Raw genomic sequence first — 57671 nt, 5'->3', positions numbered from 1 at the left:
AAAGTTACCTTAATCATTCGATAAATTAAAACGAAATAGATACCGATTAAAACTAATCCACCAATGAAACCAAAGTTTTCACCAATAACTGAGAAAATCATATCTGATTCTCGAACCGGCACGTAAACGTGAGATACGTTAAAACCAGTTCCACCGAATCCCCCAGAACCAACAGCTTTGATACTTTGCCATAATTGGTAACCAGAACCAGCTAGGTTTTCAGGATTTGATGGGTCCAACCAATCGTTAACACGATCAAATTGGTAAGATTGGAACCCTAATGCTTCCAAAATCTTTCTACCACCGCTAGTGATAACTAAAATTAAAGCAGTCCCTCCAATTGTTGCGAATGCAGCAACTCCAGGAACAATGATTCTCCAAGTGATTCCGGATACAATCACTAATCCTCCAAGCATGGCGAAGAAAACAAGCATTGTACCAAAATCATTTTCAATTTTTAATAACACACAGATTGGTAATGTCCAAAGGATCATCTTACCCAATAACAGTGCATCAGTTTTTAATGTGTGAACAGCGTAGTTTCTGTTATGTTCAACAATCACTCTTGCCAACATAACCACAAACGCTGGTTTCATAATTTCAGCTGGTTGGAAGGTCAACGGACCTAATTGGAACCAGCTCTTGGCCCCTGTTTGAACAAAGTAGTATCTACTGTACAAAACAAGTAACGATGCCAGTAGCGTTAATGCTCCCCAGTAAATAATTGGTGCCACTTTCCATAATTGTTCAGAATCAAATTGCATAATGATTATGATTATTACAGTCCCAATTGTATACCATACCAACTGCGTAATCATTTGCTTCACGATTGTTCCGGAATATGAATCATGATTTACGGCAACGTATATTGCGCCAACACCAATCAATGCTAAAAGAGCCACACAAATTATGATTGTCCAATCTAATCGAGAAGAATTGCTATCATTGTCACTATTAAACACTGCAAATCACCTCTAAATCATTTTAGCCCTTGTGTAAGTTGTATTGGCTAATTAATAATTCAATTCCTTCGTCTAAGGATTTGGCTTTAAATACATTATCTTCATCGAAAACAGCTTCGAATCTTTCTTCATCCATTTGACGGATAAATCCCACTTCTTGCTTACCAACAAAAAGAACTTCGCGTTCTTCACCGTTTACGTTTTGTGTATCTAAAGTTACTTCAATATTTTTCTTTCCCTTTGACATTTTGTCCTCCTAAAAATAAAAGTAGCCGATTCAATTATTTGATCGACTACTTTAAATTCATAGAACGTCGATAATCTTTCGACGCCCTCTTATTTCTAAAAATAGTAAAATGATCAGAAACCGGATCATAACCACCTTTGACAAAAGGATGACAACGTAAAATCCGTGCACACCCCATTACAAATCCTAATAATGCTCCGTGCTTTCTGACAGCATCGATCATATAAGTAGAACATGTCGGATAATAACGACAAGACGCCGGTAAATGTGGTGAAATAACTCGTTTATACCCCATCACTAATTTTATCAGAAACTTTCTCATCAGTTATCACTTTCTTATATTAATCCTTATTTTTTGCTTTCTTGTTTGTTGATATGTTCAAGTAATGCACCGGCACCCTTAGCAACATTATCTAGAGGACTTTCAGAAATTAACACTGGCACAGTTAATTCTTTTGAAATTGCATGATCGATACCTCTTAATAAGGCACCACCACCTGTTAAAATAATTCCTCTGTCTACAATATCAGAAGCTAATTCAGGAGGAACTACTTCTAAGACATCCTTAGCAGCATCAATAATTTGGTTAACAGTATCTTCGACAGCCTTTTGTACTTCTAAACTATTTAGAGTAATAGATCTTGGCATACCACCAAGTACATCTCTACCACGAACTTCCATTTCTTTCACATCAGTTTCGTTTGGATCTGCAGTACCAATGGTAATCTTAATCTTTTCGGCAGTGTGTTCACCGATAACCAATCCATGTTTATCCTTTATGTAAGAAACGATATCAGTATTCATTACATCACCGGCTACACGAATGGATTTACTTGCAACAATATCACCTAATGATAACACGGCGATGTCAGATGTTCCACCACCCATATCAATTACCATGTTTCCTTTTGGTTGGAAAATGTTCATTCCAGCACCAATTGCAGCAACTTTAGGTTCTTCTTCGATATAAACTTTACCACCACCAGATTTTTCAGCAGCTTGAATAATTGCTTTTCTTTCGATGTTAGTAATGTTTGTAGGAGCACAAATCATGGTCTTTGGTTTTGACATAAAACCTTTAACGCTCAACTTGTTGATAAAGTATGTAAGCATCTTTTCAGTTACATCAAAATCAGAGATAACCCCTTCTTTAAGTGGTCTGATTGCTCGAATGTTACTTGGTGTTCTACCAACCATTCTGTATGCTTCAGAACCAACTGCTAATAATTTGTTTGTTTTAATATCCACAGCAACTACTGATGGTTCGTTTAATACGATTCCTTTTCCAGTTACGTAAATTAAAACATTGGCAGTACCTAAGTCAATGCCGATATCTTTTACCATTTCTCTCTTCCTCCTGAGTTAACTCATATGTTAAATATTATATCATATCGTCTATAATTGATTTTATTTTTGTGAAGATTTACTAAATGAGAGTTCCTCATTATCTTTCATATCAACTCTCTTAATGTCAGCACCAAGTTTGGCTAACTTGACATGAAAATTGTAATATCCACGATCTAAATATTTTAAATTTCTAACAATTGTAATACCGTCAGCAACTAAACCAGCAAGAACAAGTGCTGCGGCAGCTCTCAAATCAGTTGCAGCTACTTCCGCTCCGCTAAACTTAGTTGGTCCGTTTAAGACCACACTCTTACCGTTAATTCTAAACTTGGCGTTCATTCTAGCTAATTCATCCAAGTGCATAAAACGATTTTCAAACACTGTTTCAGTCAATAAACTACTACCCTGAGCTTCTAATTGTAATACAGTCATTTGAGGTTGCATATCTGTTGGAAAACCTGGGTATGGAAGTGTCTTTACGTCAACAGGCTTTAATTCGTCTGGACCAATAACACGAATTCCATTAGGTTCTTCCTTAACAGTAACACCCATTTCTTGCATTTTAGCGATTAATGGTTGATTGTATGATGATTCTGCATCTTCGATCAAAATGTTACCACGTGTCAAAGCAGCAGCTACCATAAAAGTACCTGCTTCAATACGGTCTTGTAGTACACTGTGATCTACACCGTGTAACTTACTTACACCCTTAATCTTAATTTTGCTTGTACCTGCTCCCATAACATTAGCACCCATCGCATTTAAGATGTTAGCTAAGTCAACAATTTCAGGTTCTTGTGCAACATTTTCGATAATAGTTTGACCGTCAGCTAAAGTAGCAGCCATCATAATATTTTGAGTAGCACCAACACTTGGGAAGTCCATGTAAATTTCGGCACCCTTTAAACCATCTTCAGCAAAAGCCTCAACGTATCCATCGTGTTGTTCGATTTTGGCACCTAGTGCTTCAAAACCTTTCAAGTGAATATCAATTGGTCGAGAACCAATTGCACATCCACCTGGCAATGCAACCTTAGCATGACCTAATCTGGCCAATAGTGGACCCATTACTACAATTGATGCTCTCATCTTTGAAACATATTCTAATGGAGCTTCGTATGAGATTTGGTTTGTAGCATCAAAACTCATTTGATTCTCATTAGTATTAAAGTCAACTTTTAAGTTCAAGAAGCGTAAAACTTCTTCCATTGTATATACGTCTGATAATAGTGGTACGTTGTTTAAAACTGTTTTTCCTTCACTGGCTAAAATAGTAGCAGCCATTATTGGTAGGACAGCATTTTTTGCACCTTCAATGTGGACGTTACCGGTAAGGCGTTGGCCTCCCTTAATCACGATTTTATCCACTGGTAACCCTCCAGTAATTTCAATTTTAATGATTTATTGTAATGTTTATTATACATATAAAGAAAGATCCCGACACATATCCAATACAGATAGATAATAAAATTATTAAAATTCGGTACTGATTAATGTGCATTTTGACATATCTTTCTAGATGAATATCATTTAAACTCCAAAAAGCTAATCCAATAAAAAATAATTGGACAGCTAAATCTAAGAAAGAATTAATATTTGATGATTCCATAATATCTCCATTCTTTATAGCAACTATAACATAAAAAAAGCTTTTTGTCTTTCTAATCTTTACTAAGTATTTATTAATTTGTTTTTTATTTATGTATAAAAAAAGGTCTGCAAAAAAATGCAGACCTCTTTCTTAATGTTTAGCAACATGAATTCGGTTAATAGCTCTTCTCAAAGCAACTTGGTTTCTTAGGATTTCTTGGTTATCATGCTTTTGTCTAGCAATTTCCAATGCTTTTTGAGCACGGTCTCTCGCAGCAGCGGCACGATCAACGTCGATATCCCCTTGCTTTTCGGCACTATCAGCAATAACAGTTAAGTTATTGTTTGAGAATTCAACGAAACCACCGTTAACAGCAATTTCATCTACATCTGAACCGGATTTTACTTTTACTTCGTCAACTTCCAATGAAGCTATTACGGGAACATGATTAGGCATAATTCCTAATTGACCACTCTTGGTTCTAACAATAACCAAGCGAGCATCTTCACGTTCATATACCTTACCATCAGGAGTAACGATACTAACGGTTAATACTGAGTTGTTATCAGCCAATTAGAACCCTCCTTAGTTGTTTTGCTTCATTTTTTTAGCATTTTCAACTACGTCTTCAATAGGTCCACAGTTTCTAAATGCGTCTTCAGGAAGATCATCATATTTACCATCTAGGATAGCTTTGAAACTTTCAACAGTCTTGGCAACTGGAACATATCTACCTGGTAAACCAGTAAATGTTTCAGCAACACTAAAGCTTTGTGATAGGAAGAATTGAATACGACGTGCACGACCAACAATAGTCTTTTCTTCGTCAGATAATTCATCCATACCTAAGATAGAAATGATATCTTGAAGTTCATGGTATCTTTGCAATACTTGTTGCACTTCAGTTGCAACCTTGTAGTGTTCTTCACCAACAATTGATGGATCTAGTGCAGCTGATGTTGATGCCAATGGATCAACGGCTGGATAGATACCTTGTTGAGTTAATGAACGTTCCAAGTTAGTTGTTGCATCCAAGTGAGCGAAAGTAGTTGCAGGAGCAGGGTCGGTGTAATCATCGGCAGGAACGTAAACGGCTTGAATTGAAGTAATCGCACCATTCTTAGTTGAAGTGATACGTTCTTGCAATTGACCCATTTCAGTAGCCAATGTAGGTTGGTAACCTACGGCTGATGGGATACGACCTAATAATGCGGAAACTTCAGTACCAGCTTGAGTAAATCTAAAGATGTTATCGATGAATAATAGAACATCAGTACCAACTTCATCACGGAAGTATTCCGCAATAGTCAAACCAGTTAAAGCAACACGCATACGTGCTCCAGGTGGCTCGTTCATTTGACCATATACCATGGCTGTCTTGTCCAAGACACCTGAACCTTTCATTTCAAAGTACATATCGTTACCTTCACGAGTACGTTCACCAACACCGGTGAATACTGAAATACCGTTATGTCCTTGAGCAATATTATGAATTAATTCTTGAATTAAAACAGTTTTACCAACTCCGGCACCACCGAACAATCCAACCTTACCACCACGAATGTATGGTGCTAGTAAATCGATAACTTTAATACCGGTTTCTAGAATTTCTGCAGATGGATTTAATTGATCGTAACTTGGAGCTTGTCTGTGAATTGGCCAACGTTCTGTATCGTCGCCAAATTCAGGACCACCATCAATTGGTTCACCAAGAACGTTGAATACACGACCTAGAGTGTTTTCACCAACAGGAACTGAAATAGGAGCTTTAGTATTTTCAACTTCCATTCCACGGCGTAAACCGTCAGTTCCGTCCATGGCGATAGTTCTAACAACACCGTCACCTAATTCAAGAGTAACTTCTGTAACTAAAGTTTCATTATCATCTTTGTGTACACGAAGAGCGGTGTTGATGTCAGGTAATTCAACGTCCGTTGGGAATTCAACGTCAACGACTGGTCCAATAACTTGAATAATCTTACCAGTACTCATTTTCGTTAATTCCTCCCGTCATATTAGTGCTTCAAAGCTTCTTGACCACCAACAATTTCAGTAATTTCGGTAGTAATAGCAGCTTGTCTTGCACGATTATATTGTAGTTCTAATCTAGAAATAAGATCTGATGCATTGTCTGAAGCAGATTGCATAGCAGTTGAACTTGATGAATGTTCTGAAGTCTTAGCATCAAGGATTGCTCCAAATACTAAACTTTGTGCGTATTGGGGTAATACAACCTTCAACACAGCTGATTCATCTGGTTCAATTTCGTATTCAGCACTAAAATCATGTGCCTTAATATCTTTGCTTGATTCTTCTTCAAATGCTTCGCTATCCATTGGTAGCATTTTTTCGGCTCTAAAAGTTGAAGAAATACGGTTAACAAAGTGTGTGTAACAAACGTATAACTTGTCAAACACCCCATCTTCAAACATTGAGTTTGCAGTTTTAACGATTTCTCTAACTTCAGCGAAAGTAGGAATATCAGAAACGCCACGATATTCATAAGCCACGTTTACATTACGGTTCTTATAAAAGTCAGCACCATTTCCACCTACAGCTAAAATCATGTAATCATCAGGATTTGGAGTGTGTTCTTCAATAAAGTTATTAGTTTCTCTAATCACATTACTGTTGTAACTTCCTACCATTCCACGATCAGATGTAATAACTAGGTATGCTGTCTTACCAGACTTGTGGTCAGAAGCATCACTTGAGGAATTAATTTTGTCTAACAAATGAGACTGAGCTAAATGCATTACAACAGCCTTAACACGAGAAACATATTCCTCATAATTACTGGTATGCTTTTGAATACGATTTAACTTTGCAGTTGAAACCATTTGCATAGCAGTAGTAATTTGACGTGTATTTCTGGTTGATGCAATACGATGTTTAACATCATTAATAGATTCAGCCATTAGTTCTCACCATCCTTCAAGCTAGTTATTTTGTGTTTCTTCTTGCTTACTTGGTGTGAATGATTTAGTAAATTCATCAACTGCATTTGCTAAAGCATCACCTTCTGGTAACTTACCAGTGTTTACAATTGTATCTAATAAGTCACGGTGTGAAGCGTCGAAGAAGTTGAATAATTCAGTTTGGTAACGATGGATATCGTCCACAGCAATGCTGTCTAAGTAACCATGTGTCAAACTAAATAGAATAAGTACTTGTTTTTCGACAGGTAGTGGAGCGTGAAGAGGTTGTTTTAGAACTTCTTCTGTACGAGCACCACGGTTCAACTTAGCTTGAGTTGCATCATCCAAGTCTGAACCGAATTGAGCAAAGGCTTGTAGTTCATGATATGAAGCTAGGTCAAGTCTCAAAGTACCTGCTACTTGTTTCATTGCTTTAATTTGAGCGTCCCCACCAACACGAGAAACTGAAGTACCAGCATCAATGGCTGGACGAGTTCCTGAATAGAACATATCTGAATTCAAGAAGATTTGACCATCAGTAATTGAAATAACGTTGGTTGGAATGTAAGCTGAAACGTCCCCTGCTTGTGTTTCAACAATTGGTAAAGCAGTCATTGAACCGCCACCTAATTTGTCTGATAACTTAGCAGCACGTTCTAGTAAACGTGAGTGGGTATAGAAGATATCACCAGGATATGCTTCACGACCAGGAGGTCTACGAAGAATAAGTGATAGTTCACGGTAAGCGTTAGCTTGCTTTGTTAAATCATCATATACGATTAAAACGTGCTTACCTTGGTTCATAAAGTATTCACCAATAGCTGCACCAGCATATGGAGCAATGTATAGTAATGGAGCTGGTTCAGAAGGACCGGCTGACAATACAATTGTGTAATCCATTGCGCCAAACTTTTCTAGAGTAGCAACTTGTGAACGGACAGTCGAGTCCTTTTGTCCAATCGCAACGTAGATACAAATCATGTCTTGATCCTTTTGGTTCAAGATTGTATCAACAGCGATTGAAGTTTTACCTGTTTTTCTATCACCGATGATTAATTCACGTTGACCACGGCCAATTGGAACTAACGCATCGATTGACTTAATACCAGTTTGTAATGGTTCAGAAACACTTTGTCTGTCCATGATACCTGGAGCTTTCTTTTCAATAGGACGAGATGATTCAGTCTTGATATCACCCTTACCATCAATTGGTTGACCTAATGAGTTGATGGTTCTACCCACCATTTCTTCTCCAACAGGAACTTCCATGATTTTACCGGTACGTTTAATAGTTGCACCTTCACGAATATGTGTACAGTCACCTAAAACAACAATACCTACATCGTTACTTTCAAGGTTTTGAGCCATACCATAGATTCCGTTTTCGAATTCAAGTAACTCACCAGACAACGCATTATCTAAACCATGAGCACGAGCAACACCGTCACCAACATAGGTAACAACCCCTGTTTCTTCAACAGCTAGGTCATCCTTGTAACCGGATAATTGTTGCTTGATTAGAGCACTGATTTCTTCAGCATTAATGCTCATAAAAGTTTCACCTCTTTGATAGATATTGTTATTAACTCAATAGAAGTTTTTTAACGTTGTTAATTTTTGTCTTAACACTTCCATCAAAAATAACGTTCGATGATTTTAGAATTACACCACCGATTAGACTTTGATCAACTTTGTTATCTAGGATAACTTCGTTGGCACCTACACGCGCCTTAAAGACGTCTGCAAGTTTTTGCTTTTGTTCGTCGGATAGAGGAACTACAGATAGTGCATCAGCATGAACAATCTTATTCTTTTCATTGTAAGAACGTTCAAATTCTTCCACAATCAAAGTAAATTCATCCATTTTGTTAGCACCTAATAAAACTTTTAAAAGGTTCTTAACAAATTCGACGTCAGAATTGTCAATCAAAGGTTTGATTAAACTTTCTTTTTTGTCTTCTGGAAAGCTTACATCAGTTAAAACTCGACTTAGTGATGAATTATCATCAAAAACTTGTTTGATAGATAATAATTCACTCAAACCGGCTTCAACTTGATTTTGGTCTTCAAGCACTTCATAAAGTGCTTTTGAATAGCGTTTTGCGAATGTGATTTTATCTAGCATCTTGCTTCCCCAACCCTTCAATATAAGAATCAATCAATGCCTTTTGATCGTCAGCTTTTAATTCTTTTTGAATGATCTTAGAAGCAATTTCAATAGATAAATTGGCCACATCATTTTTGGTGTTTGCTAAAGCATCTTTACGTTCTTGTTCAATATCTTTTTGAGCAGAAGTCTTGATACTTTGAGCATCGTTTCTAGCAGTTGTGATAATTTGGTCACTTTGTACTTGAGCAGATTGCTTGGCGTTATTAATAATGCCAGTTGCATCTTCTCTAGATTTTGCCAAGGCGTCTTCACGTTGCTTTGCTAAATCTTCAGCGTCCTTACGTGACTTTTCTGCAGAATTGATGTCATCGGCAATCTTGTTAGCACGCTTTTCCATCATTTCTGATAATGGCTTCCATGCAAACTTCATGATAAGCAACATTAAAACGATGAATACAAACGCAGTAAAAATCATATTACCGTAGTACAATCCACCACCATCGGTCACAGCGACAGTTGGCAATAATGAATGTGAAAGCATCTATTGACACCTCCTTAATTGAGAATAGAAGAATTATTTTTCTTATTACTTGTTCATGTAAACTAATGAAAGAACAAGTGAAATAATTGGCATAGCTTCGACCAAACCAACACCAATAAACATGTTAGTTCTTAATTGACCTGTCATTTCTGGTTGTCTAGCCATTCCTTCTAGAAATTTTGAAACAACGATACCGTTACCGATACCAGCACCGATAGCGGAACCACACATAGCGATACCTGCAGCGATTACACCCATGGTAAATCCTCCTTAAAATAAATAAATAAAATTATTCCTCAGGTTGAAGCTTTTGAGAAATGTATACAAAAGTAAGTGTTACGAAAACAAATGCTTGAACACTCCCAATAAAGATTGAGAATGCATCCCAAATCATCGCAATGAAGATACTTGGGATAAAGCTTAGTGCTCCCATTGAAAAAGCTAATTTTGTAACCATTCCTAGAAGCAATTCACCTGCGAAAATATTACCGTATAAACGTAAACCTAAGGTTAGGAAGTTAGCTAACTCTTCGAAAACGTTTAAAGGAAACAATAACTTAAAAGGCTTGAAATAACTTCCAACGAAGTAGCCTTTAAATCCTAGTTTTGAGACCCCTAAGAAGTGAGCTAATGATAATGACAATGCTGCCAATGTCAAAGCTACAATAGGATCAGCGGTTGGACTTTTAACATATGTAACACCGTTATAATCAATTTGGAATAATAATCCCATTTGATTGGAAATAAAGATGAATAAGAATAATACAAATGCATAAAGTCCAAAAGAGCTGGCCTCAGATCCTGAAATCGATCCTTTAACTATTCCGTTGGTAAAATCTACAATCATTTCTAGGAAATTTTGCTTTCCTGAAGGAATCACTTGTAGTTTTCTTGAACAGATAAAAACTAATAAAAATGTAAATACAGCAGCTACTGTAACAGCAACCATATTTCCAATGTTAAAAGTTAGTCCAAATAGTTTAAAAGTGGATATTGGATCATTCACAGATTATCACCCCTTTTCGCAACCTAAGCATACTAAACATTAATGTTACATTAATTCACATTAACGATAGTTTTAACTCTTAAGATGATGTATTTCTCTTTCAAAATACAATAAGATAGTACCACCATTCAGGCTTCATTTCAAAATAAAATAATTATTTAACAGTTTTTTTACAAAAATTACAATTTGTGCTTTACAAATTGTAAAAAATGTATCTTAGACTTTTAGTATAAAGTTATACATAAATAAAAAATCCATCACAAAAAATGATGGATTTTTTATTTTATTTAGTTCCGAATAGACGATCTCCGGCATCACCTAGTCCGGGTACAATGTAACCGTTTTCTAGATGATCATCTAACGCAGCAGTATAAATATCTACGTCAACATGGGCTTTTTGAAGCGCTTCCACACCTTCGGGAGCAGCTACCAAGCACACAAATTTAATATTACTTTCGTCGACACCACGCTTAATTAAAGCGTCGATTGCCATGATGGCAGAACCACCGGTAGCAAGCATTGGATCAACAACAAAAATTTGACGTTTGTCAATATCACTTGGCAATTTCACAAAGTATTCGTGTGGTTCTAAGGTCTCTTCATCACGATACATACCAATATGACCTACCTTAGCGGCTGGGATTAGATCCAAGATACCGTCTACCATCCCGATACCGGCACGAAGAATTGGCACAACAGCCACCTTCTTACCTGATAGTTGCTTTGCATGTGCAATACCTTGTGGAGTTTTTACATCAACGTCTTCTAGTGGCATATCTCTAGAAACTTCGAAAGCTAACAATGAAGCAATTTCATTTACAACTTCACGAAATTCTCTAGTTCCACAATTTTCGTTTCTAATAATAGTTAACTTGTGTTGAATCAATGGATGATTCATTACTTGAAATTTTCCCATGATTAATCTCCTTTAATCAAAAATTGGATGTGATTGGGTTAATTGGGATACTTCTTCTTTTACTTCGTTTAGGACATTTTCATCGTCATGATTTTCAATTGCACGTGTTATCATCTTTGCAACTTTACGTGAATCTTTTTCATCGAACCCTCTAGAAGTAATCGCAGGAGTTCCTAATCTTAATCCACTTGTAACAAATGGACTTAGTTTCTCATCAGGAATTGCTTCCTTATTAGTTGTAATCTTAAGTGAATCTAATAGGATTTGAGCTTCTTTCCCATTTAATTCAGTGTTGGTTAAGTCTAAGACCATCAAATGGTTATCGGTACCACCAGATACCACCTTGATAGTATCACTGTTGTTAAATTCGTCAGCCATAGCAGCTGCATTTTTAATAACTTGTTTTGAGTATTCTGTAAATGCTGGTTGCAAGTCTTCAAAGAAACAAGCAGCCTTACCAGCAATCACGTGTTCCAATGGTCCACCTTGTGATCCTGGGAACATTGCAGAATTAATCTTCTTAGCATATTTTTCGTTAGACAAAATCATTCCACCACGAGGTCCTCTTAGAGTCTTGTGAGTGGTTGTAGTTACGACATCGGCAATTCCGATGGGACTTGGATGTAATCCGGTAGCAACTAGTCCAGCAATGTGGGCCATATCTACCATTAAATAGGCGCCAACTTTGTCGGTAATTTCTCTGAACTTGTTCCAGTCGATGATACGGCTGTAAGCTGAAGCACCAGCAACAATAATTTGTGGTTGAACTTCCTTAGCAATTGCTAAGATATCATCGTAGTTAAGACGTTCAGTCTTTGGATCTAGGCCGTATGAGAATGATTGGTAAATCTTACCTGAGAAGTTTACCTTAGCACCATGGGTTAAGTGACCCCCAGCGTTTAGGTCCATCCCTAAAATCTTATCTCCAGGCTTCAAAAATGCTGAGTACACAGCTTGGTTAGCTTGTGAACCTGAATGTGGTTGAACATTAACATATTCAGCCCCAAATAACTTCTTTGCACGTTCAATCGCTAATGTTTCTGATTTATCTACAAATTCACAACCACCGTAGTATCTCTTACCAGGATACCCTTCGGCGTATTTGTTAGTTAAAACAGAACCTTGCGCAGCCATTACAGCGTTTGATGCAATGTTTTCTGACGCAATTAGTTCAATTGTGTTTTCTTGACGAGTTTGTTCATTCTTAATTACATCCCATAATTCTTTGTCTTCATTTTGGTAATCGTATTTCATGATAGAAGTGCCCCCTCAAAATTTACGTAACTATTTATTAAAATGTTTTTGTCCAGCAGATTTATTCAATCTGTTCATATATGCTTCACCAATTCCTTGATTTGCAAAACCTTGGGTCAAGATTGATTTTACTTCTTCTTCATTATCAAAATGTCTTAGTCCTGCAAATAAAGCATGACTTGCTGATAAGACGGTATCTCCTAATGAAAATGTTTCAACATTATCAGGCCAATTGATATCATTTAAAACAGTATCAATTGCCATGACTCCAACAGTATGATCTTGTTTAGATGCCCATTTAGCAGCTTCTTTGAAGTCGCTAATAGCGTCTACAATATAGACTTGTGCTGATGGTGCGTAATGTTTGTACTTCATTCCCGGTGCCTTTGGAATTTGGCTATCAGATAAATGTACTCGTTCATCAAGCACGGGCTTGTTGATAATTTCTTCGATTTGTTCAGCTGAAATAGCACCTGGTCTTAAAATGGCAGGTTGATCAGTCGACATATCTAAGACAGTGGATTCAACACCATATTGGCATTCTCCGTCATCTAAAATCCCTGCAATCTTACCTTTTAAATCATGATAAACATGCTTGGCCAAGGTAGGACTGGGTTTCCCAGATGTGTTAGCAGATGGTCCCACAATTGGCACTCCTGCTTCTCTAATCAATGATAGTGTAACCTCATTATTAGGATTTCTAAATGCTGCAGTATCTAATCCACCGGTAACGGTTTTAGATAATACATTGTCTTTCAAATTAAAAATAATAGTTAATGGTCCAGGCCAAAATGTATTAATTAGCTTCTTTGCCTCATCAGACAATGGTTGTGCGTATCTTTCAACCATTTCTGGGCCGTCAACATGGACGATTAAAGGATTATCACTTGGACGTCCTTTAGCCGCGTAAACTTGCTTAACCGCATCTTCATTAGTTGCATCAGCTCCTAAACCATATACCGTTTCAGTTGGAAAAGAAACTAACTTTCCATCCGCGATATCTTTAGCAGCGTCAGATAAATCATCTGCAGTGTATATCTTTGTGTCCATAAATAAATACATCCCCCCTAATAATTAACTCGAATCATTCTCGGATTGCCGAAAAAGTCATCACGATTGGTGACCTCGCATCCTGGAATTGATTCGGTAAAAATCTCGGTTACTGCTTCAGTTTGTTTAAACCCAATTTCAAGATATAAACTACCGTGAACAGTGTCCTTCTTTATTTTAATATAATCTGCGATTTTTTGATACATAAATAAGCCATTATTTTTTGCAAATAATGCTTCTTTTGGTTCGTGTTCTATTACACTTTCGTCCATATACTTGATTTCATCTTCGGAAATATATGGAGGATTACTAATAATTACGTCATAGTCTTCGGTTATTGCGTTAAACAGGTCACTCTCGATGAACCTAACGTTCGTTTTGTTCATTTCATTGTTCAAACCGGCTACCTGTAAGGCTTTTGAGGAGACGTCAGCAGCATCTACCTGCCAGTCTGGATGTTCCTTGCTAATGGAAATGGCAATTGCACCACTTCCCGTTCCCATGTCGAGAACTTTTAGGTATTTTTGATCAGCAAAATCAGTCAATAGCCACTCTACTAATTCCTCTGTTTCGGGGCGTGGAATTAGGACTCTATCATCGACTTTAAAACGATTACCATAAAAATCAGTCTCACCGATGATGTATTGAGCCGGTTGGCCATTTAGATATTGGTCAATCCAATCGAAGTATCTTTTGACGTCTTCTTGTTTCATTTCGTCACGATAATGCAAGAGTAAGTGGGTATTATCGAAGCCAAACATTTCCATTAAGAACAGCTTGGCGGTCTCCTCATCTAAATTTTTTCCGGAGATAAGAAAAGAAGCCCTCTTCTGGGCTTCAAAATAAGTCATATTAGTCATTCTTTAGTTGCTCCAACTTGGCAGTTTGGTCAGATAGAATCAATGCGTCAATGATATCTTCTAAGTCACCATTCATAACCTTATCCAACTTGTTAACTGTCAAACCAATACGGTGATCAGTAACACGGTTTTGAGGATAGTTGTAAGTTCTAATTCTTTCTGAACGATCACCAGTACCCACGGCTGATTTTCTTTCAGCGTCATACTTATCTTCTTCTTGTTGTTGGTAATAATCGTATACACGTGACTTCAACACTTGCATTGCCTTAGCACGGTTTTGTTGTTGTGAACGTTCATCTTGCATAGCAACAACAATCCCTGTTGGCAAGTGGGTCATTCTAACAGCTGATGAAGTTTTGTTAACGTGTTGTCCACCGGCACCAGATGCACGGTAAACATCAGTCTTAATATCTTTTGGATCAATATCTATATCAACATCTTCAGCCTCTGGCATAACACCAACGGTAGCAGTAGAAGTATGAATACGACCAGCTGATTCAGTTGAAGGAACACGTTGCACACGATGAGCACCGTTTTCAAACTTCAATTTAGAATAAACATTTTCACCTTGAATCATGATGGCAATTTCCTTAAAACCACCAACTTCAGTGTCGCTTTCATCAATGATTGATGTCTTCCAGCCTTGGCTTTCTGCATAACGAATGTACATATTGTATAAGTCAGCAGCAAACAAGCTACCTTCATCCCCACCAGCAGCACCATGAATTTCCATGATAATGTTCTTGTCATCATTAGGGTCCTTAGGTAATAGCATAATCTTGATTTGTTCTTCAAGTTCAGCCTTTTGTGGTTCTAATTCACTAATTTCACTCTTAACCATTTCATTCATGTCATCGTCTAGCTTTTCAGCAAGCATGGCCTTGTCATCTTCTAGTTGTGAGACAACGTCCTTGTACTTGTTATAAGCTGCAACAACTTCTCTTAAACTACCTTCTTCTTTAGATAGTTCCATGAAACGTTTTGTATCTGCAATAACTTCTGGGTCACTGATCAATTCGTTTAGTTCATCGTATCGATCAACTACTGATTGCAGCTTTTCAAATATTTCATCCATTAATTATTCCTCACTTTCCCATTTCGTCCAAAGGTGGGTTGAAATAATGCTTACGACATACTGGGTAGTATGATTCGTTCCCACCTACTTGAATTTGTTCACCTTCATATACTGGTTGATTGTCATGGAAACGAAGGTTCATTGTGGCTTTTCTACCACAGAACCAACAAATAGTCTTCATTTCTTCAATCTTGTCAGCATATAACAATAACGCTTCAGACCCTTCGAATAACTTGTTTTGGAAGTCATTCTTTAGACCAAATGCGATTACTGGAATCGATAGTTCATCGACAATTTTAGCTAATTGTAAGACGTGAGCCTTAGTTAAAAATTGGGCTTCGTCAATTAAGATACAACTAGCATCTGGGTCAATTTCTTTGACCATTTCAAAGCAATCAGAATCCGCTTCAATCACATGTGCACTTCTACTTAATCCTACTCGGGAGGCAACAGTACCTCTTTCTTCCCTTGTGTCCAATGCACTTGTCATGATTACGACTGATTTACCTTGTTCTTCATAATTATGAGCAACTTTAATGATTTCAATGGACTTTCCACTGTTCATTGCCCCGTAGCGATAATATAGTTGTGCCATGATTAAACTCGCTTTCTGTATTTTTTCATTTATTATTATAGCTGATTTACGAATTAATTTCGACAGTTCCAAAGAATTTACATCATTTTACTGAAATAATGCAATTATTCGGTCTATAATAGTAAAGTATGATAAAATTTTGTGTATTAATTAATTAAGGAGTACAAGCAATGTCTATAAGAAGCGAATTTGCGACTTTTGCTGGTAAGTCTTCATACTGGTTTTTACATACCTTTATGAACGGGGGAAGTTCACTTCCTGGAAAGATTACCACCGCAATTGATCCAGCGATTTTAAAACATCTAGGTCAAAACTATGACATTATTGTGGTTACTGGTACTAACGGAAAAACCCTAACCACTGCACTTACTGTTCAAGTGCTAAAACAAAAATACCAAAACGTTGTTACTAACCCATCTGGTTCTAACATGGAACAAGGTCTAGTAACTACATTTCTAAAAGCTAAAAATCCTAAGACAAACCGTCCACTTGCTGTCTTGGAAGTCGATGAAGCAAACGTTATTAAACTAACTAAGTACGTTAAACCAATCGCCTTTGTCTTCACTAACATCTTCCGTGATCAAATGGATAGATATGGTGAAATCTACACTACCTACAAGAAGATTATTGATGGTGTCAAACTAGCGCCAGAAGCTACTATCATCGCCAATGGTGATGCACCCATCTTTAACTCCGTTGATTTACCAAATCCAAAGATTTACTACGGATTCAAGAATCATGATGACGAAGATAACTTCAAGGCGGAACCAAATACTGATGGTGTCTTATGTCCAGTATGTCAAAACATCTTGCACTACCACTACATCAGTTACGCCAACTTAGGTAACTATTTCTGTGAACACTGTGGTTTCAAACGCCCAGAACTAACTCATGAATTAACTAAACTAGGTGCATTAACTCCTAACTCATCTGACTTCACTGTCGATGGCCAAGATCTATCAATTGGAATTGGTGGAATATATAACATCTACAATGCCCTAGCTGCTTATTCAGTTGGCCGTTTCCTAGACGTTGATTCAAAGGACATCGCTAACGCATTTACTGCCAACGAACGTGTCTTTGGTCGTCAAGAATTAATCGACATCGATGGTAAAGAAACTACATTAGTATTGGTTAAGAACCCTGTTGGTCTAAACCAAGTTATCGATACCATTTCAAAGGAAAAAGATGACTTCTCACTAATCTGCCTACTAAACGCCAACTACGCTGACGGAATTGACACTAGTTGGATTTGGGACGGTGAATTCGAACGCTTCACCAAGATGCCAATCAAGAAGTTCATCACCGGTGGTGAAAGATACAAGGACATTACCTTTAGATTCAAGGTTGCCGGTGTGGATGAAAACATTCATGAAGTGCAACCTAACCTAGAAAAGGTAGTCGAAGAAATCCCTACTCTACCAACTAAGAAGGTTTACATCCTAGCTACCTACACTGCAATGCTTCAATTAAGAAAAGACTTTGCAGAAAAAGGTTACATTAAGGGAGGTATGGAATAATGACCAAAGAATATACATTACACATTGCCCATCTATACGGTGATTTGATGAATACCTACGGTGATTTAGGAAATATCTTAGTTCTTAAATACTATGGAAAGAAGATGGGCATCAACGTTGAATCACAAGTCGTTAGTTTAGACGAAGACTTCAAATCTGATGACTATGACATCGCCGTATTCGGTGGTGGACAAGATTTTGAACAAAGCATTGTTTCAAAAGACTTTCAAACTAAAAAAGATGAAATCAAAAAGTTCATCGATTCAGATGGTTGCTTGTTAGCTATCTGTGGTGGTTACCAACTTCTAGGTAAGTATTACATCGATGCTGAAGGGAACAAAATTCCCGGTATCGGCGTATTAGACCACTACACTGAACAACAACACGACAACCGTTTCATCGGTGATATCAAGATTAAGAACAAGGAAACCGGTGAAGTTTACCACGGCTTCGAAAACCACCAAGGTGTTACTTACACTGGAAATGGCGAACGTCCATTAGGTGATGTTGAACAAGGTTACGGTAACAACGGTACCGATCAAGCTGAAGGTGCAATCTTCAAAAACGTTTACTGCACATACTTCCACGGTCCTATCCTAGCTAGAAACAACATCATCGCAAAACACATCTTAATCAAAGCATTGAAACGTCGTTACCCTAACGATGACTTCTCTGCTCAAGAAAAGATTGACGTTTCAGAATCATATTAATAAACAAAAAGACGGATACATTAAGTATCCGTCTTTTTTATTTGTTTTCGTTTAAATAGGTTTCAATCAAAGGTTTACGACGTTCAATATAATATTCGTTTGGTGATACCGGGTGAATGCGGTTTGATAGAAATACCATAGCACGTTTCTTTTCAGGAATAATCACGATAAAGGTTCCGGTAAAACCAGATTGCCAGATAAATGGCATCCCCTCGTAATTAATTCTTTCAAAGCCATAGCTTCTTCCTAAGTCATGCTTAGTCTGGTCGGTGTAAAAGCCACGGACTGTGTCAGAACTTAGAACTGGATTGTTGTCTGGATTCAATATAGATTCCACAAACAACAATAAGTCATCCATATTACTGAATAGTCCGGCTGAACCACAGTCTTCACCTAACACCTGTGCCTTTGGATCATGAACATGGCCTTGTAACAACCCGTGTTCCTTATCATATGTGGTTGGCACACACTTGTCGGCATCAGGATGAAATGAACTGTTGACCATGTGCAATGGTTTTAAGACCAATTCCTCAATTAGAGGTTGAATGGCTTTACCAGTCACCTGCTTAGCAATTAATCCTAAGAAGATAAAGTTGACATCAGCATAGTGCATTTCGTGATTTAAACCAGCACCCGCTTTCAATCCCAAGAGTGAATCGATTAGCTCATCATGGTCTAGTTGATCACGATGTGGAATGTAGCCCTCAATTCCTGAAGTGTGGGTAATTAGATTACGCACGGTCACTTCTGGATATTGCCATTCTGGTAAGTAGTCACTAATTGAATCTTCTAGCGATAGCTTATCGTCTTCGACTAGTTTTAAAATCACCATCGTGGTTCCAACAACCTTGGTTAAGGATGCCATGTCATAGATCAAATGACTATCGTCTAAAGGCACCTCTTTAGGCACTAGTTGCTTTTTTCCAATTAGATGACGTTGAGTGCCATCTTCATCGATAAATGCATAGTTAACGCCTGGAACGACTCCATCGTCAACTAACTTTTGAATCGCCAATTCCGTCTTATTATATTTCATCGTCTTCATCACCTAATTATAGATTGTTACCAATAAATTGTGAGTTGTATAAGTCAGCATAGAAACCATTTTGTTCCATTAATGACTTGTGGTTACCAGTTTCTTTAATTTGTCCATGGTTCATCACAATAATCTTTTCTGCGTTTTGCACAGTTGATAATCTATGGGCAACAACGAAACTAGTACGACCTTGGATCAAACGGTCCATTGCGTCTTGGATTAATGATTCAGTTCTAGTATCAACTGAACTAGTTGCTTCATCCAAGATTAAGATTTCTGGGTTAGCAAGGAATGCACGCGCAATTGTGATCAATTGACGTTGACCTTGAGAAACGTTTGATGCTGCTTCGTTTAACACAGTATCGTATCCGTCAGGTAACTTTTCAATGAATTCGTCTGCTTGAGCTTCCTTAGCTGCTTGATATACCTCTTCATCAGTAGCGTTAGCATTACCATACCTGATGTTATCAAAGATGGTACCAGTGAATAACCAGCTATCTTGTAGCACCATTGAGATGTGTGATCTAAGTTCACTACGTGAATATTCACGAGTATCAACACCATCTAACTTGATTGATCCAGAATCGATATCGTAGAAACGTTCTAGCAAGTTAATGATGGTTGTCTTACCAGCACCGGTTGGTCCAACGATGGCGACAGTGGTTCCCTTTGGAACATCTAAGTTAAAGTCCTTAATTAAAGGAGTGTCTTCAACGTATCTGAAGTTAACATCTTCGAACTTAATCTTGTCGTTAGTTTCTTCATGTGCCAACTTCACATCTGAATCAGTCATTTCAGGTTCATCTAAGACCTTAAAGATACGTTCAGCAGATGCAATAGTTGATTGAATAGTATTAGTTAAGTTAGCTAAGTTGGTGATTGGTTGGTTAAACATGTTGACGTATTGTAGGAATGCTTGAACATTACCTAAAGTAACGGCACCTGCGGCAACCTTAATTCCACCAAAGATGGCTACGAAAACGTAGTTTAAGTTCTTCACGAAGTTCATTAGTGGGAACATGAAACTTGATACGAATTGCGCCTTCCATGCGTAGTTGTAGTATTTATCGTTTTGTTCTTCGAATTGCTTGATTGCTTCTTCTTCACGGTTGAAGGTCTTGATGATTGTATGACCAGCGAAGTTTTCTTCAACTTGACCATTAACATCACCTAAGTGACTTTGTTGCTTACTGAAGAAACGTTGTGACTTAGGAGCAACCACCCCAACAATGATTCCGATTAATGGAAGTGTACAGATGGCAACCAATGTTAGTGAAAAACTAATGGTTAACATCATGTATAACACACCAAAGAATAGAAGCACACTGGTGATAAATTGCGTTAAGTTGGTTTGAAGCATTGTAGAAATGTTATCCATATCGTTGATCATTCTAGACATGATATCCCCATTGGAATGAGTGTCATAGTATGAGATTGGTAAACGTTCTAGTTTAGCTTTCAAATCCTTTCTCAATTGGTAAACAACCTTTTGCGAAATGTAAGTCATAATAAATTGTTGACCAACGTTGAATAACGCAGCCAAGATATATAATGAAGCAACTGTAATTAGGATATGTCCAACCGCTGTAAAATCGATTGGAATTGAAGAAACGTATAGACCTTGTTTCTTCATCACAAAGGCCTTCATAACACCCTTGTAAATTTCAGTAGTAGCTTCCCCTAAAATTTTAGGAGTAACAATTTGTAGTACCACGGCAGCGATTGCCATGATTAATGTGAAGATGATTCCCAGCATCCATGGTTTAACATACTTCACTAAGCGCCATGTTGCTGACCAGAAATTTTCTGCTTTTGCGCCTTTTCCTTTTCCATGATTATGCACGGTCGTCATCTCCCTTCTTAATTTGTGAGTCTAAGATAGCACGGTAATATGGGTTATCCTTGGATAGTTCTGCGTGAGTACCTGATCCAACGACCTTACCATTGTTCAATACCAAGATGACATCGGCATCGGCAACGGTTGAGATTCTTTGCGCAACAATTACTGTTACAGCACTTTGAATCTTTTCATCCTTGTTCAATGCTTGTCTTAATTCAGCATCAGTCTTGAAGTCCAATGCTGAGAATGAGTCATCAAATACATAAACGTCAGCATTCTTTAGAATCGTTCTAGCAATTGCCAAACGTTGTTTTTGTCCACCAGAGAAGTTATCACCGTTTTGTTCAACACGGGTGTCTAATCCGCCTTCTTCTTTAACGAAGTCGGCTGCCTTAGCAACTTCTAGTGCATGCCAGATTTCATCATCTGTAGCATCTTCATTACCATACATCATGTTTTCTTTAACAGTACCTGTGAATAGGACTGCCTTTTGTTGAGTAATTGAGATTAACTTGTGAAGTTCTTTTTGTGCCATGTCCTTGATTGGAGTGTCATCAATCTTGATTTCACCACTTGAAACGTCGTACAAACGAGGAATCAAGTTAACCAAACTAGACTTACCAGAACCAGTTTCACCGATAATGGCAACGGTTTGGCCGGCCTTAGCTGAGAAGTTAATGTCTTGAAGTGCTAACTTCTTGCTGTCACCGTATCTGAAGTCAACGTGGTCAAATGAAAGACTAGCTGAATCAGATTTTGGTGCCACAGTTTCGTCAGCGTCGACGATTGAATCGTTAACATCTAATACTTCATTGATACGACTTGCTGATGCTTGGGCTCTAGGAATAAATACGAAAAGCATTGAAAGCATCATGAAACTAATCAAGATTTGAGTAGCATAAGTCATAAATGATACCAAGTTACCAACTGCAAGTGAGTTAGTAGAAATCATCTTGGCACCAAACCATACGATTCCAACGTTAGTTCCACTTAGGATAAGAGTCATAAGTGGGAACATTAATGAAGTAAGCATGAAGACTCTAATTCCTGTCTTAGCGTACTTGTTGTTGTACTTATCAAAACGGTCTTGTTCATATTGATCACGGTTAAATGCACGGATAACACGAACACCGGTTAGCCCTTCTCTAAAGACCAAGTTCAATCTATCAGTTTGACCTTGTAACTTCTTAAATAGAGGTCCGGCAAATGACATGATGATAAATACAGAGACTAATAAGACACCTAATGCACATAGGAAGACAACGGTAAGATGTGGACTCTTAACAAAAGCCAATACCATTGCACCCACTAACATAATTGGTGCCATTACCATCATTCTTAATACTTGAATCATTACGTTTTGGATTTGCACAACATCATTAGTATTTCTAGTAATTAATGATGCATCCCCAAACTTATCCAAGTCTTGGTCAGCTAAATAAATAATCTTACGGTATAAAGCTGATCTAATTTTCTTCCCCATCTTTTGGGATTGGGTGGCAGCAAAGAAGATGTTCCCCCCTGCTGCTAGGACCCCGATAAACGCAACTCCTAACATCTTAAGACCTTGGGTCCAGATATAGTTAATATCATTTTGGGCGACCCCTTTGTCGATTAAGTTAGAAGTAACGGTTGGTAAATACAAATCACATGAGACTTGCACCACCATAAATAGGACAGCTGCAACAACTGCCCACCATACTAAATACTTCTTAGCGAGTTTTATCATATTTACATTCACTCCGAACGATTTTTTTATTGATTACCGTTTTAAAATTCAAAAGCTTATTATATACTCTACTCGTTGATTTTAAAAGGGATTACATTACCCTTTTATTAAATACACACAAAGGAGTAATACTATGGGAAGTAATTCTGATGCATTAAGAAACGTCTTAACGTTTGTTAAAAACAATCCTGACAAGGTCATCATTAATAATAATAAGTACAACAACGCCATCCAAATGCTAATTCAAGATGACGTTGCTGTCGGTAATCCTGACCTCTTTTTCCCTAAAAATCGTATTCGTGCCAATCGCATGAACAGATCATTTTTAGAAGAAAACAGTCACCTCTTGGATTACTTCAGTGAAATGACCGATACAAGTTCAATGGCGTTTCACGACGTCTGGATTTCTACCAGTCATATCTTAGACCTCGGTAAATATTTCCTCGATTTATCTTTTGAATAATTATATTATACTATAATAAAATTTTTATACTATAAAAAGCAACAACTTGACGTATTTTGTTGCAAATAGTATTATTTTATACTGTTAGTTCAAAAAATGGAGTAATGAAATGAACAGTAGGATTGCCGCGATTATCATCTCAATCTGTGAATTCTTCCTGGTGGCACTATATATAGCGACCGGAATGGTATACACATTTTCAGATGGTATCGATATTGAAAATGCCGTTATGATCGGCTTACTATTCTTTGTCCTCGCTCTATGCTACTTAATTCAAATTATCTGCAATTTCTTTTTGAGAAGCATATTAGCAAAGGAAGTCTTCTTAGGAATCCTAGTCCTAGTGCTCTTTTCTGCCTGCATGCTTACTCCCGATATTAATATTGAATTAGTAGCCATGAATTGGATTGTGATTATCGCAAACATTTTAAACGTGATGGATTTAGATTTATTAAAATTTTAAGTAGGACATTTAGTCCTACTTTTTTCTTATGTTTTCGATAAATAAAACTGGTTATTTTTAAATACTCATATATAATAGTAGTAATTCAATTAAGGAGTTATCCATTATGAGTAATGAAGCCCTACTGATTATTGATTACACGAACGATTTCGTTGATGATAAAGGAAAGTTAACCGTTGGAAAACCAGGTCAAGTGCTGGTTGATTACATCGTTGATTTAGCTGAAGAATTTCGTCAAGCTGGCAAGTGGGTCATTCTACCAACCGACTTGCATCAAGAAAATAACCCCTACCATCCAGAAACTAAGTTATTTCCACCACATAACTTAAAGAATACCTGGGGTCGTGAATTCTACGGAAAACTAAACGACTGGTATAACGACCATAAGGATGAAGAAAAAGTCTACATGTTCGACAAGACTAGATACAGTGCCTTTGCCGGAACTGATTTAGATCTTCGTCTACGTGAAAGAAAAGTGGACACATTACACCTTGTAGGAGTCTGCACAGATATTTGTGTATTGCACACCGCTATTTCAGCTTACAACCTAAATTACGACGTGGTTGTGCATGAAAAAGGAGTCGCCGGATTAACCAAAGCTGGTCATGACTTTGCACTAAGTCACTTCAAGGGCAGCCTTGGCGCTACAGTTAAGTAAACAAAAAGAAGCTATCAAAAGATAGCTTCTTTTTTTATAAGAATACAATAAAATATAAATGCCATTTTTAGACACTGTGTATAATTTTCTATCATAATGGTTAAATCTTTCTAAAGGCATCAATCCCCCACCGTAAAGACATTTAACTGTTAAATTGCTGCTGTCACTTTATAAAATTGCCATATACAATGAAAGATTTTTTATTTTCATCTTTCATTCTAAAATCTGACTTTACCTTTCTCTCATATTAAAGTTGTAAAATACGAATATTCCTTTTCAATATAGCTGATAACTACTAAGGGGGAGAAAAATTGAAAAAGAATAACAATATGACTTTCCGATTACTATGTATATTCGCAAATCTATACCTATTAATCTCTAGTCTAGTATTTGGCCTAATCCATTTGGAAACCTCCAACAAGATGGAAATGTGTGGATTTTCACCAATATATAGCTGGTTTTACGTCATTTCCTTAATCACCCTTGTAATTTGCTTAATTGCGCAATTAATCATCATGTTCGTTGAGAATGTGCAGTTAAAAAAGCTAGCCATTTTTGAGATTGCCTTTGTTATTTTCGAAGTCATTCTCTTCACGTTAGACGTAATTGACTGGCCACTGATGATTAAGACGATCTTAACCGCCTTAATTGTGTTGGTTTTACATATACTATAATCTTCTCTAAGAATCCTTATCTGCCATATGATAAGGATTTTTTAGTAAATAAAAAACGCCACTTAATAGTGACGTCTGATTTTAAATGTTATTTGTAATGATTAATGAGATCAATGCCAATGCGGCTGGCAAACCTTGTGTGATGATGATTTTCTTGTTAGCGGTAAAACCACCAAAGACGGCGGCAACAACCACAAATCCTATAAATAGATATAGGTTAAAAGTTGCAATGGATTGTGGTAGAACAAACATCGTCAATAGAATGCCGACACCGATAAAACCATTGTATAGGCCTTGGTTAGCCATGCTAATCTTAGTCTCAGGTGTAAATAGATATTCCATCGATAGATCAAATGCCTTTTGAGCCATCTTAGTACGACTAAAGAACATTTCTAGAATCATGATGAACAATGCTTCAACCGCGACAATTAACGCTAATACATCACTGATAATTTGCAAACTAATCACCCCTTACCCTTCGTTTATCTTGATTCTAACATACTAGAAGCACATGGTTGTGAATTGGGGGGAATTGTTTATAAAACTTTAATCTCCTTGTATGTACTTACTAAAGTGGTAGTATAGAATTGAATTACATATTTATTGGAGGGTGTTTATGTTAGTTATTATTTTTATTGTTTTAATTATTGCTATTTGCATTTGGGTACATGTTCATAATAAAAAGAAATTCTTGGATGCAGATAATGGCGAAAGTATTTTATTTACTAAAGTAAGTATTTTAGATAAACGAACAAATGAGTTAATTGGTGCAGATAATAAAGATCACATCGTTCATTACATGGGATTAAATAAAGACAAGCAAGTTTATTTTCCAACTTCATCTAAACCTAACGCACGTTATTACATTTTAAATGTTAGTTTTCAGCCTAATGTAAGCCAAACAATCAGTACTAAAGGTCGTAGAGGTTCAGCCTTAGTTGGTGGTGCTCTGTTCGGCGGAGTGGGTGCTGTTATTGGTGCCTCTCGTGGACGTAAATCAACAGTTACTAACACTGAACACACCTCAGATTGCTATATTCAAGTCGTTGATAAAGATATGCAAGATTCACACACTTGGGTTATAAGAGCAAAATCAGAGCTAGCAAACGAGCTTGCTGGTAGATATATGCTTAATGATCAGGATTTAAATAAACTTGCAGCTAAGGCTGAAAAATTAGTTGATGATAAAAAAGAATAATAAAAAGCACCATCACTTAACAGTGACGGTGCTTTTTATGTACGCTTAGAAACTGAGTATACTGGATTCGAACCAGTAAATTAAGGATTCAGAGTCCTCTGCCTTACCAATTTGGCGAATACTCAATAACTGATTACATATTTAATCTTAATACTCAAAATACCCTTATGTCAACGTCTATCAGCATTGACAGTGCTAAAAATGAATAGTAGTATAAATATATAGTGATTGATTAGTGATATTGCCCGCTGGTCAAACTGGTTTAAGACGTCGCCCTCTCAAGGCGGAGTTACGGGTTCGATCCCCGTGCGGGTGATAATAAAGAAAAAGACAGCCAAATAACGGCTGTCTTTTTCTTTGCTAGTAACTAATAGCTTTGTAGCCACTTCGTTTCCATAGCTTAGTTAATTCCTTAACTGTAATCGTCTTGTTCAAACCATCTTCTGGATCAAAGTAAAAGAAGACTCGGTGGTTAAAACCAAATAGGACAATACATTGATTATCTCGTCTGCCCCATAACATCACAGGACGGTTACGATTAATCTGACTTCTCACACGACGGTATGACTTCTTAGTCAAATCCTTGTAAGAGCCAACACTGTTAACTAGGATGCTTTTAAAGGTTGCATCGGACAAGTTATCAGTAATCCTGCCAAGCTTATCGTACACATCAAAATCTGATCTAGAGAAATGAACCAATACTGATAACGCCTTTTCCTCGTTAGAAGCTTCGTTATTATCCTTACTGGCCTGTAAATTTAAGATTCTGTAGTTCTTACGAATGAATTTGTTAGGAATCCATCCGGCATCACTTTCGTTTTCAAAGTGCAACCATAGATGTTTTTGGTAAAAACCGATTTGATCAATTTCAAATTTTGCTTTCTCGTCTGAATGATTGAATGCTTTGCGTTGATGCTTCCCCGCTTGCATTTCATTGACGTACCACTTTTCCATCTTACGGTGCTTTAAACGCACGTAAAAGTGTGGCACATTTTCGTTTGCAATTGAATTGCTTTTCATTAATTCACCCTCATTTATTTAGGTATAGACTCCATTATAACAATAAAATGGTGTAAAACGCACCCTAAATGGTGTTTTATATGATAATATCGTTTCACTGTCTTTATAAATATGGTAACATTGATATGTACCTTTTGGGGGCGTTATGGATTCGACGGGTATAGTTCGAATTCGGATTGCGTTCGCAGCGGCGTCTGCTCAACCGTCCAGTTTTTAAATTATAACTGCAAACAATAATTCAAACAACGTCGCTTTAGCTGCCTAATAAGCAGTCTACGACAATCCAACTAGCTTTGCCTAGGGGCTAACTTGGGTTTTATAATTGATAGGCTTACGTTACTTGCTCACACCTGAAGTTAAGTAAAAGAGATTAATCAGGTTAGCTGATCATGTTAACCCCGGAATACGGTGCTTTGGTCAGTGAAACTTCAAATAGTATCCCTATGAGCGTAGATATTCAAATGGCGATATGCTCGGACGCGGGTTCGACTCCCGCCGCCTCCATAAAAAAAAGCTGTTGTAATCAATGAGTAAAATCATTGTTACAGCAGCTTTTTTGTTTTTTGAATTCAAATATTCACAGTATGTAAAAAGACCATCCAAAACCTAATTGGATGATTCCTTTTTAAATATATAGGTACTTATTTATAGTCAATGTAATAATAAAGATAAGAAATAAAGAAGTTTAAAAAGTATAAGTTATATATATATCATATAACTATAATTGTAGTTTCATGCATCAGGCTTTTTTCTAAATATCTTCAGAATAATCCACTAATTCTTCCTATTAAAAATTGTTTGTACAATACTGTAGCAATTATAAATAAACCACCCAATAACTGTACCGGAGCTAAATGTGTCCCAAGAAAAGCAACTGATAAGACAGTAGCAGTCAATGGTTCAAAAGCACTTAACATACCTGTCACTGATGGTGAGATATACTTCGTACTCATCAAATATAGCAAGTATGCCAACATCGTACCAAAGACAATAATGAAGGCAATACTAATTATTGTGATCATTGATACTTTAGGAGCAGAAGTACTTAAGACAAAACCAGATAGCGGTAAACTACCTAATAGCATTCCCCACCCTACTATCAATTTATCATCAAAGGATGATAACAATTTAGCAGGAATTAAAGTATAAGATACCTGACTAACACCAGCCCCGATACCCCATGCAATCGCAGCGATTGATAAAGCTAGCGAATCAATGTGTCCATTAGTTACTAGCAAAAAAGTTCCTGTCAAAGTCAAAATTACCGAAACTATTTCAGCAAAGTTAGGTAACTTATGATTAAAAACGGTAACGTATCCCATAATAAAATGGGGCCAAAAAATTGTAGAACAGATGCGGTTGGCACATTGCCATATCTAATTTCCATAAAATATGTAAGTTGGAAAGGAAGCATTCCTAAAAGTGCAAAGGCGATTAATGTAAGTATTTCTCTCTTATTATGCCAAATTTTAAAAATTGATTCTCCCGTAGTTATCCGACTCCAGCATAAAAGAAGAAGTCCCGCAACAAATAATCTAATACCTACCAACCAAATTGGTGTTACCAAGTGATGTTCAAAAAGATATTCTGCAACAGTTCTGGACATACCCCAAAATATTGATTCGATTATTTCTAATATAATTCCTTTAATTCTAATAGCATCTTCCAAATCTATAATAAATTAAGTATATCATTATTCATAAATAAAATAGAGTAAATAAAAAGCCTGCCCAACAAGCGGACAGGCCAACCTAATTTGTGCGTGATTACATAGAGAGGTGCACAATTAGATTTATAGAGAGTTGTAAATAATAAACATTAAGATAAATCATCTGGAATGACTACCTACTTCTGTATTATACGAAAATATTAAGAAAAAGTAAAGTTTATTAATTTTTTATTAAGATTATATTGTGAGTGTTAAAATCATATAATCTGAATATTCACTACATCTTTATTATAAATTTTCATTTTACAATCATAGATAACTGAAACGTAATCATAATTAATAAGATAGAATATATCTTATTTTAAATCTATTTCTAAAAAAGAGCTTATATAGCAAGCTCTTTTTAAACCTCATTGATATGACATACTTCTAAAACTTAGTCCGTCGATCGATTTTTTAATTAATCGTTCTAAACCTCATTGATATGACATACTTCTAAAACTGGTTCAAAGGCATTTATTGACTATCTACAGTTCTAAACCTCATTGATATGACATACTTCTAAAACGCAATCATACGAGTGTGTTCTTCGTAGCTGGTTCTAAACCTCATTGATATGACATACTTCTAAAACTGCTTGTTGCCAGAGCTTAGCCCAGTCATCGTTCTAAACCTCATTGATATGACATACTTCTAAAACTCGTATCATTTTTATAATTGTAACTTGCTAGTTCTAAACCTCATTGATATGACATACTTCTAAAACTGGTTCGCCATAGAAGAATGAACCTTTACCGTTCTAAACCTCATTGATATGACATACTTCTAAAACTGGTGTGTCTACGGTTACGCATAAAAGTAAGTTCTAAACCTCATTGATATGACATACTTCTAAAACAGAAAGTAGAACGAACAGCATCAGATGGTCGTTCTAAACCTCATTGATATGACATACTTCTAAAACCGATATTTTATAATCAAAATCTAATTTTTAAGAATGCCAGTCAACAAAGTTATCATCTATAAAGTAATACTGACAAAATGAAAAATCAGTATTATTAATATCATTGTTTTTACCAAATTCAATATCTAATAATGGAACTTCAAACTCCTTACATAATTTTTCAATGCTTTGTAGCTGATCGCTGTTCAAATAATTAGCTAAATTATTTACAACAATCAATGACTTATCTTGAGTTTCCATCTTTAACCTTATCAATAATTCTATTATATCATAAGGATTTCCTTCAATGTCTGGATTTAAATGAATATTCAGCTTTTTTATAGTTTTTTCTATATCAATATCTTGAGTAATTAATAATGGTATATCCCAAAAAAACAATTTTTCTTGAATAAAATTATTCAACGATGAAATATTTCTTTGCATATAGTCGATATCGTCATTATCAAAATAACCAACTACCTTCTTTATAATAGAACTAATTTGTTTAGTAGATAGACCATTAAAGCTAATCAGATCTCCGTAAAAGTCAATATATTTACTTTTTTCCAATTTATTATATTCATTATCAAAAACTTTTATTAAATCATTCCTATCATTTAATCCATTTAATATATCTAAGTAAACCGATTGACTAGAAGTTTTTATAATCATTAAATCATCATCCAAAGGTTCTATCTTGTCATGAGTATCGTAAGAAATAATCATAAGATAATTGTCCTTTCGGATGAATTTCTAACATCTTCTTTCTTTTTCCCAGTTATAAAATGCATATCATTATACTGCTTTTCTGTCATCATAAAGCTCTGTATTAATCCCTTTTCTGGTGCAAATGCCGAAATCTTATTCTCTAAAAATTGTGCGGATTGTTTCGTCACACATACACGGCAATAAACTGAATATTGAATCATCAAAAAGCCTTGATTAATTAATTTCTTTCGAAAGCGTTGATAGTTCCTTTTATCATCTGAAGTTTCTGTTGGTAGATCAAACATTATTATCAATCTCATTATCCGGTACCTCATTTTTTAATTCCACCTTTAAATCAAAATTTTTACCATTATTCAAATAATCAAAACAATCTGCAACATATTTGTTAATAGCCGTCTTAACTAACATTTCTTTCTCCTTGTAAAATATTTCCATGTTTAAGATTTCCACTAGACCGAATTTTATATCCGGAGTAAGAGAATTCATCTTCTTACATGAAACCCAATAATCAATAATCGGCCTAAATGGTTCCATTAAATCCGAACTAAGATTAAACGTGTTTTCTAAGCTATGATGATGAATACCAATATATGTTGAGAATCCCTGACTTACAATTTCACGATTAAAATTAGATAATAAAATTGAATATCCATAGTTTAGTGCTGCATTGATTGCTAAATTTTGATTTCGACTAAAATCATTATAAAAAAGCAATTTAAAATATTTTCTAGCTACCACTGCCTCTCTATTACTAGAATCTCCTATCTCAATTTTATCAATTTCATTCTTTATATCTTGAATATTATCTCTATGTTTATATTTTAGAACTGCCAATTGATTAATCATTTTTCTTGTTACTATTTTTGTCCAAAGTACTTCTTTTCGTCCATCATCCCAAAATATTTGTTTATTAATTTTTTCAATATTTTTGTTATTAGGATAATTATTAACAATCTCACATGCTGGATTCTGATATTCGTCAGAGAATATGATTTTTGCGTTTACTTTATTTAGTCGATTAATCAGTTCAGTCGTGATCACTGCTTGAGTTGTACTAATTAATAATAAATATACATCATCGATAGGAATCTTATTAATTCCTTCCATTGTTTGAACAATCATACAATTACTAGAATAAGATATTTTAGCATGACTCGAAATAATAACACTTCTCCAGCCCATGTTTACTCCTCCTCACAAAAAAAGACGATTAATAATCGTCTTTTTTATTTTTATAAATCTTTTAATCTAACCTTTCTTTCAAATAACCCTGATGGTGATTGATAAATAATAATCGAATTATTAGATAGTGTAATACCTTTGGGTATTTGTATTTGACCTAACGGTGTTGTTAAGTGTAATTCTTTAATAGAAACAATAGAAGCATCACAGTGCAATCCTTGCATAATTTTTAATAAAATTTCCTTCTTTCCACTTTCTTTTCCGTAATTCAAATTAGGAAGTTTCTCAAAATATTCAATACCTCTGTTTAATTTCTCCCTAAACTTATTAATATCAAATAATGGGAATCTATCATTAACAACTTTTATGACTTCCTTATAAAGGTTAACAAATTCACTGTTAGCTTCATCCGTAGATAATGAATTAAGATAACGTTCATTACTTAAAATTCTAATATTCTTCATATTAATAACTAGCTGTTTGGCATTATATTTATAAGTGGAACTTCCAAGTGTAAACTTTTCATCACCATCCTGAATCAATTGACCATACATAACATTATCAACTACCACTCTAAAATCAATTTTCTTTCTATTTAACTTAGCTTGAACAATTCGATTTAAAGTATTTTCGTATTCTGTTTGATTTTTTGAACTTCTTAACTCTTGCATAAATCTCATAGGAATTCCTACAACTTTGTAAACAAAACTATCTTTTTTAGGATACTTAACAATTACCATATGGTGATCAACATTCCCAGTTCTAAATCCATATAATTCTGGGTTACTGTTCTTTTTAACTGGGATTGGTGATGCTACATTATTAATTCTCTTCGCCGAATAAACAGTTTGATCAGATAGTTTGTCATCCTTTGTTGATACTTCACGAGTTATCAGCATAAACTTATATTGATAAATTTTCTTAATTGTTTCGATAGCGTGTTTTCTATCTAAAATTAATTCACCAGATTGTTCGTCATAGATTTGGTTAACAAATTTATCAGATGGATTGGTAATATCGTGCAAGAAGTTGAAGGTTTTAACATTATTTGCATCATTAACATCAAATTTCTTAAAATCACCATAGACAAACATCCCTCTTAATTTTGGATATCGGTTATATAGGTATCCACCAATAAAAGTAGTTAGATATGCATCTAAGGCGTGATGATAATCATTTAATTCACGTATTTTGTATAGATTAAATGAGTGTCTCATTTGTGAGTTCATCTTAGCTTTAACTTCAATAATCTTTGTATTATCAGCTGAAAACTCATCAGACAAAATATTAGCCACTAATTTAATAACCTGACTAGTTTCTACCAATTGACGTCTAATAAATCCGTGCTTAGTGTATTTGCTTAGTGAATCTAAACCTTGCATTGTTAGGTTTAGATATTTTCTTTTACTAATTAATCCTAAATCATGCAAATGGCTCCATAATTTACGTGTTTCATTGCTAATGTTTAGTCCATTTAACGGAGTATTATTACCCTTCTTTTGATTGTTAGTATAGTAAGTCAATACACGATTATCAAAGGAATCATCCTTGTAGAATGATTGAGGAACGATGTGATCAATTTGGTAATTGTTTAAATCGTCAATATCAATTGATTTCCCGTCATACAAATCTTTACCCATTTGCATGAAGTATAGATAGTACTTATCTATATCCATACTATTCTTTTTACTCTTCAATTCATCATTTAATTCTTTTGAAATTTCTTTTGACAATTCTTTGTACTTTCTAGAAATTTCACTATGACGAGATCTAGTTAGTTCACCCTTATCCTCAGGGTTTCTTGTAAACTCAATGGAAATACTTTCAGGTGCTTTTCCTCCCATTGCTTTTTGAATATCCTTAACAATCTTATAGGTTTCCCTAATTGCTTTCTTATTTTGTGGAGAAGTGTATGCATCTGCCAATACACTTTCAATATCTGTATTCTTGATAAAATCACTATTAATTTCATCTATTTGTTTCTTAACTTCTGGTCTAGAAATAGCTTCCATAAAAGTCTCAGGTGTTTCAAAAAGTTGTTCAATGATGTTTCTACCTTCATCATTGTTAATACCTACCAATAACTTAGATGATAATCTTCCCCATCCAGAATAACGTTTTGCGACTAATTGCTTTAGTTCAGATTCAGATATCCAATTGATTTCATTTCTGACTTTTTCTTCAAATATGTGTCTATCTTCAAAAACAGTTGACCATTCGATTAAGCTTTCAAAATCATCCATTAATTCTAAATTGTTAATCTTATCACCAAAAATCTTTTGGAAATCAACATAACTGGTTAATCCATTGTTGAATTTTTCTCCATCAGACAATCCAGTAATCTCAATTGTATCCAAATGGTTAAAATTGCTTACTAAATAATTTTTTAATCGTTTAGCTGTAACTGTCTTAGTTACTTTAAACAAGTCATTAAATGCACCTTGTTTTTCAGCCTGACTAAGACGCTTATTATTGACCTTCACCACATTTAATTCATTTAACACCTTAAATTGTTGATATAACAAACTATTATCAGGCAAAACGTCTTCATTAAATAAATAAGTATCCTTAACTGTTAATCGTTTAATAAATCTAGATGCCGTAGCTTCCCTATCTACCTTTTGATCAAAGTTCCATGGGGTTATTTCACCATCTTCTTTGCGCTTCATCCATGCAAAAGATGCACCAGAAGTTTTGACTTGCTCCTCAGGTGTAATCAATGGTCCTGCATAGTATGGAACTCTAAATGCAACTAATTCACTAATTTTATATTTTGCAATATGTCTACGATTTTCATTAGGATTTAATTCACCTAAAAATGGGTAATACTTACTTTGTTTTTCAATAATTTGATCCATTTCCATTTGGTGTAATTGGTGTGGAATATTCCCATTTTGGTTATTTCGTTGTTTCAAAAGATATTCACCATTTTTGATATCTTGATCTATTTTTTTAACAATATCAATCAATTCAAAATCTGAATTCTCCAAATATGGATTGACAACTATTTGATTTATCACACTAATCAAAGATTCGTTAGTAATATGACCAGTTTTATAATCAATCACTTTTTTAATTGAATCTTTTTCTTTTAAAGATTCAATTGTACTTAACTCTGCTTGAGTAAACTTTTGGGCATCCATATTCCCAATGTATGCCGCATAAGCAACCTTCACAGCATATTTTTCATGAAATGGTAAAACATTCAATAATTTCTTCAAATCGTTTAATTGTTTTTTATGTAGTTCATATGAAGCAATCATCGATTCAGAAAGTCCCATTCCATTTGGAATAATTTGATTTAATCGAACTCTAGAGTAAATGACTTTTAGTGCATTTAAAATATTAATTCTTTCATCATCTAAATTATCAGCAAGTTCAAGCATCTTGTCATCACTAGATGCATCTGAAAAACTCAATGAAATTTTGGAACCATCATCAGTTTCATATGCCAACAACTTGTTAACATTAAACTTACTACCCACGAAAGATTTAGCAATTTCCTTAGAAATATCTTTTCTGAACTTATTAAATTGTTTTTCCAGTGACTTATCGTCTACGTCAGACACATTTCGATATAACAAATCAACAAGTTGCTTTGATTTATCTGAATTTCTAAGATCATTATTTAATAAGATAGATTCAATTTGATTAGTATTTTCAGAATTAAATACATAATTAACATCAATAGTCTCAAACAAATCATTCAAAGTAGGAATGAATGAACCTAATTTTAAATCAGATGCTTCAAAAGAAGATACTGGTGTATCATCCAAGAAATTACCACGATATTTGACAATATGTCTTAATGCTAAGTAAATTTCTCTAATGTCTGCTTTTTCATTGCTTGTCATTAATCGATGTCTTAGATGATAGATAGTCTGATTTCCATTATGATAAAATTCACTATCACTTAATTCTGGAAATAACAATGAACCAAAATATTTTTTTCTATCGTCTTTTGGGGAGATAGAAGATTGCTTTAATCGATTAAAAAAATCTTTATCTTTATGTACTATTTCATCATGGAATATATCATTTAATAATCGTAGTCTCCATTTACGTCGGTTGTACCTTCTTCTAGATGTACGAGCCATTCTTCTTTCTTGTGCTGTTTTACCTTCAGCAAACAAACGAGCCCCGATAACATTCTTTCCTTTTACACGAATTAAATTATTTTCGTCGTCTCTGGCTGCAAAACCCACAGAAGAAGTACCAATATCTAATCCTATATGATAATTTTTCAAAAAATCCCCTCTAATTTTATTTATGATTTTATTATATTTTTTTAATCTTACGCTTGCAAGTCTAATTTTTTTGTTATATAATTTTTCTTGTTGGTTAGCTACCAACATTTAAACCTTATTGATATGACATACTAAGTTAAAATCAAACGATTTAAGTTTCAATTTTTGATCTCGCTATCGGGACATTACATAAAAAAAGGCATCCACAATGTGGATGCCTTTTTTATAATTATCAATTAAATATTATGCTATAATTACTTATATAATTATAAGGAAGCGATGAAATGAAACATAGAATTTGGCTTTTACTACCGATTATCACAATGCTATTTGCGATAAGTTTTACGAATATATCCACTTCAGCTAATAACATTCAGGGAAATAAAGGAATGACATTAGATTGCGCGAGAACCTATTATTCTCCTAAATTAATCAAAGGATACATTAATACTTTATCGAAGAATAAAGCCAAGTTCGTCTTGTTACATTTAAGTGACAATGAACGTTTTGGTGTTGAAAATAGTTACCTGGGGCAAACTGTAAAGAAGGCAAAAGTCAAAAAAGGCATCTACTTCAATCGTAAGACTCATAAAGCTTTTTTAAGTAAAGGTCAATTAAAGAGTTTAATTAACTATGCAAAAAGTAAACATATTGAATTAATTCCTGAAATTGATTTACCTGGTCACAATAAAGGCATCGTAAAACTTCTTAGTTACACTAAAAAAGGTCGTCGTTTAAATAAACAATTAATCTACCGCAATGGATACAATGAATTTAAACTCTCAAAGAAAGGAACTCTAAGTCTTTCTAAAAAAATCCTATCCGAATATCTACCACTTCTTCCCAAGGGTAATCACATTGGTGTAGGATCAGATGAAATATCATTAGACAACAAAACTGAAGAAAATAACTTTGTTAAATATATTAACTCAATTGATTCATTTGTTAACCACAAAGGTTATAAATTAACTGCTTGGAATGATAGTTTTCATAAACGAACTATCAATCAATATCACAAAAACATAACTATCTTTTACTGGAGTCAAAATGGTCAACAAAGCGACCCAGATAGTCGCAAAGAATTAATTAGATTAAGAGCTACCTTGCCACAACTAGTTAATCATGGTTTCAAGGTCATTAATTGTAATTATTATTACCTATATGTAATTAACAACAAAAAGATGTTCACTGCTAAATCCCGTTTCCACTGGAAAGAATTACTATCCCAGTGGAATGAAAGAATTTGGGACGATAATAATAAATCTAACATTTACACTGGCAATAAAAAAATTGATTCTGCTCTTTGTATTTGGAACATCGAACAACCAGTTTACAGTGCCAAAAAGGACTATCAACTTAGTCAAGAATACTTAAATGCGTTCTTAAACCAAAGAGATTAAAATCATTCACTATCAAAATATTTATAGAGGAGCTGTCTACCATATTTAATAATTATGAATATTCCTCAACGTCTTACAAAGATTATCTTTCTCATTTAGTCTACTATGCAAATGAGCTCACCGACTCTTTGTTAAATTATTTAGAAAATGAATTCGATTTCTACTATGCATACGATATCAAGGATTCAAAAGAAGATCTGGATATAGATGATTTGGAAACAGTTTATAAAAAGGGCGCCGACAATAAGTATCAAGAAATTAGTGATGATGAATACAAAATGGCAGCATTTAAAATCTATGACATCATCCCCGGATGCATCTATGATTGGATGGTCGATTTTTTCTTCTACGAAAATGATAATGTCGAGGAATCTAATCAAACGTTATTAAATAATTTCCCGGAAATTAAAGAAGCACACATGGAAAGAGCTTGGTATAGTGAAACCTACAATACAATCCGTGAGCATCAACTATTTGATATGAAAGATTTCCCAAAACTATAAAAAAGAAGCCGTAATGGCTTCTTTTTTATTGGATATGTTTAATTAACCTAATCATGTTAGACTCAACCAATGAATTCGGACTACTTCCGATTTCATCAATTGGCACATTTCTTTCGTACTCTTGATAATAATTAACCCACTTAGCATCGATTTCACCATTTTGACCAAAACGTAATGGGGTTAAGTGAAAAAAATTCTCTAGTTCAAAAGCATATGTAACTAATTGTGAACAGTAAAAACTATCATAGTGATTTAAAAAGAGATTATTATAAGGCTTTCCAATCACCTTTTTAGCACGATTAATTACTACATCACTATCAATATCTGTAGTAACTCGATACAAGTCGATTCTTTGAGTTTCTCGATTGAATAAAAATTCGTCCAAACTCTGTTTAAGTACTCCGCAATTAGGAACAGCATGAATCACATAAGCGTTTCCATGATCAACGTAAACGATTGCCACATGTGAATAATAATGTTTAATCGCAGTTGTATTAGCAATTAAGTTAGAAAAATCATCTTTCTTTGGTTCAATCAGTAATAAATCAGCATTTTTCATAGTTAAATTCTTTCTTTTTTTTAATTTTTGAATGTTAAAATTTTTGGTAGTTTTATGAGGATTGATATTAATAGAAGGAAGTGAAAAAAGATTCGTAAAGATGTTGTTGCAGGTGGGTTCCAACTCATCGGATCATTTATTAACCTATTCACATTTACATACATAGCTTTACCATTAATTATTGGGGATAACACCAATCAGCACACCATTTTGTTAGGAGTGCTGATTACATTTATCAACTTATTTCAGATTATTTTTACTTTTATTTCAGCAAATAAGAAGAAGCTATTATTAGCTTCTTTCATCATCTTACTGATAGAAGTCTTTATAATCGGACTAGCAAGTCAGTTCCCATTTAATGAGACAATTATCGTATCACTTTCCACAATTATATTAACAATTCAGATTACAATAAACGTTTGAATAAAAAGAGCCATATCGGCTCTTTTTTTAATACATACGGTTAAAGTAATCCACATAGTATTGATTGTTTTTTAATCTAATCTTTGTCACGGATGTGTTATCTGGTTCAATCACCGACATCGGATCATCTTGTTGTTTCAGTGCGACTAACATGGCTGACTTAACAGTAAAACCGTGTGATACCAGAATAAACTTACCTTCCGGATACTTGGAAGAAATCTCTTCCATGAACTCGCTGACACGATTTTCGACGTGTTCGAAGGTTTCTCCATCAGCAAGTGGTGCATAACTAGGCAATACATCCTTTAGTTCTTCATCAAACACTTCCGTATATGTTCTCATTAATTCAGCATTGGATTGACCATCCCACTTACCATATGAAATTTCTAGCAAACGTTCGTCTTTTTCGATTGGTAAGCCCACTCCCTCATTTAAATAATCGGCAGTATCTAACGTTCTTTGAAGCGGACTAACGTAAATTTTATCAGCAAAACTAACATCAAAATGATCATGTAAATGCTTTGCTTGTTGCTTACCTAAGTCAGATAAATAGGTAATTTCAGAGTTAATCGTTCCCTGTTTTAACCCCTGTTGATTGGCGAATGTTTTACCATGGCGAACAAAATAAAACTCAGTCAAAATAAAACTCTCCTTTCAATAAAACACGTATATTTTGATTTATTATAACATTTTTGTTTCCAAATTATTATATGTGTGTTAGAATTTGGTTAAATTAAAGGAGGAGGTAATTAAAATGTTAAAGAATACAAATATTAATAATTTAATTGTCTCTTCCTGGTCTACACATCCATTTATGTAGGCCTATTTATACGAAACTTGCGCCCTGCATAGATGGTTAACATTTTGTGGGGTCTAAAAGACAATACACCTGAACTTAGTGGCCCCACAGAACTGTCTCTGTGGGGCTTTTTTATTTCGTTTAATCTATTTTTGGGAGTGAGAATTGTGACTGTATATAATTTTTCAGCTGGTCCAGCAATAATGCCGAAACCAGTTATTGATCAGATTCAACGTGAGTTGCCATCATTTGACGATAGTGGCATGAGTATTTTGGAGATTTCACACCGTAGCACCCTGTTTGAAAATGTATTAAATGACGCTAAGCAAAATATCAAGGACTTGATGCATGTCCCTGATAACTACCATATTCTTTTCTGCCAAGGTGGTGGAACCGGTCAATTTGCGGCCGTGCCTTTGAACTTAGCTAACCACAGAGAAAACATCGCCTTTTTAGATAGTGGCCACTGGAACAAGAAGGCCTATCAAGAAGCTGAACAACTAGGCTATGGAATTGACGTCATCAAAAACGATGGTCAACTTCCATATCCTAATGAAAACTTTGATGAACAACTTTATGATTACTTGCATGTAACCATCAACAACACGATTGAAGGCTCTACATACCATCCCAATCATTTGCCAAACGTCAAAGACATTCCATTAGTTGGTGATATGTCATCCAACTTCATGGCTGAACAATACGACGTCAATGACTTTGGCCTTATCTTTGCGGGTGCACAAAAGAACTTGGCCCCTGCTGGTCTAACAATCGTCATTGTAAGAGATGATTTAATCGATCCAGCCAAACATATTCCAACGATTCTAAACTACGAATCCTACGCCAAGAAGAACTCAATGTTCAACACTCCACCGGTATTCCCTATCTATGCGGCCAAACTAACTACTCAATGGCTATTAGATAATGGTGGTATTCCTGCAATGGAAAAACAAGACCAACAAAAGAGTGCCATGCTATATGACTATCTAGATCAATCAAAACTATTCCATAACAACGTTAAAAAAGAGGAACGCTCATACACCAACATCGTTTTCACTACCAATGACGATGACTTAGACGCACAATTTGTCGATTTTGCATCCAACCACGACTTAATCAGTCTAAAGGGTCACAGAAGTATCGGCGGTCTTCGTGCCAGTCTATACAATGCAATGCCAGTCGAAGGTGTTGGAAAACTAATTGATGTCCTAACTAAATTCGAACAAACTCGGGGGTAATAATTATGTATAACGTTAAAACTTTTAATGCCATTTCACAGGATGGTTTAGATAAATTCAGTGATAAATACCAAATTAACCAAAGCGACAATCCAGACGCCTACCTAATTAGATCCGCCAACATGTTAGATGCTGAATTCCCGGAAAACTTGAAGGTAATCGTCAGAGCCGGTGCTGGTTTTAATAACCTTCCTATCGATAGACTATCAGAATTAGGAATTGCTGCTTTCAACACTCCTGGAAGTAATGCCAATGCCGTTAAGGAAGTCGTCCTATCAATGATTATCGCATCCGTTCGTCACCTATTCCCCGTAGCGAACTTCTCAGCTAACAACTTACATGCTGATATCTCAAAGATGAAGAAAATCGACCCGCGTTTTAAAGGTACCGAAATTAGAGATAAGACCTTAGCTGTGATTGGTTTAGGTCATGTCGGTTCATTGGTAGCCAATGCCGCTAACGATTTAGGCATGGACGTCGTCGGATACGACCCCTACTTATCATCAGATGCAGCATGGCGCATTGAAAGTGATATTACTCGTGCCAACACTTTAGAAGATGCAATCAAGGATGCTGACATCGTCACTGTCCATGTTCCAAAAAACGATGAAACTACAGACATAATTGATGCCGAATTAATCAAGAAAATGAAGGACGGCGTAAGCATTCTAAACTACGCTCGTCTAGGAATCGTTAACAACAAGGCCGTTGTCGATGCTTTAGACGAAGGTAAGGTTGCTTCATATATTACCGACTTCGGTGATGATGTCTTAATGAATCGCGAAGATGTCGTCATTACCCCACACATCGGTGGATCAACCGTTGAGGCTGAAGGAAATGGTGCCGTCAGAGGTGCCAAAATTATCCAACGCTACCTAGAAACGGGGAACCTATCACAATCATTGAACTTACCAAACATGAACGTTTCAATGCATTCACCTTATCGAATCACCATAATTCATAAGAACATTCCAAACATGGTCGGACAAATCGCTACCAAGGCAGCTGACAACAACTTTAACATCAATCAAATGAGTAATGGTGCTAAAGGCGAGATGGCTTACACAATGGTCGATTTTTGTGACGAACCCACTGAGAAATTATTAAATGATTTACAATCAATCAACGAAGTGATTCGAGTTCGCGTTATCAAACGCAAATAAAAAAAGGAAACCTCAAAGGGTTTCCTTTTTATTTGTATTTAGTATCAGCAGATAGGATTACGATGTTTACTTGAACAGTATAATCAGTTCTAATCACCCTTAGACCAATTCCGTAGTATCTTAGTCCATCGCCTTCATTACCTAATAATTGAGCTTTATGGCTGTCACCAGAAGCACCATCATTAGTAATCATTTCGTTAAAGTATCCCACATAGTCTGAAATATGGTAGTAGTTCTTATCTAATGTGGCATAACCGTTTGATTCGTAGATGTCATTTTGGTTCCTAACAATTCCCATTCTTTGACCGTCCAAAATGGCAGCTTCTTGACGATGACGTTTACCATTTCTGGTAGTGTAATGTGATGCTTCCCCCATTGTTGGATCAACATAGTCGGCACGTTCTTGCGCCACCTTATCTAATCCACTACTTGAAATCCATGAGCCATTTCTAGTTTTTCTTCTTTGGCCTTGAACAAAGTTTACAAACTTGTTTCTGATACTAGTTTTGATTTGTGAATCAGATAGTTGAGTTAAACTAGCATTGTCAAATTCATCATCATTACCAATACGAGGTGTTAGTTGGAATGTTGGTTTGGTAGTCACCTTTCTTTTCACAACGTATAGGTCGGAAGACTTCAACCAACCTGACTTTTTACCATTTCTAGTCTGAACTAGTTTATATGTTATTTTTTTAACCTTAGCTACTTTTTTCTCATAAAGTCTTTCTTTACCGAAGTACTTTTTAGCAGATTTTGATTTAATTTTTTTAATTTTATGTGTGTTATATAATTTAGTGTCTCTCTTTACGCTTACTTGAGTCTTTCCATTTAAGGTAGACTCAGCATTTGCGTGTTGTGTATTGGCCATCATCAAACCGGAAGAAACAATTCCCGCGACCATTAGTGTCTTCAAGATTTTTCTAAGTGGTAGAATAAATTTTGCCCCCCTTTTTTTCATTTCTTAATTTTTTCTTAAGACTATGCTAAAGATTATATAATATTTAATAAGATTAAGAAAGGTGTAAAAAGGTAAATTTTTGCTTAAGAAAAATCGTGTCTTTTATATATTAATTATAAAAACGGCTGCATGAATAACATTTTAGTAGTGATTACTATTATTTTTTATACATTTTTCCAATCAAAAAAGTTTAAAACTTTTTAAAATTATTTATAAATTATGTACAAAAAAGACATCGCATTAAGCGATGTCTTTTTATTTATTAAATTCCACGTTGGTAAATCCAACCAATCAATTTACCTTTGTAATAGCACTTGTAGTAATGACTCTTCCAACCATCTTTAGTTGCACGGCCAGTAATGTGGACTGTCTTGCCAGCGTATTGATGTCCTGTTGCAGTCACTCTGATATTAGCAAAGTGGCTTCCAGTAACGTGGTTGTAGAATCTGTAGTGGCTATTTCTTTTAACTTTTTTGTGCATGTTAACTTTTGAATAGCTAATGTGTGGGCCTAATCCATTTTGGTTAATCCAGCCCAATAGCTTACCATTTTCGTGTACACGGTAATAAGTACGACCATTAATGGTTGCCTTCATATCTACCGTAACATTCTTGCCATGGAATGTGTGACCATAGTGGGTTCTGTGAAGTCCACTAAAGTGATTATTTCCAGGAACATGGTTATAGAAGTTATACTTTTCAGCAGACTTCATTGTCATTTCCTTGCTTTCCTTTGTGTATGTCACATTGGACTTAGGCTTACTTGGTTTACTTGGCTTCTTGTTTTCATTTGCTTCATCAATAAACCAAGAACTATTCTTTTGTGTTAATACACTCGCATCAACATATTGGTTCAATGCTGGAGAATAGAAATGATCTGTGTATTGCCATAAAACATGTTCTCTTTGTGGTTCATTTGTTTGGTAAGCTGCTAACCAGTATCCATCATATGAACTAACTGCTTCTGCGGCGTGAGTAAGCATGAAACTTTGGTAGGAATAGAAAAGAATCTTTCTATTTCCAACTAGTGGTCTCAAAGCCTCAACCCATGCTTTGGTAGCTGCATTAGTTCCACCTGACTTAACAGTTTGTTGTTCATAATCGTTAACGTAGAATTTAGCTTCTGGAGCACGACTGTATAATGTCTTTGCTTCACTTGCTGCATCTGAAGGACTGGTATATTGACTAAATGAATATACCCCATATGGAACACCATACTTCTTCATTAAAGCAACGTTATGGGCAAAGGTCTTATCATGGTAGGCACTCCCAAATTGAACACGAAGAATAACGAATGGGACTTCATTCTTCAATGTCTTGACTTGGTCGTCGGTAAAAGTTCCTTGCCATTCAGACAAATCGTAAACGTTATTAGAAACGGCATTACTCTTCACAGCAGTGAAGGAAATACACAATACCCCGATTAACGCGACCCCAAAACTCATCAATAAATATTTTAACTTATACATATTCTCATCCTTTAACAACTATGATTAACTACATTGTACAATCTAAATATTGCAAGAATGCTATACACAAGTTACAATTTCCCCCAATTTCTTTACAAATTATTAAATATTTGGTTACAAATTGTAAAATTTTTAATCTTGACATTTTTAAAAACAACAAAAAAGGCGCCTATTAGGCGCCTTTTTTACTTAACATTTAAAATGATTTTACCTGTATTTTGTTTCTCACGCATACATGTTAATGCTCGTTGTGACTCGGATAGATCAAACTCATTGCTAACATGCAATTTGATTTTATCATCGGCTAATAAGTCATAAACATCATTACTGAAATCACTGATTAGTCGATCCTTGTACTCGTTACTTCGAGGTGACAATAAGGTTCCAGTAATTGATATTCTCTTTCCGATAATATCCATGATATTAACGTCTTTAATTTCACTTCCACCAAGGTTACCAATCAGGATAATTTGGCCATCCATTGCCACTGATTGAATGTTTTGTTGATAGTAACCGGCACCAATAAAATCTAAGATTAAGTCCGCCCCATGACCAGCGGTAATTCTTGGAACCTCTTCAGCGAAGTCGCTATGACGGTAGTCAATTGCATAATCAGCACCGTAATCTAAACAAATTGATGTCTTCTTGGTACTTGAAGTCGTAATAACAGTTGCTTTGGTAAGTTGTTTAACCAATTGAATTGCTGCAGTTCCCACGCCACTAGCACCAGCATGAATTAATACGGTTTGATTGTCTTGTAGGTTCCCGATGGTAAATAGAGTTTGATAAGCTGTTAGGAAGCTTTCTGGAATCGTGGCAGCATGTTTGTAATCGATGTTATCTGGAATTGGCATCAAGCGATCAGCTGAAACGGCGATGTATTCGGCATATCCGCCATTATCGATTAATCCCATTACACGAGTTCCTTCATTATACTTAGTATTATTTCCGTCGACGACATCACCAGCCATTTCAAGGCCTAAAACGGTATCGTCTGGTTTAACCTTTTGATCCGACCACATAAGATCAACATGATTGACGCCGACTGCTCTAATCTTTACCAAAACTTCACCTGCTTTTAGTTCCGGCATCGGTGCATCAACTAATGAATTAGATTTTTTTGCGCTGGCAATATTAACCACTTTCATATATATAAACCTCACTCTTTTATTTTCATTTAAGATAGACAATGTGTCTAATCAGTGTATTTACTAGTTTCTAAAAAAATATATTAGTTACTTTTAACCCTTCGATTAAATTAAGATCATTTCGTTTAATACTTTAACTGGTGTATATTAATTTTGTTACTAAACTTTTAGTTAACGATGCCGCTACATCGTGCTATTATCGACTTGAAGCTGATAACTTGATACACCTTTTCAACTCAGCTTGTTATCTTAACTTACAAACTAACTCTACATAAAAAGTGCGGCTCAATAACCGCACTTTTTTATTTTAGTTGACCATCAATAAATTGAGCGACACCGTTTCCAAAACTCCAATCTTCATCAGTATTGGTAGTTAGGTTAATCACTAAATCGGTTTTCTTGATGCCTAGCTTGTCTTCTAGTTGTTCAGCTAAATCATGGTAGAATTTCAACTTTTGTTCCTTAGTTCTTGGTCTGGTAGTAAGACTAAATACGACAACGTCATTAGTACGATCAAAGCCTAAACCAGTATCTAAGATGTTCATTTCAAAGTCTTCATGTTGAGTTAGGATTTGATATCTATCTCCATCTGGAGCACCAAAGCAATCTAACATTACATGGTATGAGATATCCATTAGTTGTTTTAAGTAATCACGGTCATGACCTTTGATTACATCAATATTCATTTTTGGCATTTCGATTTCCCCTTACATAAAATAAGTTATTTAATGAAACTATTATCCAATATGTACATATCTAATGCAATCAATACGCTTTTTTATGATTGACCTACTTTTATATTGTAATTAATGTCAAAATAGTGGTAATATTTAAATGTGAAAAATAGTTAATATGATAGAACTATAAATACGGATGAGTAGTTGATGAATCTTATCAGCGAGTTAAGGATAGTGAGAGCTTAATAATACTTTCATCAATGAATAACACCTATTTGTTTTCGTTTTGAATCTTTAGTAGAAACGAACGCACATCAAAGCGTTATTTGATTGAGTGGCCTATTTATAGGCACTTTAGGTGGTACCGCGGAACTTTCGTCCTAATTTTTGGGGCGGAAGTTTTTTATTTACCGATATTTATAGTTTACGGAAAGGCGTGAATCACATGACACAACTTAGTGTTAAGGATCTATACACTAAAGATCTAGAAGATAACACAACAGTTTTTCTTGAAGGTTCAATTAAGACCATTCGTGGTTCAAAAAACATTAGTTTTATCGAATTAAACGATGGTTCATGCTTCAAGAGTGCTCAAATTATCGTTAAAAAGAGTAACGAAAACTTTGAACAAATCAGCAAACTTCCAATCGCTTCAACAATTACTGTTGAAGGTGCCTTTGTGAAGACTCCAGATGCACCTCAACCTTTTGAAGTTCATGGAGAAAAAGTAGAACTAGTTGGTCGTTCAGACTCTGACTACCCTCTACAAAAGAAAAAGACTTCTTACGAATTCCTACGTACTATCGCTCACTTGCGTCCACGTACTAATACTTTCTACTCAGTATTTAGAATTCGTTCATTAGCTGCATTTGCAGTTCACGAATACCTACAACACAACGATTTCGTTTACGTTAACACCCCAATCATCACAAGTAGTGATACTGAAGGTGCTGGTGAAATGTTCAGAGTTACAACTATGGACATGGACAACCTTCCAAAGGATGATCAAGGTCACGTAGACAACTCAAAGGACTTCTTCAAGACTGAAACTAACCTAACTGTTAGTGGTCAACTTCCTGAAGAAGCATTCACTATGGCATTCAAGAATGTGTACACTTTCGGTCCTACTTTTAGAGCTGAAAACTCACACACTCCTCGTCATGCTTCAGAATTCTGGATGATTGAACCAGATATGGCATACACTCGCCTACCAGGTATGATGGATGTCGCTGAAGGATTACTAAAATACGTTATCAACTACGTTTTAGATTATGCTAAAGATGAACTAGAATTCTTGGATGAAAACGTTAAACCAGGTCTAATCGAAAAACTACAAAAGACTGCTAGCGAAGACTTCGCCCGTGTTACTTACACTGACGCCGTTAAGTTACTTCAAGATGCAGATGTAGAATTCAAAGTTCCAGTTGAATGGGGAATTGATTTACAATCAGAACACGAAAGATACTTGTGTGAAGATGTCTACAAACGCCCTACTTTCTTAACTGATTACCCAAGAGATATCAAAGCATTCTACATGCGTGATAACGACGATGGTAAGACCGTTGCCGCTGCTGACTGTTTAGTACCAGGTATCGGTGAAATCGTTGGTGGTAGTGAACGTGAAGAACGTTACGACGTCTTAAACGATAAGATCAAAGAATTTGACTTAAACCCAGAAGAATACGACTGGTACGAAGACCTACGTAAGTACGGTGAAATCAAGCATTCCGGTTTCGGTATTGGTTTCGAACGTCTAGTTATGTACGTTACTGGTATGGAAAACATCAGAGACGTTATCCCATTCCCACGTGAACCAGGTAGCGCTAAATTCTAATAAGTTTAAAAAAGACAAGCAGATCATTCTGCCTGTCTTTTTATTTTGCCATCGGGGTTAATTTCAAAAATTCCTAAATCACCCTCGTTACCCGCTTTGATTTCTTCTTTTGAGATGGCTTGAACGATGAATAGTAAATCATCGACATCAAATCCACGCGGAACCATGATTAATTGATCATTGTCCTCTTTTAGACTGTCAGCGAGTGCCTTCTCAGCGTCAACGAATGTTTCCACCTTTGCTTCTTTATTAACTAGGTTTGTTTCTGGAAAGAAGTAGCCGAACTCCCCTCTAAACTTAACCTTGATCAGATTTTTATGCCGTTCTAAAACAGTAATTATCCTACTCATTGTTTCTCCCTCAATCGTCTTTAATACCCTTAATTATACCGATGATTCACAATAGTTTAAAATGATTAAGCTTTTCAATGTAAACGTTAAAAATTCTTTAAATTATACGCCAAAATGATTTCACGATACCGCTTTGAATTATAATTAAGATAAGTCAACTAAAAGAGGTGAAATTCATGAATAGAATCAATGAATTTGATCCATTCTCATTTATCGTCGGTATTTTAGGTGTAATCGCTGGAATTATTTCAGTTTCTAGACCTGATGTAGCATTTAGTACTGTTGTACTTATCGTTGCGATATTCTCAATCATTAGAGGTATCTTCAAGCTTACCCATATGACTGATATTTTCGACTCAAAGGGTTGGATCATTTTTAATAGTATTTTGGACATCTTAATCGGTTTCTTAATGCTATTCAACGGTGCATTCGGAATGTTATACATTGCAATCTTCTTTGCAATTATGTTCATTCTGGACTCACTAACTGCATTATCACTTGCAAAATACGTTAAAAACATTAGCCATGGTTACTACGTTATGGATGTATTCTTTGCTATCCTAGGTGTAATCGTTGGTATTTTATTACTAATTTCTCCAGTAGCATCTGCTCTATCAGTTGCTTTCTTGGTTGGAATTTTCTTCCTAGTGAGCGGAATTTTAATGATCGTTCATTCAATTTAAATCCAATAAAAAAAGACCTGCCACAAACTGGCAGGTCTTTTTTGTATGTTTAATTATTCTAAGTGACCGATTAAGACTGCCGCAACCACAATCATTAATAAACCGATAACTGTGAAGATGATTTCTTTTTTGTTTTTGTTTTCCTTTAGGATAATTAATCCACCTAAAGTTGAAACAACAACGTTCATTTGAGTTAATGGGAATGCGTTAGCGACACCGTTTAACTTCAATGAAGTTAGGTATGCTAGAGTACCTAGTCCTCCTAGTAAACCAATGATTCCACTCTTGAATGTAACCTTTGATTTTAGGTAACCAAATGCTTCTTTACCGTTCAATACAAATGTAACGATAACAGCACCTAAGAACATACCGAATGTTTGTGGTAGTAATCCAACTAATCCAGAAGCATTAGTAATTCTTGGGAATACTGAACATGCAGTGTAACCAAATGATCCGATGATTAATAGTGGCATACCAGCCTTGTAATCAAGTTTCTTTCTAACAACACCCTTATCCACGTAACTGGTACAAGTAGTTCCTAGAATTAATAGTGCAATACTTAGGAAACCGATTAACTTGGCTAATGGTGAACCCCATTCACCGAAGAAGATAACCCCACAAAGTGGAATTTCAATTAATTGAAGACCAGTTGAGATAGGCATTGCAGTAGAAACATTCAACTTAGTGAATGAGCTGAATTGCATGTATTGAGCAACTGCCCATGCAACCCCACCTAAAAATGGCCATAGGAATTCTTGGAATGAAATGGCAGGTCTAGTAAATAGGTAGATGATAATACCGATTGCTAATTGACCATATCCAGTTCCTAACACTTGTTCAACAGGTTTACCACCAAACTTGGTAGCGATTAGTGGTCCTACCCCCCATAGAAGAGCGGGTAATATTCCGATTAAGATATCCATCTTAACACTTCCTTTTTATACTCTAATTGTAATTATAATATCAATTTTATTTTTAATGAAGCATAACTAAAGTGTTTACTCCACCATTTAACATTTTTCATTATACATTTATTCTAATACATAGTAAAGCGCTTACATTAAGAAATTTTCAATTTTACTTTTTCTTAATAACTCTTATCATTTCCTATGTTAATGCAAATAAAAAGCCCACTATGCAAGACATAATCGGCTTAGTATTCTATAAGTCGTGATGTTTTTTTAAGTAGTAAATCATCCAGTAGATAATCACTACGGTGATAACTAGTGTGAAGAACCATGACCAACTGCTATTAGCGAATGGTAAGACGTTAACGTTCATCCCATAGAACCCACTAATGATTGGTGGAATTGCTAGAATCAATGACCAAACAGTCAACACCTTCATAACATCGTTTAGGTTGTTATTGATGATGTTACTGTATGTATCTTCGATTTGACTAACAATTTCGTCTAGCACATCAAACATGTACTTACTTTCTTCATATTCAACGGCGACGTCATCGATGTGTTGATCTTGACGTTGGTTAAATGAGATTGGAATTTCAAAGTTATCACTAGATTTTTGTAGTTGATTAATTGACATGATATTGGCAGCTGTAGCTGTCTTTAGATATACCAAGTCATTCTTTAGAATTGCGATTTCGTTCAAATGACGATTATTAACGCTATTCTTACTACGTTTATTTTGTAGATTTTCAACAGATTCGTTGATTTGATCTAGCTTATTCATGTATGGCTTATTAATTCTTTGTAGCATGTTAAATACCATGTCAAACTTATTACATCTAGTTTCTTGTTTGATACGGTATCTAGAATCACTCTTAGTGATAATTAAATCATTTGTAAAAGCAATGACCACAGGTGAAGTTTGTACATTTTCATCTTGTCCACTAATTAGCGCGCGCATAATCATGACAGAGTACTTCTTGACTGGGTCATATTCGAAACGAGAATGTTCATGGGCATCTAACATATACCCTTTTAGGATATTTGGTAGCTTGTATTCATCGATGGTTTCAACAACTTCTTTGGTGTTCGCATCGACCATTTCAACCCATGTTGAATCAGTTAGTTGATGAATTTTAATCAATTCAATTGCCCCCTTTTATTACGTACGTCAACATATTTTTATTATTCCAGTATCACTTTCTTCAGTCAAATCATTACATTAATCTTAAAAAAAATTTATGATATACTTTTTTAAGTATAAATATAGGAAAGGAACTGATTTATTATCAGCAATTATATCAAAGTCGCGCTATTAATGGCTTCTAGTTTATTCATGCAATTTCTAGATGCGACAATCGTAACAACCGCCTTACCATATATTGGAAGAAGTCTAAATGTTCCAACTTCTTCACTTTCATTAACGGTAAGTATCTACTTTATTACCATGGCCATCTTCATTCCATTAAGTGGATGGATTGCCAAACGAATTGGTAAAAAGAACGCTTGGTTATTGGCAACTTTATTATTCGTATTAAGTTCATTAGGTGATGCTGTTGCCCCAACCTTCTCATTCCTATTAGCGAGTCGTTTTATCCAAGGTTTTGCCGGATCATTAATGACTCCTACCGCTCGATTAATCATGTTGGAAAAGACACCATCAAATCAACTACTTAGAATGGCTAACTACTTGGTATGGCCTGCATTAATCGCTCCTGCGATTGCTCCTATCATTGGTGGATTCTTCGTTAAGTATCTTACTTGGCAATGGATTTTCCTAATCAATGTTCCAATTGGCCTATTAGCGATTATTATCGGTATTAAATTAGTTGAAAAAGATACGCAAAAGAGCAGAACTAAGTTTGATTTCTTAGGTTTTATCGAAATCGCCATCTCATCTGGATTCATCCTAATCGGAGCTGAAATCGCCACATATGGTAGAGAATACTGGCCTACAGCTGGTATCTTGGTATTAATCGGTCTATTAATGATTCTAGTGGTTGGTCATCATTTATCACATGTGGATAACCCGCTATTTGATATCAAGGCCCTAAAGGTCAGCTCATTTAGAATCTATCAAACCGGTGGAACCTTCCTATGGTTATCTGTTGGTGCCCTTCCTTACCTATTAACAGTGTACTTACAAACGGTATTCCACTGGTCAGCATTGGTTGCTGGATACTATGTCATTTTCGTTTTCATCGGAAACATTGGTATCAAGCCATTTACCAACGTAATTATCAGACATATTAAGTACAAAGCTTCATTATTAATAGCATTATTTACTGTTGGAATCAGTACTGCTGCACTGGCATGGATTCAACCCACTACAATCGGTTTCATTATTGCCGGTCTAGCATTTATTTCAGGTTGTGGTCGTTCACTAGCACTTACCTGCTACAACGCCGTTACCTTCTCTGAAATTCCAATGGATGAAAGAAACTCAGCTAATACATTAAGTTCTGTATTACAAACCATGGCACAAGGTTTGGGAGTTTCATTAATCACCGTGGTTGTATCAGCACTATCTAGTTTTGTTAGTGTTAATACCGCATACGAATATGGATTTATCTTCTTAGGAATCCTAATGTTATATCCAATCATCGAAGTGTTCATTCAACCTCGTGATTTCGGAAGCAAAGCATTATAAAAATAAAAAAAGATGGTATCAGTTTGATACCATCTTTTTTTGTGGAATTTTATCCACGACCTTCTTTAAATTCAGGGTATAGTTTCATACCACCATCAACATAAATGGTTTCCCCAGTTACGTATGATGATTCAGTTGAAGCTAACCATGCAGCAGCTGCAGCTACTTCTTCTGGTTTACCAATACGATTCATTGGAACTAATTCAGCTGTTTGTGCGTATAATTCTGGATCTGCGAACTTCTTAGCATTGATTGGTGTGTTAATTGCACCAGGAGCAATTCCGTTCACACGAATGCCTTGTTCAGCATATTCCTTAGCAACTGTTTCAGTGAATAGTTTGCTACCACCCTTAGATGCAGCGTAATCTGCAAAGTGTGGCCATGAAATCAATTGGTGAACTGAAGACATGTTAATAATGTTTCCTTCACGTTTATGATCTAAGAAGTAATTCAATGCAGCCTTAGTACCTAAAAATGTACCAGTTAGGTTAACATCAATTACTCGTTTCCAATCTTCAAGAGCTAACTTGTGAGTTGGTGTTTCTTTTTCCATTCCAGCATTGTTGATGAATAAATCCATATCACCAAATTCTTCAACAGCTGTCTTAACTAACTTGTTGACATCTTCTTCTTTTGAAACATCAGCTTGAACAGCAACTGCGTCACCACCATTTTCACGGATTTGATCAACAGCTTCCTGTGCCCCATTTTGATCTGAATGATAGTTGAAAACTAACTTCATGTGTTCTTGTGCCAAGCGAAGTGCAATGGCCTTACCAATTCCCTTTGAGGCACCAGTAACTACTGCTACCTTTCCATTTAAATCTGTGTACATTAAAATCATTCCTTTCAAAAAGAATTCCTTGTTTTCAATTATGACACAAATATATCAAAATGAAATTTTCTGAACTTAAATTAAGATAATCTTTAACAATGACAACACTAACAATAATATTATATTGATTAAAGTAAATTGTTTTAAGAAGTTACCACTTACATGGGGTGCGTTAAGTGATATTTGTTTATAAGCTAATAAATTGGCTAATGAGGCAACTAACGTCCCTAAACCGCCAATCGACACTCCATAATAAATAGAAGTAAAATCAGCAGAAAATTTGGACAATAGAACCGCTGATGGAACATTACTGATGAACTGACTAGTTATAATTGAAGTGATATAGGTATGAACCCTGTTATCCATGAATTGATGAATTAACGCAACGATTAAATCAATTCGACTAAGCATCCCTACAATCAAGAAAAAGAATACAAATGAAAATAACAACGAGTAATCAACATCAGCAATGCTCTTAGGCGAAAACATTTCAACGACTACGACCGTGATGATCGTATCTAGCCAAATCGAAAATACAGAGAATTGCGCTAATAAGACTAGGATAAACAATCCTATAATCATTAGTAGGTGCATTAAATTGACTTCAATTGACTCAGTTGCAGTTTTTTGTAGCTGTTTATTTTCACTTAATAGAATCAAAACCAACAATGATAGTAATCCCAATATCAATAAAACAAACGAATTAGCGAAAAATGTCTTAATCGAAATGTGATAAAACTCGACTAAAAAGACGTTTTGCGGATTGCCAATTGGTGTAAACGCACTTCCTAAATTGGCAGCAATTGTGATTAGTACTGTTGGATAAACTAGTGGTAATCTTAATTTTTTAGCAATTAATAGGTATAACGGTACTAACGTGATAATGGAAACGTCATTGGTCACAAACATTGATAACACAAAAGATGTAATTGTAATATAAGCAGTTATTTGGCGTGTTGTTTGGACATGGTTTATAATCGAGTTACTTATATAAGCTAAAATCTTCGCTCGCTTAACTAGTGAGATGATTAACATTAGGTTAAACAAGATTATGATGGTGTCTAAATCAATGTCATTAATGTTCATTGGTTTAAATATCCAAAGGATTAAAAAGATTGCAAACACAATCCTTAATACCGTATCAGATATAATATTTTTGAAAATTGTTCGTATCAATTTTTGTACACCGTCCTGGTAATAATATTCATGTTACTAACCTATAATTTAACATTTAAAGGAATGTTTTTCAGATTTTTCTTTAAACTAGCTTAAATAAGTGGTAAATTGTACTTTATCAATGTGTGAATTTTACATAATTACTTTTGGAGGATTTAGTCATGAAAGCTAAATTTGATAAGATTTCCATTATGGGAATGCTAATCACCTTAGGAATTGTATATGGTGATATTGGTACTTCACCTCTATATGTAATGAATTCAATTATCGGTAATGCTGGTAAAATGGCCAACATTAAACCATTCTACATAATTGGATCAATTTCATTAATCATATGGACATTAATGGTGATTACAACAATTAAATACGTATTGATTACAATGCGTGCTGATAACAACGGTGAAGGTGGAATTTTCGCCCTCTTCGCCTTAGTTAGAAGAAAGGCAAAATGGCTAGTTTGGCCTGCCTTAATTGGTGGTGCGGCATTGTTAGCCGATGGTACTTTAACACCTGCGGTTTCTGTAACATCCGCTCTCGAAGGTTTGAAAGGACAACACTTTGGTCCTATTTCATTTAGTAATTCACAACAAAACGTCTTGATTATTACTTCATGTGTACTTTTGGTTTTGTTCCTTATCCAAAGATTTGGAACTGGAATCATTGGTAATTCATTCGGACCTGTGATGTTTATCTGGTTTACATTCCTTGCTGTAATGGGAATCGTAAACTTGCTAAAATATCCAGCCATTCTAGGTGCATTTAACCCAGTATTTGCGATTGAAATTCTATTCAGTCCTGTTAACAAAGCTGGTATTTTCATCCTAGGTAGTATCTTCTTGGCAACTACAGGTGCTGAAGCATTGTATTCAGACATGGGTCACGTTGGTAAGAAGAATATCTATGGTACTTGGCCATTTGTTTACTTTGCCCTAATCATGAACTACTTAGGACAAGGTGCTTGGGTTATCAACAATGCTCATAACCCACAATTTGCTAACTTAAGTAACTTAAACCCATTCTATGAAATGCTTCCTGATTCACTTCGTGGATTTGCAATCGTAATTGCCGCTTTAGCCGCAATCATCGCTTCTCAAGCATTGATTACTGGATCATTTACTCTAGTTGATGAGGCAATTGGTCTTAAGTTCTTACCTCGAATGATTGTTAGACATCCAAGTAACGTCCGTAGTCAAATTTACATTTCAACAGTAAACTGGTTCCTATGTATCGTTACTTTCATCGTCGTTTGGTCATTTGGTAGTTCTGAAAGAATGGAATCAGCATATGGTCTAGCAATTACCATTACTATGCTTATGACTACTGTGCTTCTATTCGAATACCTATCAGGTAAGATGAGAAGACTATGGGCTTTCTTCATCGCTGCATTCTTTGCAATAATCGAATTTACATTCTTCATTGCAAGTATTGTTAAGTTCGTTCATGGTGGTTTCGTAACTCTAATCATCATGGGTGCAATCCTTATCGTCATGATTCTATGGTACTTCGGTAACAAGCGTCGTGACCATTACGAAAAGGAAAGCGAATATGTTTCTCTTACTCACTACAAAGATCAACTATCTGCTTTGAGTGAAGACGAATCAATTCCGCTATACACTTCTAACTTGGTATACATGACTAAGATTAAGAACGACTACCAAATCAAGCGTAGTACAATGTATTCAATCTTAGACAAGGAACCAAAGAGAGCTAAGGTATACTGGTTCGTTACTGTTAATGAAACAAGTAATCCTTATGAAAGTAACTATACTGTTGACTTGTTGGATACTAAGAACGTTGTTGACGTTCAACTATACCTTGGATTTAGAAAGCAACAAAGTGTAAGTATCTACTTACATCAAATTGTTAACTACCTAATCAAACAAGGTGTTATCGATCCACAAAAACAAAAGTATACTTCAAATGGTAAACCTGGTAATGTTGGAGACTTCAAGTTCGTTATCATTAACGAACGTCCATCTGACTTAGCATTGAACTCAGAAATCAATGCCTTTGACAGACAATTAATCTCCGGACGTATCTTCCTACAAAACATCACTGCCTCCCCTATCTCATGGTATGGTTTGGAATTCAGTAATGTTATCGAAGAATCTTCTCCACTATTTATTACCATGCAACATGATCAATATTTAGTACAAAGAAAGATTTACCACTCAATTCATACAAGACATAACATATAAAATAAAAAGGACTTTGACCTGAACCCCTAAAATTGGAAGATGGTTATGCTATTTTCTGGGAGGAATTGATCCGGTATTCAACCGGTGACATTCCTCCCAGTTTTTGTTTTATACGATAATTGTTGTAATAAGATATATATTCCTTAAC

58 protein-coding genes, 2 tRNA genes, 1 other RNA gene, 1 CRISPR repeat array and 1 other annotated feature (1 of these 63 running past the window's edge) are annotated in these 57671 nt (G+C 35.4%); of the genes, 17 read left to right on the top strand and 44 right to left on the bottom strand.

The features are described from left to right. The 20 genes from JUD45_RS00615 to JUD45_RS00520 form a co-directional block, all read right to left on the bottom strand. A protein-coding gene (locus JUD45_RS00615; protein WP_138726968.1) for an FtsW/RodA/SpoVE family cell cycle protein crosses the window boundary here: on the bottom strand, window positions 1-962 show its 5' portion. The gene continues 241 nt to the left of window position 1, outside the view; only the first 962 of its 1203 coding nucleotides appear in the window; it begins with the start codon at window positions 960-962; the stop codon falls past the left edge of the window. 22 nt (window positions 963-984) lie between these two features. Beyond that, on the bottom strand, window positions 985-1209 hold the full coding sequence (locus JUD45_RS00610) for a DUF2969 domain-containing protein (RefSeq protein ID WP_138726969.1): 225 nt from the start codon (window positions 1207-1209) through the stop codon (window positions 985-987). Window positions 1210-1255: 46 nt separating this feature from the next. After that, on the bottom strand, window positions 1256-1531 hold the full coding sequence (gene yidD, locus JUD45_RS00605) for a membrane protein insertion efficiency factor YidD (RefSeq protein ID WP_138726970.1): 276 nt from the start codon (window positions 1529-1531) through the stop codon (window positions 1256-1258). A gap of 26 nt (window positions 1532-1557) precedes the next feature. Continuing rightward, window positions 1558-2553, bottom strand: coding sequence for a rod shape-determining protein (locus JUD45_RS00600; protein ID WP_041152744.1), 996 nt, complete (start codon window positions 2551-2553; stop codon window positions 1558-1560). Window positions 2554-2616: 63 nt separating this feature from the next. Beyond that, the gene (murA, locus tag JUD45_RS00595) at window positions 2617-3924 is read right to left on the bottom strand and encodes a UDP-N-acetylglucosamine 1-carboxyvinyltransferase (protein WP_203619453.1); all 1308 of its coding nucleotides are present in this window, start codon (window positions 3922-3924) and stop codon (window positions 2617-2619) included. Window positions 3925-3949: 25 nt separating this feature from the next. Continuing rightward, a complete protein-coding gene (locus JUD45_RS00590) occupies window positions 3950-4165 on the bottom strand; it encodes a DUF1146 family protein (RefSeq protein WP_138726972.1) in 216 nt (71 codons plus the stop codon). 132 nt (window positions 4166-4297) lie between these two features. Then, window positions 4298-4720: a F0F1 ATP synthase subunit epsilon gene (locus JUD45_RS00585; protein WP_034532079.1), complete on the bottom strand. Its 423-nt coding sequence runs from the start codon at window positions 4718-4720 to the stop codon at window positions 4298-4300. A 12-nt stretch (window positions 4721-4732) separates the two neighbouring features. Further along, window positions 4733-6139 carry a F0F1 ATP synthase subunit beta gene (atpD, locus tag JUD45_RS00580; RefSeq protein WP_034532076.1) on the bottom strand — a complete coding sequence of 469 codons (1407 nt, stop codon included), beginning with the start codon at window positions 6137-6139 and terminating at the stop codon, window positions 4733-4735. 23 nt (window positions 6140-6162) lie between these two features. Then, window positions 6163-7065 carry a F0F1 ATP synthase subunit gamma gene (locus JUD45_RS00575; RefSeq protein ID WP_053795283.1) on the bottom strand — a complete coding sequence of 301 codons (903 nt, stop codon included), beginning with the start codon at window positions 7063-7065 and terminating at the stop codon, window positions 6163-6165. Window positions 7066-7086: 21 nt separating this feature from the next. Beyond that, entirely contained in the window at window positions 7087-8616 is a 1530-nt protein-coding gene (gene atpA, locus JUD45_RS00570) for a F0F1 ATP synthase subunit alpha (protein WP_034532072.1), read from the bottom strand. A 31-nt stretch (window positions 8617-8647) separates the two neighbouring features. After that, window positions 8648-9190, bottom strand: coding sequence for an ATP synthase F1 subunit delta (gene atpH, locus JUD45_RS00565; RefSeq protein ID WP_034534731.1), 543 nt, complete (start codon window positions 9188-9190; stop codon window positions 8648-8650). Next, a complete protein-coding gene (gene atpF, locus JUD45_RS00560; RefSeq protein ID WP_034532069.1) occupies window positions 9180-9716 on the bottom strand; it encodes a F0F1 ATP synthase subunit B in 537 nt (178 codons plus the stop codon). Before atpF ends, atpH begins: the two co-directional genes overlap by 11 nt. 45 nt (window positions 9717-9761) lie before the next feature. Beyond that, window positions 9762-9974, bottom strand: coding sequence for a F0F1 ATP synthase subunit C (atpE, locus tag JUD45_RS00555; protein ID WP_034532067.1), 213 nt, complete (start codon window positions 9972-9974; stop codon window positions 9762-9764). 31 nt (window positions 9975-10005) lie between these two features. After that, the gene (gene atpB, locus JUD45_RS00550; protein ID WP_034534732.1) at window positions 10006-10722 is read right to left on the bottom strand and encodes a F0F1 ATP synthase subunit A; all 717 of its coding nucleotides are present in this window, start codon (window positions 10720-10722) and stop codon (window positions 10006-10008) included. Between the two features lie 283 nt (window positions 10723-11005). Next, window positions 11006-11638 (bottom strand): uracil phosphoribosyltransferase, encoded by a 633-nt coding sequence (upp, locus tag JUD45_RS00545; RefSeq protein ID WP_203619452.1) that lies wholly within the window; start codon window positions 11636-11638, stop codon window positions 11006-11008. 12 nt (window positions 11639-11650) lie between these two features. Next, window positions 11651-12892 (bottom strand): serine hydroxymethyltransferase, encoded by a 1242-nt coding sequence (glyA, locus tag JUD45_RS00540; RefSeq protein ID WP_203619451.1) that lies wholly within the window; start codon window positions 12890-12892, stop codon window positions 11651-11653. A 30-nt stretch (window positions 12893-12922) separates the two neighbouring features. Further along, window positions 12923-13942: an L-threonylcarbamoyladenylate synthase gene (locus tag JUD45_RS00535; protein ID WP_053795279.1), complete on the bottom strand. Its 1020-nt coding sequence runs from the start codon at window positions 13940-13942 to the stop codon at window positions 12923-12925. Window positions 13943-13959: 17 nt separating this feature from the next. Next, window positions 13960-14793 (bottom strand): peptide chain release factor N(5)-glutamine methyltransferase, encoded by an 834-nt coding sequence (gene prmC / locus JUD45_RS00530; protein ID WP_225424891.1) that lies wholly within the window; start codon window positions 14791-14793, stop codon window positions 13960-13962. Window position 14794: 1 nt separating this feature from the next. Further along, window positions 14795-15877 carry a peptide chain release factor 1 gene (gene prfA / locus JUD45_RS00525; protein WP_053795277.1) on the bottom strand — a complete coding sequence of 361 codons (1083 nt, stop codon included), beginning with the start codon at window positions 15875-15877 and terminating at the stop codon, window positions 14795-14797. Between the two features lie 10 nt (window positions 15878-15887). Beyond that, window positions 15888-16472 (bottom strand): thymidine kinase, encoded by a 585-nt coding sequence (locus JUD45_RS00520; protein WP_081034487.1) that lies wholly within the window; start codon window positions 16470-16472, stop codon window positions 15888-15890. A gap of 170 nt (window positions 16473-16642) precedes the next feature. On the opposite strand from JUD45_RS00520, the gene JUD45_RS00515 reads away from it, so the two are divergent. Both JUD45_RS00515 and JUD45_RS00510 read left to right on the top strand, forming a co-directional pair. Beyond that, the gene (locus JUD45_RS00515; RefSeq protein ID WP_203619450.1) at window positions 16643-17992 is read left to right on the top strand and encodes a Mur ligase family protein; all 1350 of its coding nucleotides are present in this window, start codon (window positions 16643-16645) and stop codon (window positions 17990-17992) included. Then, a complete protein-coding gene (locus JUD45_RS00510) occupies window positions 17992-18702 on the top strand; it encodes a type 1 glutamine amidotransferase (protein WP_034532051.1) in 711 nt (236 codons plus the stop codon). Before JUD45_RS00515 ends, JUD45_RS00510 begins: the two co-directional genes overlap by 1 nt. Window positions 18703-18739: 37 nt before the next feature. Here JUD45_RS00510 and JUD45_RS00505 read toward each other — a convergent pair whose 3' ends face one another. Genes JUD45_RS00505 through JUD45_RS00495 form a run of 3 tightly spaced genes read right to left on the bottom strand, consistent with a single transcriptional unit; the run spans window position 18740 to window position 23307 of the window. Then, entirely contained in the window at window positions 18740-19738 is a 999-nt protein-coding gene (locus tag JUD45_RS00505) for a serine hydrolase domain-containing protein (RefSeq protein ID WP_203619449.1), read from the bottom strand. A gap of 16 nt (window positions 19739-19754) precedes the next feature. Continuing rightward, window positions 19755-21590 (bottom strand): ABC transporter ATP-binding protein, encoded by a 1836-nt coding sequence (locus tag JUD45_RS00500; protein WP_203619448.1) that lies wholly within the window; start codon window positions 21588-21590, stop codon window positions 19755-19757. Further along, window positions 21574-23307, bottom strand: a complete 1734-nt coding sequence (locus JUD45_RS00495) for an ABC transporter ATP-binding protein (protein ID WP_203619447.1) — start codon at window positions 23305-23307, stop codon at window positions 21574-21576. The genes JUD45_RS00500 and JUD45_RS00495 overlap by 17 nt, the downstream gene beginning before the upstream one ends. Window positions 23308-23440: 133 nt before the next feature. Here JUD45_RS00495 and JUD45_RS00490 point away from each other — a divergent pair, with 133 nt between their 5' ends. From JUD45_RS00490 to JUD45_RS00475, 4 genes are all read left to right on the top strand, one after another. Beyond that, on the top strand, window positions 23441-23770 hold the full coding sequence (locus JUD45_RS00490; protein ID WP_053792564.1) for a hypothetical protein: 330 nt from the start codon (window positions 23441-23443) through the stop codon (window positions 23768-23770). A 109-nt stretch (window positions 23771-23879) separates the two neighbouring features. Next, window positions 23880-24233 carry a hypothetical protein gene (locus JUD45_RS00485; RefSeq protein WP_203619446.1) on the top strand — a complete coding sequence of 118 codons (354 nt, stop codon included), beginning with the start codon at window positions 23880-23882 and terminating at the stop codon, window positions 24231-24233. Between the two features lie 103 nt (window positions 24234-24336). Then, window positions 24337-24891: a cysteine hydrolase family protein gene (locus tag JUD45_RS00480; protein ID WP_203619471.1), complete on the top strand. Its 555-nt coding sequence runs from the start codon at window positions 24337-24339 to the stop codon at window positions 24889-24891. Between the two features lie 311 nt (window positions 24892-25202). Further along, on the top strand, window positions 25203-25565 hold the full coding sequence (locus JUD45_RS00475; protein ID WP_203619445.1) for a hypothetical protein: 363 nt from the start codon (window positions 25203-25205) through the stop codon (window positions 25563-25565). Window positions 25566-25646: 81 nt separating this feature from the next. Here JUD45_RS00475 and JUD45_RS00470 read toward each other — a convergent pair whose 3' ends face one another. Then, window positions 25647-26024, bottom strand: coding sequence for a DUF1304 domain-containing protein (locus JUD45_RS00470; protein WP_138726579.1), 378 nt, complete (start codon window positions 26022-26024; stop codon window positions 25647-25649). 157 nt (window positions 26025-26181) lie between these two features. Between JUD45_RS00470 and JUD45_RS00465 the strand changes: the two genes are divergently transcribed. Then, window positions 26182-26763, top strand: a complete 582-nt coding sequence (locus JUD45_RS00465; RefSeq protein ID WP_203619444.1) for a hypothetical protein — start codon at window positions 26182-26184, stop codon at window positions 26761-26763. Window positions 26764-26815: 52 nt separating this feature from the next. Here JUD45_RS00465 and JUD45_RS00460 read toward each other — a convergent pair. Then, window positions 26816-26888 (bottom strand) — tRNA-Gln (locus JUD45_RS00460). 117 nt (window positions 26889-27005) lie between these two features. On the opposite strand from JUD45_RS00460, the gene JUD45_RS00455 reads away from it, so the two are divergent. After that, window positions 27006-27079 (top strand) — tRNA-Glu (locus tag JUD45_RS00455). 44 nt (window positions 27080-27123) lie between these two features. Here JUD45_RS00455 and JUD45_RS00450 read toward each other — a convergent pair. After that, entirely contained in the window at window positions 27124-27783 is a 660-nt protein-coding gene (locus tag JUD45_RS00450; protein WP_138726577.1) for a cysteine peptidase family C39 domain-containing protein, read from the bottom strand. Window positions 27784-27919: 136 nt separating this feature from the next. Here JUD45_RS00450 and ssrA point away from each other — a divergent pair. Then, window positions 27920-28290, top strand: a transfer-messenger RNA (tmRNA) gene (gene ssrA / locus JUD45_RS00445). A gap of 254 nt (window positions 28291-28544) precedes the next feature. Here ssrA and JUD45_RS00440 read toward each other — a convergent pair. The 6 genes from JUD45_RS00440 to cas9 form a co-directional block, all read right to left on the bottom strand. Beyond that, window positions 28545-29021 (bottom strand): EamA family transporter, encoded by a 477-nt coding sequence (locus tag JUD45_RS00440; RefSeq protein WP_190246327.1) that lies wholly within the window; start codon window positions 29019-29021, stop codon window positions 28545-28547. Window positions 29022-29053: 32 nt separating this feature from the next. Beyond that, window positions 29054-29452: an EamA family transporter gene (locus tag JUD45_RS00435; protein WP_138726575.1), complete on the bottom strand. Its 399-nt coding sequence runs from the start codon at window positions 29450-29452 to the stop codon at window positions 29054-29056. A 400-nt stretch (window positions 29453-29852) separates the two neighbouring features. Continuing rightward, window positions 29853-30416: direct repeats of the CRISPR family, unit length 36 nt; unit sequence GTTCTAAACCTCATTGATATGACATACTTCTAAAAC. 27 nt (window positions 30417-30443) lie between these two features. Beyond that, a complete protein-coding gene (gene csn2 / locus JUD45_RS00430; RefSeq protein WP_138726574.1) occupies window positions 30444-31121 on the bottom strand; it encodes a type II-A CRISPR-associated protein Csn2 in 678 nt (225 codons plus the stop codon). Further along, on the bottom strand, window positions 31118-31423 hold the full coding sequence (cas2, locus tag JUD45_RS00425) for a CRISPR-associated endonuclease Cas2 (protein ID WP_203619443.1): 306 nt from the start codon (window positions 31421-31423) through the stop codon (window positions 31118-31120). Before cas2 ends, csn2 begins: the two co-directional genes overlap by 4 nt. Beyond that, a complete protein-coding gene (cas1, locus tag JUD45_RS00420; RefSeq protein WP_138726572.1) occupies window positions 31401-32306 on the bottom strand; it encodes a type II CRISPR-associated endonuclease Cas1 in 906 nt (301 codons plus the stop codon). Before cas1 ends, cas2 begins: the two co-directional genes overlap by 23 nt. A gap of 50 nt (window positions 32307-32356) precedes the next feature. Further along, window positions 32357-36553, bottom strand: coding sequence for a type II CRISPR RNA-guided endonuclease Cas9 (gene cas9 / locus JUD45_RS00415; protein ID WP_236018460.1), 4197 nt, complete (start codon window positions 36551-36553; stop codon window positions 32357-32359). A gap of 284 nt (window positions 36554-36837) precedes the next feature. Here cas9 and JUD45_RS00410 point away from each other — a divergent pair, with 284 nt between their 5' ends. Further along, on the top strand, window positions 36838-37953 hold the full coding sequence (locus JUD45_RS00410) for a family 20 glycosylhydrolase (RefSeq protein ID WP_138726571.1): 1116 nt from the start codon (window positions 36838-36840) through the stop codon (window positions 37951-37953). A gap of 128 nt (window positions 37954-38081) precedes the next feature. Further along, window positions 38082-38456: a hypothetical protein gene (locus JUD45_RS00405; RefSeq protein WP_138726570.1), complete on the top strand. Its 375-nt coding sequence runs from the start codon at window positions 38082-38084 to the stop codon at window positions 38454-38456. Window positions 38457-38481: 25 nt separating this feature from the next. On the opposite strand, the gene JUD45_RS00400 is transcribed toward JUD45_RS00405, so the two are convergent. Further along, a complete protein-coding gene (locus JUD45_RS00400) occupies window positions 38482-39015 on the bottom strand; it encodes a YiiX/YebB-like N1pC/P60 family cysteine hydrolase (protein WP_138726569.1) in 534 nt (177 codons plus the stop codon). A gap of 450 nt (window positions 39016-39465) precedes the next feature. Then, window positions 39466-40077, bottom strand: a complete 612-nt coding sequence (locus tag JUD45_RS00395) for a histidine phosphatase family protein (protein WP_138726568.1) — start codon at window positions 40075-40077, stop codon at window positions 39466-39468. 327 nt (window positions 40078-40404) lie between these two features. Here JUD45_RS00395 and serC point away from each other — a divergent pair, with 327 nt between their 5' ends. Both serC and JUD45_RS00385 read left to right on the top strand, forming a co-directional pair. Continuing rightward, window positions 40405-41475, top strand: coding sequence for a 3-phosphoserine/phosphohydroxythreonine transaminase (gene serC / locus JUD45_RS00390; RefSeq protein WP_138726567.1), 1071 nt, complete (start codon window positions 40405-40407; stop codon window positions 41473-41475). A gap of 5 nt (window positions 41476-41480) precedes the next feature. After that, window positions 41481-42638, top strand: a complete 1158-nt coding sequence (locus JUD45_RS00385; RefSeq protein WP_203619441.1) for a phosphoglycerate dehydrogenase — start codon at window positions 41481-41483, stop codon at window positions 42636-42638. 28 nt (window positions 42639-42666) lie between these two features. Here the strand turns inward: JUD45_RS00385 and JUD45_RS00380 are convergent, their stop codons facing one another. The 4 genes from JUD45_RS00380 to JUD45_RS00365 form a co-directional block, all read right to left on the bottom strand. Continuing rightward, window positions 42667-43596, bottom strand: a complete 930-nt coding sequence (locus tag JUD45_RS00380; RefSeq protein ID WP_138766066.1) for a hypothetical protein — start codon at window positions 43594-43596, stop codon at window positions 42667-42669. A 262-nt stretch (window positions 43597-43858) separates the two neighbouring features. Continuing rightward, window positions 43859-45064, bottom strand: a complete 1206-nt coding sequence (locus tag JUD45_RS00375) for a GH25 family lysozyme (protein WP_203619440.1) — start codon at window positions 45062-45064, stop codon at window positions 43859-43861. Window positions 45065-45249: 185 nt separating this feature from the next. Next, window positions 45250-46212, bottom strand: coding sequence for an NAD(P)H-quinone oxidoreductase (locus tag JUD45_RS00370; protein WP_203619439.1), 963 nt, complete (start codon window positions 46210-46212; stop codon window positions 45250-45252). Between the two features lie 302 nt (window positions 46213-46514). Then, window positions 46515-46907, bottom strand: coding sequence for a tautomerase family protein (locus JUD45_RS00365; protein WP_203619438.1), 393 nt, complete (start codon window positions 46905-46907; stop codon window positions 46515-46517). 159 nt (window positions 46908-47066) lie between these two features. After that, window positions 47067-47275: a binding site (T-box leader), on the top strand. A gap of 59 nt (window positions 47276-47334) precedes the next feature. Between JUD45_RS00365 and asnS the strand changes: the two genes are divergently transcribed. After that, window positions 47335-48723, top strand: a complete 1389-nt coding sequence (gene asnS, locus JUD45_RS00360; RefSeq protein WP_203619437.1) for an asparagine--tRNA ligase — start codon at window positions 47335-47337, stop codon at window positions 48721-48723. Between the two features lie 23 nt (window positions 48724-48746). On the opposite strand, the gene JUD45_RS00355 is transcribed toward asnS, so the two are convergent. Beyond that, the gene (locus tag JUD45_RS00355; RefSeq protein WP_187155696.1) at window positions 48747-49073 is read right to left on the bottom strand and encodes a hypothetical protein; all 327 of its coding nucleotides are present in this window, start codon (window positions 49071-49073) and stop codon (window positions 48747-48749) included. A 176-nt stretch (window positions 49074-49249) separates the two neighbouring features. On the opposite strand from JUD45_RS00355, the gene JUD45_RS00350 reads away from it, so the two are divergent. Beyond that, window positions 49250-49756 (top strand): HdeD family acid-resistance protein, encoded by a 507-nt coding sequence (locus tag JUD45_RS00350; RefSeq protein ID WP_203619436.1) that lies wholly within the window; start codon window positions 49250-49252, stop codon window positions 49754-49756. Window positions 49757-49809: 53 nt separating this feature from the next. On the opposite strand, the gene JUD45_RS00345 is transcribed toward JUD45_RS00350, so the two are convergent. Continuing rightward, entirely contained in the window at window positions 49810-50679 is an 870-nt protein-coding gene (locus JUD45_RS00345; RefSeq protein WP_187155695.1) for a GRP family sugar transporter, read from the bottom strand. A gap of 238 nt (window positions 50680-50917) precedes the next feature. After that, entirely contained in the window at window positions 50918-51808 is an 891-nt protein-coding gene (locus JUD45_RS00340) for a magnesium transporter CorA family protein (RefSeq protein ID WP_138726557.1), read from the bottom strand. A 174-nt stretch (window positions 51809-51982) separates the two neighbouring features. Here JUD45_RS00340 and JUD45_RS00335 point away from each other — a divergent pair, with 174 nt between their 5' ends. Beyond that, window positions 51983-53314, top strand: coding sequence for an MFS transporter (locus JUD45_RS00335; protein WP_192043340.1), 1332 nt, complete (start codon window positions 51983-51985; stop codon window positions 53312-53314). A 49-nt stretch (window positions 53315-53363) separates the two neighbouring features. Here the strand turns inward: JUD45_RS00335 and JUD45_RS00330 are convergent, their stop codons facing one another. Then, window positions 53364-54149 carry a glucose-1-dehydrogenase gene (locus JUD45_RS00330; protein WP_034535224.1) on the bottom strand — a complete coding sequence of 262 codons (786 nt, stop codon included), beginning with the start codon at window positions 54147-54149 and terminating at the stop codon, window positions 53364-53366. A gap of 75 nt (window positions 54150-54224) precedes the next feature. After that, entirely contained in the window at window positions 54225-55325 is a 1101-nt protein-coding gene (locus JUD45_RS00325; protein WP_187155694.1) for an SLC13 family permease, read from the bottom strand. Between the two features lie 161 nt (window positions 55326-55486). On the opposite strand from JUD45_RS00325, the gene JUD45_RS00320 reads away from it, so the two are divergent. Continuing rightward, window positions 55487-57523 carry a KUP/HAK/KT family potassium transporter gene (locus JUD45_RS00320; RefSeq protein ID WP_203619435.1) on the top strand — a complete coding sequence of 679 codons (2037 nt, stop codon included), beginning with the start codon at window positions 55487-55489 and terminating at the stop codon, window positions 57521-57523. 43 nt (window positions 57524-57566) lie between these two features. On the opposite strand, the gene JUD45_RS00315 is transcribed toward JUD45_RS00320, so the two are convergent. Continuing rightward, the coding region (locus tag JUD45_RS00315) for an IS3 family transposase (RefSeq protein ID WP_138766370.1) at window positions 57567-57671 on the bottom strand (105 nt) is incomplete at its 5' end.

This window comes from Apilactobacillus nanyangensis (genome assembly GCF_016861915.1).
Taxonomy (GTDB): Bacteria; Bacillota; Bacilli; order Lactobacillales; family Lactobacillaceae; genus Apilactobacillus; species Apilactobacillus nanyangensis.
Note: the sequence above shows the minus strand (reverse complement) of the source record. Positions and strands in the feature narration are given on the sequence as shown.

What these genes read in the sequence shown, in the direction of transcription:
- JUD45_RS00610 (WP_138726969.1), bottom strand. Translation starts at nt 1,209, where the DNA reads ATGTCAAAGGGAAAGAAAAATATTGAAGTAACTTTAGATACACAAAAC.
- yidD (WP_138726970.1), bottom strand. Translation starts at nt 1,531, where the DNA reads ATGAGAAAGTTTCTGATAAAATTAGTGATGGGGTATAAACGAGTTATT.
- JUD45_RS00600 (WP_041152744.1), bottom strand. Translation starts at nt 2,553, where the DNA reads ATGGTAAAAGATATCGGCATTGACTTAGGTACTGCCAATGTTTTAATT.
- JUD45_RS00590 (WP_138726972.1), bottom strand. Translation starts at nt 4,165, where the DNA reads ATGGAATCATCAAATATTAATTCTTTCTTAGATTTAGCTGTCCAATTA.
- atpD (WP_034532076.1), bottom strand. Translation starts at nt 6,139, where the DNA reads ATGAGTACTGGTAAGATTATTCAAGTTATTGGACCAGTCGTTGACGTT.
- JUD45_RS00575 (WP_053795283.1), bottom strand. Translation starts at nt 7,065, where the DNA reads ATGGCTGAATCTATTAATGATGTTAAACATCGTATTGCATCAACCAGA.
- atpA (WP_034532072.1), bottom strand. Translation starts at nt 8,616, where the DNA reads ATGAGCATTAATGCTGAAGAAATCAGTGCTCTAATCAAGCAACAATTA.
- atpH (WP_034534731.1), bottom strand. Translation starts at nt 9,190, where the DNA reads ATGCTAGATAAAATCACATTCGCAAAACGCTATTCAAAAGCACTTTAT.
- atpF (WP_034532069.1), bottom strand. Translation starts at nt 9,716, where the DNA reads ATGCTTTCACATTCATTATTGCCAACTGTCGCTGTGACCGATGGTGGT.
- atpE (WP_034532067.1), bottom strand. Translation starts at nt 9,974, where the DNA reads ATGGGTGTAATCGCTGCAGGTATCGCTATGTGTGGTTCCGCTATCGGT.
- upp (WP_203619452.1), bottom strand. Translation starts at nt 11,638, where the DNA reads ATGGGAAAATTTCAAGTAATGAATCATCCATTGATTCAACACAAGTTA.
- glyA (WP_203619451.1), bottom strand. Translation starts at nt 12,892, where the DNA reads ATGAAATACGATTACCAAAATGAAGACAAAGAATTATGGGATGTAATT.
- JUD45_RS00535 (WP_053795279.1), bottom strand. Translation starts at nt 13,942, where the DNA reads ATGGACACAAAGATATACACTGCAGATGATTTATCTGACGCTGCTAAA.
- prmC (WP_225424891.1), bottom strand. Translation starts at nt 14,793, where the DNA reads ATGACTTATTTTGAAGCCCAGAAGAGGGCTTCTTTTCTTATCTCCGGA.
- prfA (WP_053795277.1), bottom strand. Translation starts at nt 15,877, where the DNA reads ATGGATGAAATATTTGAAAAGCTGCAATCAGTAGTTGATCGATACGAT.
- JUD45_RS00520 (WP_081034487.1), bottom strand. Translation starts at nt 16,472, where the DNA reads ATGGCACAACTATATTATCGCTACGGGGCAATGAACAGTGGAAAGTCC.
- JUD45_RS00515 (WP_203619450.1), top strand. Translation starts at nt 16,643, where the DNA reads ATGTCTATAAGAAGCGAATTTGCGACTTTTGCTGGTAAGTCTTCATAC.
- JUD45_RS00510 (WP_034532051.1), top strand. Translation starts at nt 17,992, where the DNA reads ATGACCAAAGAATATACATTACACATTGCCCATCTATACGGTGATTTG.
- JUD45_RS00505 (WP_203619449.1), bottom strand. Translation starts at nt 19,738, where the DNA reads ATGAAATATAATAAGACGGAATTGGCGATTCAAAAGTTAGTTGACGAT.
- JUD45_RS00500 (WP_203619448.1), bottom strand. Translation starts at nt 21,590, where the DNA reads ATGACGACCGTGCATAATCATGGAAAAGGAAAAGGCGCAAAAGCAGAA.
- JUD45_RS00495 (WP_203619447.1), bottom strand. Translation starts at nt 23,307, where the DNA reads ATGATAAAACTCGCTAAGAAGTATTTAGTATGGTGGGCAGTTGTTGCA.
- JUD45_RS00490 (WP_053792564.1), top strand. Translation starts at nt 23,441, where the DNA reads ATGGGAAGTAATTCTGATGCATTAAGAAACGTCTTAACGTTTGTTAAA.
- JUD45_RS00485 (WP_203619446.1), top strand. Translation starts at nt 23,880, where the DNA reads ATGAACAGTAGGATTGCCGCGATTATCATCTCAATCTGTGAATTCTTC.
- JUD45_RS00465 (WP_203619444.1), top strand. Translation starts at nt 26,182, where the DNA reads ATGTTAGTTATTATTTTTATTGTTTTAATTATTGCTATTTGCATTTGG.
- JUD45_RS00450 (WP_138726577.1), bottom strand. Translation starts at nt 27,783, where the DNA reads ATGAAAAGCAATTCAATTGCAAACGAAAATGTGCCACACTTTTACGTG.
- csn2 (WP_138726574.1), bottom strand. Translation starts at nt 31,121, where the DNA reads ATGATTATTTCTTACGATACTCATGACAAGATAGAACCTTTGGATGAT.
- cas2 (WP_203619443.1), bottom strand. Translation starts at nt 31,423, where the DNA reads ATGAGATTGATAATAATGTTTGATCTACCAACAGAAACTTCAGATGAT.
- cas1 (WP_138726572.1), bottom strand. Translation starts at nt 32,306, where the DNA reads ATGGGCTGGAGAAGTGTTATTATTTCGAGTCATGCTAAAATATCTTAT.
- JUD45_RS00410 (WP_138726571.1), top strand. Translation starts at nt 36,838, where the DNA reads ATGAAACATAGAATTTGGCTTTTACTACCGATTATCACAATGCTATTT.
- JUD45_RS00400 (WP_138726569.1), bottom strand. Translation starts at nt 39,015, where the DNA reads ATGAAAAATGCTGATTTATTACTGATTGAACCAAAGAAAGATGATTTT.
- JUD45_RS00385 (WP_203619441.1), top strand. Translation starts at nt 41,481, where the DNA reads ATGTATAACGTTAAAACTTTTAATGCCATTTCACAGGATGGTTTAGAT.
- JUD45_RS00380 (WP_138766066.1), bottom strand. Translation starts at nt 43,596, where the DNA reads ATGAAAAAAAGGGGGGCAAAATTTATTCTACCACTTAGAAAAATCTTG.
- JUD45_RS00375 (WP_203619440.1), bottom strand. Translation starts at nt 45,064, where the DNA reads ATGTATAAGTTAAAATATTTATTGATGAGTTTTGGGGTCGCGTTAATC.
- JUD45_RS00370 (WP_203619439.1), bottom strand. Translation starts at nt 46,212, where the DNA reads ATGAAAGTGGTTAATATTGCCAGCGCAAAAAAATCTAATTCATTAGTT.
- JUD45_RS00365 (WP_203619438.1), bottom strand. Translation starts at nt 46,907, where the DNA reads ATGCCAAAAATGAATATTGATGTAATCAAAGGTCATGACCGTGATTAC.
- asnS (WP_203619437.1), top strand. Translation starts at nt 47,335, where the DNA reads ATGACACAACTTAGTGTTAAGGATCTATACACTAAAGATCTAGAAGAT.
- JUD45_RS00355 (WP_187155696.1), bottom strand. Translation starts at nt 49,073, where the DNA reads ATGAGTAGGATAATTACTGTTTTAGAACGGCATAAAAATCTGATCAAG.
- JUD45_RS00350 (WP_203619436.1), top strand. Translation starts at nt 49,250, where the DNA reads ATGAATAGAATCAATGAATTTGATCCATTCTCATTTATCGTCGGTATT.
- JUD45_RS00345 (WP_187155695.1), bottom strand. Translation starts at nt 50,679, where the DNA reads ATGGATATCTTAATCGGAATATTACCCGCTCTTCTATGGGGGGTAGGA.
- JUD45_RS00335 (WP_192043340.1), top strand. Translation starts at nt 51,983, where the DNA reads ATGGCTTCTAGTTTATTCATGCAATTTCTAGATGCGACAATCGTAACA.
- JUD45_RS00330 (WP_034535224.1), bottom strand. Translation starts at nt 54,149, where the DNA reads ATGTACACAGATTTAAATGGAAAGGTAGCAGTAGTTACTGGTGCCTCA.
- JUD45_RS00320 (WP_203619435.1), top strand. Translation starts at nt 55,487, where the DNA reads ATGAAAGCTAAATTTGATAAGATTTCCATTATGGGAATGCTAATCACC.